Below are 57671 nucleotides of genomic sequence, written 5' to 3'. Positions count from 1 at the left end.
GCCGACTCCTGGATGAGTTCATTCTCCGTCATCGATCATTCCCCCGCTTACCAACCCCGTTACCAATTAATCCCGCGCCTGTGAGTCCTGTGCGCTACCAGTACGCTTCAACCCTTTGCGGTATTCGTGTCATTCCTTGACGACCCGCGCCAGGAGTTCGCCGTGCCGTCCGTCGAAGTGGGCACCGTCACCGGTCCACAGGCCTCTAACGCTATTGTCAGTTCCAGTGCGCGCCAATTCCAACGCCTGACCACACACGTATTTCGCGAGGCGTGTTGTCCGCCCCCGTCCGACATCTCGAAGGATCAAAACAAGCGCTCATGTATTGAACCGGTGGGAGACACGAGCTTTAAAAGGTGCGGAAGCGCTCACCGAAACCAATAAGCAATGGAAGTATGGGCGAGCACCGGCGTGCATGGAGACAGGTTGGCAGATACCAACCAACCTCTGACGTTAACGGACACGATAATTCTTTAATCCTCCACCGCGTGCATGCGCGGGCTAACCATTTTGCCAACGTATTCGCGCGCTCGGCGAAACAGTCGGCCCAGATTCGAGGAGCGCGTCCATGTCACACTGAAAAGCGACCTCAGCACCGTAGCGTGGGACCACGGAAATAAGCTTGCGTGTTCAGATGAACCTCCGCATCAGTCGTGATCTCTTCTTCCGTGGCCCAACGGTACGCCGTGTGTTGCAGGTTGGGCAGACTCGCAAGTTCAATCGTGCCCCGCAGCTTGTACCCGAGTACAACGTAATGAGTCGAGATGCCGGATTGCCCGCTAAAATTTTCCTCGTACAGATGTTCGTACACGCCAAGAAGGTCAGCGTCCGCCCGTCTGAGGTCGGCTCGACCAAGTTCCTCGTTTGCGATCCGCTGAAAGGCGTCGTCAAGGCGCTCGTTCTTGCGAATGCGACCGCCCGGGACAAACCAGAAACCCTGGGCGGGTTTGTTGACGCGGCGCCCGAGAAGATAACCGCCCGTCTCGTTCTCGATGATAAGGTCGATGGCTACCAGTGGTGTTGCATCGACGACATTCAAGTACATATGGATTGGAAGCATGGCCATTCAACAGGAAATGATCGAGAAGAAGGTTGTTATGTGTGAGGAACCCATGACAGATTGCGGGAAAAAGCATCGATCAATGCGCGTGCCCCGTGCCGATATGTCTTTGAGATGGCCATCGTACGCATACTTTCGCTCACCGGAGCCGTGCGTATCCCAGCAAGTGTAAGTTGCAAAACTGGGCCTTGTCCGACAATCTTGGGACCTTATCCGCCGTCTTCTTAGAGGTACCACCGCTGCGAACTGCACTTCATCCACCGGCCTCCTCCAATTGTCGGTTCCCGACTAGCGAAGCAAATACTCTCGCGTCGCTTCCACCAAGCTCGCCATGCCGATCAAACCTTGACGGAAAGAGAAATTACCTTGTCGCCTTGCGCCAGATATTCCCGAAACAGGTTTCGTTGAGTAAAGATGCGAGTTCGTCGGACCGTTACGCCTTCGGACAAGCCGATCAGGTGTGCATTTGCGTGCCGAATCGCAGAACATTTCCACTTTCTACGCGCACCAGAATCCATGAAAGTCACTATCGTCGGAACGGGTTATGTCGGTCTTGTTACCGGAGCATGCCTTGCGGAATTGGGTAATGATGTACTGTGTCTCGATGTCGATGCCGCGAAGATTGAAGAGCTAAATAGCGGTGGTGTACCCATCTACGAACCCGGTCTATCGGAAGTGATCGCACGCAATCGCGACGCCGGTCGCCTGACGTTTTCCACCGATGTCGCGAAAGGGGTCGCACACGGCGATATCCAGTTCATCGCGGTCGGAACCCCACCCGAAGAAGACGGCTCCGCAGACATGAAGTACGTGCTTGCTGCCGCGCGTAGCATCGGCCGGCACATGGACTCATTCAAGGTCGTTGTAGATAAGTCGACCGTGCCGGTGGGTACCGCAGACAAGGTGCGTGATGCGATCTTGGACGAATTGGCGGCACGCGGCAACGACGCACAGTTCGCCGTCGTCTCGAACCCTGAGTTTCTCAAAGAAGGCGCTGCGGTCGAGGACTTCATGCGACCTGATCGTATCGTATTGGGATACGACTCCGACGTCCCGGGGTTGCGCGCGAAGAGCCTGATGGAACAGCTCTATGCACCGTTTAACCGCAATCATCAACGCACCCTATGTATGGACGTGCGATCGGCTGAATTCACCAAGTACGCGGCCAATGCAATGCTCGCTACACGGATTTCCTTCATCAATGAACTCGCGAACCTGGCGGATCGCGTTGGCGCGGATATCGAACATGTCAGGCGCGGCATTGGTTCTGATCCACGCATCGGTTACAGCTTCCTGTACGCCGGTTGTGGATACGGTGGCTCCTGCTTTCCGAAGGACGTGCAGGCGCTAATGCACACCGCCAACGAACACGGCATGGAGCTGAACGTCCTGGCTTCGGTCGAGTATGTGAACACACTGCAAAAAACGGTGCTGTTCGACAAGATCAAACAGCACTTCAACAACGCACTTAATGGCAAGCACTTTGCCATTTGGGGCCTAGCTTTCAAGCCGAACACTGACGATATGAGAGCGGCAACCAGTAGGCAACTGATTGCGGCGTTGATTCGCGGTGGCGCGTCCGTCAGCGTGTACGACCCTGTTGCGCTCGACGAAGCCCGGCGGCGCCTGGCGGAAGACCTCGGTCCTGACCATTACGAGCGTGTGACCTTTGCGAAAGAGCGCGACGTTGCGCTCCGAAACGCCGACGCGCTGGTGATCCTGACTGAATGGAAGGAGTTCCGCAGCCCGGATTTCGAGCAGGTGAAAGAAGCGCTCAACGACACGGTGGTATTCGACGGACGCAATCTGTATGACCCCGGTGCGATGCGGGATAGCGGCTGGACTTACTACACGATCGGGCGCGATGCTGCCCGCACTGCGTCGTGGTGAGGTGCCCGCCTATCCGCAGCGCTACGCGCCGAGCCTGCATATCGCGCGGGATGAGTTGAAGGTGCTCTGGAATCTCTCGTTGGCGTTCATGTGTCCGCGCACGCCCCTGGCCAACGAGGCGAGTGGCTTTGATTGGTTGTGGTTCGGCGCTGACAACGGAAATCTAGCCGATGGATCGACCTGGATATGCATGAGTCGCGTATGAAAATGAAAACCTTGTTAATGGCGTTAGCGCCAGCGGTGACAGCCCTCGCCTGTGCGTCGGCCAGCGCACAATTCGGCTCGAATTCGGTGCGGGACCACACCTTGTCTCGCAGTCAACGGAGCAACGCACAGTCCGCTTCAAAGTCACCCCTGAGTCCCCTGTTGGGGGCGCCGCAGGACGACTCGGAAACCTATCTGCCCGACACCCGTGCCTCAAGTCCGGCGCAGGACCACGCTTCAACGCGGAACAACCCGACACGCAATGCACGGCCCAAGCAGAATTCTCCTCTGAGTCCGTTGCTAGGTGCCCCGGAGGACTACGAGGATACCTACCTGTCGGGTCTTGGCAACCGACCTGCTGGCCAAGCCGCCGCGCGCCAAGCGGCCAGCTACAGGCCAACGCCGGTTGAACAATTGCTGTCCCCCGAACTCACCGACCGCCTCGCCCTCTCCTCTGCGCGAACTTCAACGCACGGCGATGCAGCTAGTAAGCACATCCCCGGACAACGGGACACATCTCGCAATTTCGAACCCGATACCGTTACCCCAGTTTCATTTTCGGCCTCGCGACTCAATTCACTCAGCAATCCAACTGGCTCAGACACGGCAAACACCATCTACCGGCCACCTTGGTAAGCAATTCACCACATGCCTGCCTTAGAGGCACACGAAGAATCAGCGACGGCGTATCGGGGACGGAAAGTATGCTTAAGGTCAATGTCTTGAAAGACTTCATTTGAGGCAATATGAAATTCAATTCGTGTAAATTTTAAGCTTGCCTCGTAAAACGAATGCCTTGCTGAGCAGGTAAACTCAACCAAGGAGAACGGCGGTAACGATTGTCGGAATTCGCCAATACCTTGGCGAAACGTTGTGATACTCACCGCGCAGGATAGCGCCACTATGCACTGCAAAATTTTATTTCGACGCCGCGCGGGAGGCGGATGAATATCCCTGCTTACAGCATCAACTACGCCCCCGAACTGACCGGAATCAGCAAGTACACCGCGCTGATGGCGACGACACTCGCTGCACGAAAATACAGCGGGTGCGTTGTGCGCGCCGCGGTTGGTTCCTGCGTGCCCGGGGGTGCCGCGTATCGTGCACTTCGCACGCTTCGGGCTGTCGCGCCTCCCGGTGATGCGATAGCACGTGCGCTGGCGGTCGCGGGTCGCGCGCTCTATCCCGCCACGTCTGCTCAACTCGCTGGCCCACTGGCCGATCGCCTCGACAGACAGCGCACATATATGAATGCATATCCGCGACTACCAAGTCGACTCTACGTTCAAACTAGACGCGCTCAGGGAGTCGTTCTTCAATCGGCTGCATTAGCAGCCGACCACGTCAAGCTGAAGTGCTTCAATACAGTATCGACGATCTTGAACAAGATCCTCGAATGTTCGGCAAACAAAGGCATCAATACGCACCGGCTTTTGCGCTTTCATAGCTGGGGCGCGTGCTCTATTGATTCAATCGCCTCTTTATGATCCGCTGAAAAAGCTTGCAGTCATTTCCCGCTAACCGAACAGGGAGTTACATAGTTGATGGCAGGCGATCTAGACATTCTGATAAAAAAACTTAACCTCTTCAATTCATCATGCAATACGACTATCTAGTTGTAGGAGCTGGATTCGCTGGATCGGTGTGTGCAGAACGCTTATCTTCCGCAGGAAACACTGTCTTGCTAATCGACAAGCGCGATCACATTGGCGGGAATGCCTACGACTGCGTAGATTCCAATGGCATACTGATCCACCCATACGGACCCCACATATTCCATACCAATAGTCAGAGAATTTTTGAATACCTATCAAAGTTTACAGACTGGAGATTCTATGAGCACCGGGTTCTGGCCGAACTCGAGGGCCGTCGCTACCCCATTCCAATCAACAAAACAACGATTAATACTCTATACAATCTGAATCTTCAGGATGATGAAGTCGAAGACTTTTACAAGAGCAGAAGGATCGCAGTATCGGAGATCCGAACAAGTGAAGATATTGTCCTGAATAGCGTTGGCCATGATCTCTGCGAAAAATTTTTCCGAGGCTACACGCGGAAGCAATGGGGGCTAGATTTATCAGAATTGTCCGCCGGCGTCGCGGCCAGGATTCCGACACGTACGAATGACGACGACAGGTATTTCACGGATAGTTTCCAATTTATGCCGTCCGAGGGATATAGCATTATGTTCGAAAAAATGCTAGCGCATAAGAATATAGAAATTCGTCTATCAACGAGTTATGAATACGCAAAAGAATCTGAATCCTACCGGCACACAATATTCACAGGCCCAATAGATCTTTTCTTTGAATATAAATTCGGACCACTCCCATATCGAAGCCTACGTTTCGAGCACGAACATTTCCCCACCACCGAATTTTTTCAAGAAACCGGGACCGTCAACTTTCCGAACGACTTCAACTACACGCGGATTACCGAATTTAAGTATCTGACTGGTCAGCAGGCGGAAGGCACTTCAATTGTGCGAGAATTCCCTCAATCGGATGGTGACCCCTACTATCCTATCCCCCGACCAGATAACGAGGCGACGTTTAAGAAATATCAGGAGCTTGCAGAACAGAGCAGAAACGTTACGTTTGTGGGGCGACTAGCAAACTATCGCTATTACAACATGGACCAGGTGGTAGCAAACGCCCTTTCGGCATGCGAGAAGCTATCAGGCCAAAAGGGGTAAATCTTATGAAAAACGAAACATCATCCGATGATCTGAGGAAAATAGGGTCCACGGTATGCGCTGTACTGGTGACCTTTAACAGAGTCGAATTATTGAAGCTGGCGATTGACTCCATTTATGCCCAGACCGTAAGTGTAGGCTCAATCTGCGTTGTGAACAATGCGTCCGTCGATGGGACCAAAGACCATCTTGACGCCGACCCAAAGATTCAAGCTATTCACCTCTCCGAAAACACAGGCGGAGCCGGAGGATTTTATACTGGCATTAAACATGCCGCGAAGTGCGGATATAAATACTTCTGGATCATGGATGACGATGCGATCGCTGACCCCGCAGCTTTGGAGGCGCTTCTCACTGCACACCAAAAATTGGATGGAGATTACGGGTTCTTATGCAGTAATGTTCAGTCAACAGACGGTTTCTCCATGAACGTCCCCGACATTGACTTATCGACGAATAGTACTGGCTATTCTGACTGGCCCGCCAAGATCGTGGATTTATTGGTCCCGGTACGATCGTCCACTTTTGTTTCCTGCTTCATTCCAAGCGACGTTGTCTACCAAGTAGGACTCCCCATAAGACAGATGTTTATTTGGGGAGACGACACAGAGTTCACACGCCGAATTAGCAGAGATCGCCGATCTTTTTTTGTCGCGAATAGTTTCGCCATTCACAAAAGAGTGGACAAATCGGCACTAAACATCCTCTCCGAGGGAAGCCCGGCACGCATATCAATGTATCGCTTTCTTTACAGAAATGCGATTTATCTAAGAATGCACTATGAGTCCAAGCGCGCTTTGCTTAAATATCTTTCTCATTGCGGATTTCAGCTAGTTCGTGTCATTTTATTCTCCAAGGATAATAGGAAATCTCGAGCTAAAGCGATTGCGGCTGGGCTAATAAGCGGATTATTCTTCCGCCCGAAGATTGAGATGCCTTAGCATATCTCCTTGCCAGTAAAATCCGTCGCGTTATACACATCTCTGATCGGCAAGTATCAAGTGTCGAAGAACATGTTTACTTCTAATGAGATGGAGGGGCGTTTGTAAACGTTCGGCGAATCGTGTTTGCTCTCGCTTCTTGGGTGAACCCATTGGTCAGCGAATCGACGTCCTAGACCCAGACGGAATTCGAGCAGCTCGGGCTCGGCCATGCGCGCCTGAACAAGCGAGCGATGCTTTAATGGAACGATTGGCGGCCAACCCAATGACCAGTGTGCCCAGACTGCCACGGTTGGGGCGAGACTACCGCGGAATACCGCTTGTTTGGCAACGAAAACCGTCGGCCGACATGCGATTCCGGAGCCGCATTGGCAGCACACGCAAAAGCGGGCGCTACGCACGCAGACCCGCGAGGATTGGGAAAGCGCGACGCGCGCCCAGATGTCGGACCATCTTGCACAATTAGGTTAGTTATACTTATGTACTTGGCCTTCGGCCGCACGCCGATCAAAAAGTTGACAATACCCCTCAAGCGGTCGACAACGTCGGCAATACTCCACTGGCATGTTTGCCCCGTATCAGAAAGCGCAGGATGAAGCATGCGGCAACGCTGGGTTTGCTCGATTGCTTACGATCTTTGCACCGAGAATCTGGTAGCGCGACCTCATCCCATCAGGATGGCCCATGTCCAGGTCACTTGATGTCCGGAATCTCAATGAATGTAACCGAGGACCGTGGGATCGATATTGCTGGCAGAATTACCGTACCGGCCACGACCGGCACGTTTGACACGTCGACCTGTGTAAAACCTGCTCGCGCGTCGTCGAGTGGTTGATTTGCTAGTCGATGCGTATATGGGTTACTGTGCGTGCTATCAATCAAATATCGCGAAACGCGTACGTTGCCCGCTGGAAATGGAAGATGATGGACGATCAAGGTAAGCCGTTCCAGCTGCGCCTTGTCTGTCTTTGATTGAAAATCCCAGTCCGACTTCACAACAATCATCGTGACTCGCGAGCCGTCGACACTCGCAATCACGCGCGCCGTTGGATCGTCGCCGGATACACGAACTCTCTGAGCGGCCATTTTCGAAAACATGAGCGCAGTGTTATAAAGTGGCTTGGGTGTCAGGCCGTCGGAAAGTAGGAACGCCGGCCATGCCCAGTTTTCGCCCCTCCCGCGAGCAGCAAATTCGTCCCTAAGAACAAGAAGCATCCCATCATCAATTCTCTGCTCGGCCATTGCAAGCAAAAACCGAGCAGACCATGCAGCGCCCACCTCATTGCCGTTTATCGGCTCCGCATCGCTTGCCCCAACGTCTGCGCTTGCTCCCCACTCCGTCACATATAGCGGCACATGTGCCAGTCCCACACTCGCCAGCAACGTACGGTAATACTTTACCCGTTGAGCAAAAGGCGGGTAAGGTCCGAACGCCTGTGCACCTGGTAGCGCCTCTTGATCTCCATATGAATGAAATGAGAAAAAATCTAGCCTGAGCTTGTTCCCCGCAACATCCTTCGCAAACTGCTTTGCCCAGTCAACCTGGCCATAGGCCAGCGTATATGGGGTAATTGCGGGCCCCCCAAGACGAAACGTGGCTGCTGGATACTCGTGGCTCAGTCTTGATGCAGCATGCGCCCAAGCCGTGTAGATCTGAAAATATGCTTTGTACGCCGCTAACGACCCATTCTGCTGTTGTTGCTGGAGTAACCATCCAGCTCCAGTTGTGTCCGGTTCATTGCCAACTTCGAACGTACCCGAAGAAAATCCTTGATCCACCACGACGAAACGGAGCAGCGCATACGCATACGCTTTGTATGCTCTTGATTCAAATACGCCCCCTGCTCCTCTATCACCTGAACCATTTGACAAGCCAGCGGGCATCAGTTGCCCAACCACAACGTGCGGGAGCAGACGATACTTTCTGCAATCGTCCAAGGCAGTGCGAAGTTTTGAGAAATCGAATGCTGTTGCCTCCGCTTCAGACTGCTTAATTAAGGATCGCCGGCTCTCAACATTTATCAGGCGAACCCTGGTGATGCCTAGCGGCTGCAGTCGCTGCCATGTCTCCGGCAAGATAGGCGTTTCCCAGGATGCGCCCTGAAAATACCGACGCATACGGCGAATGTCATCGCCGCCCGACACGCTATAGCGCATCGCTGCGTCAACGTTGACAATGCGCTCATGCTCGACCGTTGCAGAGCCGCCACCGCCCCTTTCTACGCCTAACTCCCCCGCCATATCAGTCGAAACATAGATAAGGCTGACTATGAAGAGCATCGACGAGGTGATGGCAAAAGCCGTAGGAAACCGCTTACGCATGTTATCAAATTAAAGCTTGTTAGTTCACACTGTACATAATTGATGTCGATTCAATGACATAGGAAAATCCAGTTAAATCTATTCATCTGCCCCGCGTCCTGCAAGCTGGCGCCCACTACTTCCCGTATTGCTTAACCTGTATCACGCAACGAAAGTAAAAGATCGAGCAATTTCTCAGATTTTCCGACCGACAACGCAGGTGCCGAGACAATCCACATTATCCACCTGTAGCACGCCTCGTTTCTTGAAGCGACAAGCGTAGCGGCCGTCGACCGACAGAAATCGATTCCTTTTCGCCGTGCTAATCATCTATTATTCACAATCTATTTCTAGTTCACTTCTGGAATTGTTCCGATAACGATAATACACTAATAAATAACCACTTTTTTCAAGCCTCGCAATCTAATTATAAAATTCTCGCTAACTTCTCACGCAACACGCTACCCTCAAAATCCCCTACGATGATAACCAGTAGGGATCGGATATTTGATGTGTGGTCAAGCTCGACACTGGAGTCACACTGCAACATAGCAGACTCGCCTCTTGCAAGTTTTTTAACGCGCCGTCTTAAAATATATTCCGACATAACTGGACATCATTTCACGGCAGTCAATCTCATATTGATAAAATCCATCGTGCAGTTCACGATTCAGCCTGACGACACAGCCTCTCGGCGCACTAGCGCCCGCCGTATAAAGGCTGCATCGCCTGTCACAAACATAAGGAGCATATACGCCGCGGCTACAGCCGATATTCTGGCAGTCAATATCAACGGCGACACTTCGTGGCTCATTGAGCTCAATGCTCTTTCGGCCACGCACATCACATCACAAATTAAAATTACGACAATACATTTTGCCGACGGGCCAAAAAATTCGGATAGCGAACGAACGAATCCATTTTTAACCAAAATATAGAACCCCTGCACCCCATTAAGATTAAAGCTCACAACCAGCAACCAAGATAGAAAAATAATATTGTGCGATAACGTACCAACAATTATTGCGCTTACGCTTGTTAATGCAGAAAGAACCCCACCAATAAAAAGCAAGTCCGTTCGACCAATTGCCTGAAATACAGAACCCGTGGATGACAATACCACTTGCACCGTGATAGAAAAACTCAGGACATAGAATATCGGAATAGCATCAACCCACTTTGCTCCATATACCGCAAGGATTATCTGATTACCGCAACTCAGACACACGACACCCACAAACCCCCCGGCAATAATCAAAAATCTAACCAACTTCTGATAGGATCTAAAAATCAAATCTATATCTTTCTGATGGGCGGAGTACACCGGCTGCAGCGCGGGAGTAATTACATTTGTCAGATTAGAAACCGGCATTAGCATCAGCCGATATGACATATCATACAATCCTAGCGGAATTGGCCCCATCACCTTGCCAATCAATAGCTTATCCAAATTGCGCGTGAAGTAATTCACCACATTGAACATAAATTGATATGCCGAGTACTTGAACACATGTCGCATCCCGCTTATTGACGGCCGCGACAGCATGCGCAGCCTACAGCATATACAACATAAAGCGAACATTACCAGTGCATAGGATCCACTCTTTATAACCAGCGCGAACACGCCAGCCCCCCTATAAGCCGCCGCAACCGCCATCAATCCGGAGATGGCAGCGGCGCCGACCTCAATTACGGTGATTACTCTAAAACGCTGTGCGCGCCGCAATAAGGCAAGAGGGACGATCGTCCAACACGACAGGGCGATTGCCACTCCAAGGCCAGATGCGATACGGACATATTCAGGATTCCCATACACCCGTCCAATCACTGGCCCACACCCCGCAAAAATCCCGGCCGCCCCGGCACCAATGACGATGGTAATCCAGAACAGTCCGCTCACTTGCGCGTGGCTTAGTTCTTGAAACTGGACCACAGCCGGCCCCAGTCCCATCTCGCTCATAAATGAAAAAAAAGTCATCAGTACAGCAACAATGGCCATCACACCGAAATCGCTCGGGTTCAGCATACGCGCCAAAATCGCCGTGACCAGAAGCTGAACAACAATGTTCGTATATCGTCCAACGAAATTGACGGAGACGCTCTTACGCAAAGTGTAGTTAATGTTTGACAATTCGTTATCCGCAAGTTAAAGATCACCGTGCAAATTGGGTCCACGGATACGCGGTGCGATTCTGCGCTTAGACTACCGCTTCCTTGCATTGCCACGCCTCGATAGACTGCGAACACACTCACGATGACGCGCGGCTAATGTCGCCCCCTTCCGCGCGATGCATCGAGTTTTCCGTTCACACCGTCTAAACGAGTACTGTTTGCCGATCTTTTATGCAACTTTCACTAGGAGTACAGTGTGAAGTTGCATGTATGTCGGCAACGAGAACTCAAACCCGTTCGCCAAATTTACGCAACAACGGTATTAGCAAGGTTCACCCCGCCTACGCGGTGTTGTGACAATCAGTCTTCTGCTTGTCCGCGTTAAACCGCTGACTATCATGCCCCTTGCTCGGTGAGACTATAGTGGATAAATCTTGTGGCTCATTGGTCTCACAGCTTTTATCGCCCTCACATAGACGCCTCAGGTTCTCTTCAAACTCGCCGAGTACCATCTGCCGCGACAATTTCGCTTCTGCGTACTCACGAGCGGTTGCACCAAGGTGTGCGCGTCTGCGTGGATCATCCGCTAGCGTCTTGATCGCCTGCACCAATGGTTCCATATCCTCAGGCGGGACCACAACGCCTCGCGGAGACACAACTTCAAACAATTCGGTCCCCTCATTGGCCATCGCGATAGTCGCTCGGCCACTGGCCAACATTCCGGTTAGCTTCGACGGCATCACCAAATCGGCGGCATCTGCTCTCTGAGGTAAGACGTGAATATCGGCGAGATTAAGCAGTTCGTTCAGTCTATCAACTGGTTGTAGAGGGACGAATTTGACATTAGGCAGCCCCGCACAGCGCATCTCAAGTGGCGCTCTCGACGGACCGTCGCCGCAAAAGACAAACACAATATCCTGCCGGCCGGACAGCGCGGACGCTGCTTCTGCCAATACCTCGATTCCTTGCTTGGCACCCATGTTTCCGGAGTACAGCACGACGGTGGCCGACTGAGAAATGTTCCATAGCGCGCGAAATTCACTCGGCCGATCGATCGGCGACACCGCTTTCGTATCTACCCAGTTCGGAAAGCAAAAAACCTTTGCACGATCGAGACCTTTGCTCGACGCATGCTCCACCATCCTGCCAGAGATCGTCGACACCAGATCGAAGCGTCTCATCATAAAGCGTTCGATCGAGAGAGCGGCACGCTTCAAGCGCTTGCCCTTTAAGAGGCCAAGTTGGAATGCCGCGTCAACCTCGAAGTCCTGAACATGAAGCAACGCTTTGCAGAATGTGAGCCGTGCAAGCAGCCATGCCACCGGCGCATTCAGCAAGCTTGGAGCGATCGTGAGCACGACATCTGGCCGCCACAGAGCTTGCATCAGCATGATAGGTGCGCTCGCCACTGCAAAGCTGACAAGATGCAACAGACGAACGGCTCCACGCGGGCGAGCTGGAATCCAAAGAGGCGCTCGCCAGACACGTATTCCCGAGAGCCACTCGCCCGTGTATCGCCACGCTGAGTAACTCTTTGCGACGCGCCACTCCGGATAGTAAGGTGGCGCGCAGACGACGCGCACGTCGTGCCCCAACGCGCGCAGCGACTCGGCCATTTCGCTACTGTACTTACCAATTCCAGTGAGTTCGGGAGCGTAGTTAATACCGTAAAGCAGAATTTTCATGAAATTTTCCGCGGTTTTAGCGGCCGACATGGATTTCCCATGCAAACCATTCCTGATGGCATGTCATGAAACACGGAACTTCGAGCTCCAATGACGGCGCCGTGACCGACAACAACGCCCGGTGCGATAAACACATCGGCTGCAATCCACGACTGCGCTTCGACGACAATCCGCCGACCGCGAATGGGGAACGTGCTGTCACGGTAGTCGTGATCGCCTGCACAAAGGTAACTACGTTGAGACACGACGGAGTCGGCTCCAACCTCTATCTCCCCTAGGCTGTAGAGCACCACGTCATCGCCAATCCACGCAAAGTCGCCGATCTTCACTTTCCAAGGATATGTAACCGTAACCGTCGGGCGAATCACAGTACTTACCCCGACCTGCGCACCGAAACGTCTCAGCAGCCACGCCCGAAATCCATAAGCGAATTGCGGTGAATGGCGAAACAACGTCGCCTGAACAAGCCACCATAGTTGTACGAACCATGCAGAGCGACCACGAAAGCCGGCCGGTAAGCGAAATGCAGATAGATTCTGTTGACTCATGGAAGCGTCACCGATGATCGACTGTCAAATCACAGATCTCACACATGAGTAATCCAATATGAAAATGTATGAACTTCTCGATGAACCATCGTCGTACACCACGTCCTTGAAGGTGTCACATCAAGGCTCCTGCCGATTAAGCACCGCCAGGTAACTGGCGCTCGCCTTTTCGATATGAAATTTCGTATCAAAGCAAAGTCGAGCCGCTCTTTGCATCTGTTCGCGATCCGTCTCAGACAATGTGACCCACTGCACGATCATGCGCCTGATACCGTCCACAGTATCTTCATCCGCAAAGCCTGCGCTGCTAGCCGTGATTTCCCGCCATATATTTACCTTGTTGGTAATCAGCACCGGCACGCCGCAGGCCAACGCCTCAATCACCGCCATGCCAAAGCTTTCCTGATGTGACGGTAAGCAAAACACCTCGGCCGAGCGTAGTAACGCCCACTTCTCCCCACCCCGGACCATACCGCACCAGGCAACGCGGTCAGCTACTCCGAGTGTGCTAGCCAGCGCCTTTAAACTCGCGACAAGCGAAGCTTTACCGGGGCCGGCAATGACAAGATCATAGTTCGCAAGCGCTTCCTTCAGCGACGCGAACGCTTCGATCAAAAGTTCGACACCCTTCACCTCATGAATGCGGCTAAGGTATAGGATCCGTTTTCTTTCGCTGGAAATATCCGCCCGAGACCGACCCTCAAGAACAGCTCCTGAAGCAGGTGCCGTACCCAGTACCGATATCGCTTCTTTAACGCGATAAAATGGGAACGAGCCTCGAGCCATTAGCCGCTCTGTTTCGCAAGTGAAGATCACAGAAGCAGCTCTCTTCAGTAGCTGCCGCTCTATCACAAGCCAATAAATCAGCTTCTTCATATGTTTCAACGGATAGGTCCGCTTAAACCATGGATCAAGCATGCCGTGCGAGAAAACGTGATACCGAATGCCTCGAAAACCCAACGCGACGAGAGCAGCTGCACCGTGGAATTGCCACAAGCCATCCACCACAATGGCGTCAAATTCTCCCGCATGCGCACGTAGCCAGCGTATAAGTCTCAAGTTGAGTCGATAGCCGAATACACCACGCCCCAACCGGGTAACGCTCGCGAACTGACCTATCTCCCCATTCGCCACCGGCTCGTCCAGCGATACCAGATGAATGCAGTGCCCTTCAGTTACGAGTTGAGCAGCGAGACGCGTGACAAACTCGATAGGCCCACCGCTGACGGGATCCGCCGAGGGGATAACATGAAGAATTTTCACCGTGCGCCTCGCAAGCCAAAAAGTTTGGTCACGTGCACACGCATATACCATTTTAATTGAGCAACGCATCGCTCCCACGTCGCAAGTAACTTATTCCTACCACCAGAAGATATCTTAGCCCGATACGTCTCGCTAAAAAGATCAGAGTTGGATTGGCTTACACCGCCGGCCGCCATAACCACCGTAATCTTTTGAAAATATCCGGCCGCCAGTTGGGATCGCGGACGCAGCAGAATCTCATAATCCCCACAGATCTTGAAACGATCGTCGAACAGACCGTATTCGTGAAACAATTTTCTATGATGAAAGGATCCGACGTGTGCGACGTTCATGAATTTCCGAAACAAGCTCCAATGCCAAGCGCCACCGACGATACGCGCGACTGCCGCATCATTTACCAGCTTGACTTGCGAAGACACATAAATAAACTCTTCACCACTATCCCGAATGAAATTTATATATTCCCCTATCGCATCGTCATTCAACACATCATCTGCACCAATAAAGCATATCCAGTCACCAGATGCCAGCTTGACACCCTTATTCCACGCGTCGTATATACCCTTGTCCGGCTCGCTGACAAATTTGTCGATACACGCCGCAAGGCTTTGCAGCTCCGCCAACGTTCCGTCGGACGAATTTCCGTCAATCACCACTAGCTCCGTACGCGGGTATGTCTGTCGAGCTACACTCTCAACGGCACGGCGAACTGTCTCAACGCAATTAAAAGTTGCCATCACGACGCTAACCAATGGCTGAAGATTTTTCGGATCCCGCATGATCATCCTTTCCATCTGATAGAGAATTTCGCTCAGGCGTATCGCAATTGCCATGCACGCTTCGCACTCGTCCGACGCACAGAGGCCACCACCCCAAGCAGTACGTAGAGCAGCGGATCAAAATATTGCCCGGCCCTGAGTAAATACATGACAAACACCGAAATCAGGGAAACGACAAAACACAGCCGTGTCAAGGTTATCGTGTCTGGCGGCCACGAATGACCCGAACGCAAAGCAACCGCGCGAGATGCGATTGCCGTACACAAGAAAATTCCAGTGAAACTCAACAGTCCGAGCAGGCCGGTCTCTGAAAACAAACGCGCGCCGAGACCAGCTGCGTCATCTGCATTCAATCGATACAAGGTCGGATTAAGAAACACAATACTAGGCGCATACTGATCATATGCCAGACCATGAGATCCGATTCCTCCACCAAGCAATGGATCTTGCTCCATGTTTCGCATTGCGACCTCCCAATTCGAACTGACTGCCAGCGCACTTATGTCGGCGGTATCGACATGCTTTGCAGAATTGCTACTGCTTGAGTCCCATAGCAATGAGAGAGTTGTCAATTTTGATTGAAATTCCGAACCTGCTGCCATTGAGAACACCCACATAAACGCCGCCATGACAACGAAAACCGCTGCACCAGCAAATATCGTCGCCGGTTTAATTTTTCTACCAAACGCAAGAAGAAGGCCGACCGTTAGCGCAAACTGCATTAATCCAAGGATCGAAAATGCCACAAAGAATCCGATGACAACTGCCAAAGCAGTCCAAAGAGGGATAATGCGAATCAGCCTCCTTTTGGCCACCGCCCCCATAAGACCGAGCCTCACCAAAGCAAAGCTTAGGACGAATCCCAGGTATCGAGTAAAGTGTGCCGGCTCGGAGGCCCATGAGTTCGCCCGAATAAACGGCCCGATACTCCCTCCACCGCGCCAGATGTTTCCTCCCGATATTTTATTCAGGAAATCAAATGACAGCATTTCGACCTGACCAGTGGCGTTCCACACGACAAACTGAATAATTGCAATTACGGCAAATAACCCAAATGATTTGGCCGCAACGTTTGCCATATTCAGGATGAAATCTGGGCTACGAGCGATTTCGGACGAAACGATCGCGCTGAGCGTTATGGCTGAAAGTATTCCGCCTAGCTGAACCATTCCTTTACTTATTACCTTCCCTTCATACGGACTAACGACCAAGCCTATCATCACTGATAGAAGGAATCCCCATAACATCAGGCGCGCAGGTCGTGCAAACACCGACGGAGCAAGCCCGGTAGATAATGTTTTGATGCAACCGATACCGGCCACCAACAACATCAAAATCTGAGTGAGGTTTATGTACGATCCATCCCAAAAGTAACCCACCGTGTAGTACGGTATCGCAGCCACGAGCAGAAGAAGCAATGATTTCATAGAAGTACCGATCATCCGAACGGAGGTAGCAATGTAACCTTCATTTTCACGGTCACCCACCAGTGTGGTAACGCAACCGCATACACGGCCAATCGCTTAGACGTTTCAATGCACCTCCCTCTGTAATGCACTCACCAAACCTCCCTGACCGTTTGCGAAAGAGCGCAAGCCACCGCTTTCAATTTCCCGCGCCAACAACATGAGCTTCTCGACCTGAACATCTCCCTCCTCGCGAAACAGCGGGGCTGCGGCGTTAAGTTGAGACATGTCCCACTCCCACCATCGCAGACGCCTCAGGATTTCGACACGCTCCGACGTGTATCGCGCCTTGATAGGGTGAGCGGGAACGCCCGCCACCACGCTATACGGTTCGACATTACGGGTGACAACGGCACCTGCCGCCACAATCGCGCCATCACCAACCGTCACGCCGTCGAGGACGAGCGCGCGAGCCCCAATCCACACGTCATTGCCGACTCGCGTTAGGTCGAATTCATCGAAACAGTCAGTGTCGACAAACGATGTTGCAACCTGCCCTCTTGTCGAGAAAAAGATGGGGTGAGTTGATAGCCAACGTGTGGGATGGCGGCCAAGTCCACCAACTTGCGCGTCCGGCCCGATGCTACAAAATGCACCAACTTCAGCGCGATGTACAACCGCGCCACTGGCAATGTATGTATAACGGCCCAACGTTGCGTCCACGACGCTGGCTGTCCCGTGCAACCGATTACCTTCGGAGAAGCGAACTCCCTTGGATGCGAAACTACGATAGGACGCACGGAATCCTGCCAAATCCCGCTGGAGAACAAATCGTTTCCATGTACACCACAATATCCGCTCAATCATATCTTCACCATTCGGAAGACTATGGTCGAAGCCGAGACGATCGCCATAGCCCTTCGGATTCCTTTGCGCGCCACTCGCCGTGACAAGGAGCCGTTGATTTTTCGGAAATATTTCTTGTGTGCCGTGTAGGCATGCGGTGACTCAGTAGTGGCGAGCCTGTGTATCACAATCGGCGCCTCGGCGAGCCGGGTCGCAAACTGCCCCGATTCCTCACAGTTCGATCCGCTACCGTCATGACCAATATTGTTGGCAAGCGAGGTCCGCGGAAAGAGTGCTAATCCCCCTTGCACATAGAGCGTCGCATACCAGAACACAAACCAGGTAGTCAACCTGCCGCGTCTATTCAACGTCATTTGGGACCAGTACGGATGCGTACCGTCGAAGTCAAAAGAACGGCGCATCGACCGCGTAAATTGGTCAGCAAGCGAAAAGTCCCTTGCGTACTCTTTCCAAGCTCCTTTCCATGTCGCCCAACCCCAGCAAAGCGGGACTCTGAGGAAAAAGGTATCGTCCGAACCCAATGCCTCTGGGTCCACCGGATAGGTACATCCAGAGACGTGCATCACCTTTGGATCGTTCTCGTAGATATTTAACGCATCGTTCATGAACTTCAGAAAATGCGGCGACGTCACTATGTCATCCTCAACCACTATGACTTTCCCAAATCGGTCGCACAACTCCGTCACCCCCCGGATGATGGATGCGGCAAGACCAATATTGGACTGCTGTTCGTAGACAGTAACCGACCGGAATCCCGTTATGTCTCGTGCGTGAGCGCGCACTTCGGCAACTTTCTGAGCCTCGGATGAGGTACGCGGTCCATCGCTGAAGATGAACAGGTCAGACTCACTCGCTAAATCGTTGGCGGCAAGCGCAGTAACGGTTTGGTCGGCATGATCAAGCCTGTTAAACACAAAAAGAGCGATGGGGGCATGCATAAGGGTCGTTCGCCTGTCAAGAATCAATCTCAGCCACTCACAACGCCTAGGCGAGTCATGCCACTTCACCCGCCATCTCGCGTTCATAGAAATCCGCATATGCAAGGCGCAGTCCGTCTTCGAGACTCGTCTCAGGACGAATATCGAGCGCGTGCAACCGGCTCACGTCGAGTACCTTGCGCGGTGTACCGTCCGGCTTTGTTGGATCAAAAGCGATCACACCTCGATAGCCCACAACTTTGGCGATTAGCTGCGCGAGTTCACTGATCGGAAGATCAACTCCAGTACCGATGTTGACGTGAGAGCTCATCTCGCCACCGCCTCGCTCCCAGACGTTGCGTGCAAAATGCATGATGCGTACCGCGGCGTCAGCCAGATCTTCGACATACAGCAGTTCTCGACACGGCTTCCCGGTCCCCCAGACAGTCACTTCTTCGACACCAGCCAGCTTCGCTTCGTGCATGCGGCGAATCAGTGCCGGCACAACATGACTGTTCTGCGGGTGATAGTTGTCACCGGGGCCATAGAGATTGGTAGGCATCACGCTGCGGTAGTCGGCACCGTATTGCCGGTTATAGCTTTCACAAAGTTTAATGCCGGCAATCTTTGAAATCGCATACGGTTCATTCGTCGCCTCCAGCTTGCCTGTCAGCAGTGCATCCTCCGGGATCGGCTGCGTCGCGAACTTGGGATAAATGCATGATGAGCCGAGGAATAAGAGTCTGCGCACGCCGGCGATATAGGCCTGATGAATCACATTAGCCTCGATCATTAGGTTTTCGTAAATGAAATCAGCCGGATACGTATTGTTTGCATGAATCCCTCCAACTTTCGCCGCAGCCAGGTAAACCTGGTCAATCGCCTCTGCTTGGAAAAACGCCGCGACCGCACGTTGATCGGTTAGATCAAGTTCGCTGCGTGTACGCGTGATCACATTCCGGAACCCCAGTTCATTTAGGCGTAGGACAATTGCCCGTCCAACCATTCCACGATGACCGGCCACAAAGACCTTTGCGCTAGAGCTCGTCATGGTCACTCGTTGTACTCAAAGGTCTTGAAGCCCGCGAGCGCCACCAACGCATCGCGCTTGGCCACCTGATAGTCGGCTCGCACCATTTCCTTGACCAACGACTCAAACGACGTGACCGGTTTCCAACCGAGCCTCTCATGCGCCTTGGTCGGGTCGCCAAGCAGAGTTTCAACTTCGGTCGGACGGAAGTAACGCGGATCGATGCGCACAATTACGCTGCCCGGAGCCAGCTTCGCTTCGTTGCCGTGGACCTTATCGACAATGCCAACTTCGTCAACGCCAGATCCCTCGAACCGCACGGTGATGCCCAGTTCGGCGGCCGCGTACTGAACGAATTGACGCACGCTATACTGCACGCCGGTAGCAATCACGTAGTCCTCAGGCTGTTCCTGCTGCAGCATCAGCCATTGCATTTCGACGTAATCGCGCGCGTGCCCCCAATCCCGAAGCGCCGACAGGTTGCCTAAGTACAGACACTCCTGCAGGCCCGTTGCAATACGTGCGATCGCCCGCGTGATCTTGCGCGTCACGAAGGTCTCGCCACGCACCGGCGACTCATGATTAAACAGGATGCCGTTGCATGCGTAGATGCCATACGCTTCCCGGTAGTTGACTGTGATCCAGTACGCGTATAACTTGGCTACCGCATACGGACTTCGCGGGTAGAAAGGCGTCGATTCCTTTTGTGGGATCTCCTGCACTAGCCCATAGAGCTCGGACGTCGACGCCTGGTAGAAGCGCGTCTTCTTCTCGAGGCCGAGAATCCGAATCGCTTCGAGGATACGCAGCGCACCGATGCCGTCCGCATTCGCCGTATACTCCGGCTCCTCGAAAGATACGGCGACGTGGCTTTGCGCCGCGAGATTGTAGATCTCGTCAGGTTGGACGCGCTGGATAATACGCACAAGGCTCGTCGAATCGGTCAGATCCCCATGGTGCAGCACGAAGCGACGGTCCGAGGCATTCGGCTCTTGGTAAAGATGATCAATTCTATGGGTATTGAACAGCGATGCGCGTCGTTTGATTCCGTGGACTTCGTAACCTTTGTTCAACAGCAACTCAGCAAGGTACGACCCGTCCTGACCTGTTACGCCAGTAATCAAGGCAACTTTGTGGTTCATGGTTTGATGCTCCTCATAATCGGTCCGCCGCTTTATTTTTCGCGCCGTTCCTGATGTTGTCTCGATTACTCGGGAGTGCTTTCGTACCCGTAGTAGCCTGAGTAGTAACTTCCGTAGCCAAGGCGCCGCTGTGGCACATCGGTGAATAGCACACCCTTGACCGCTACTCCGCCGTTGCGTAGACGGTTGCCGGACTCAAGAATTTCAGCCATGGGGTGCCGGCCGTGACGAACAACAAGCAAGGTAGCGCCTGCGTGCCTCCCGATCAGTGCCGCGTCGGTTACGGCCAATGTCGGCGGAGTGTCAATGAGGACGAAGTCATAACGCTCGGAGAAATAGTCCAGCATTGTCTTGAAGCAATCGCTCATCAGGAGTTCAGCTGGATTCGGCGGCAATGAGCCTTTCGGCAGCACATCCAAGCCTGGCAACACTTCGCGCAAGACCGCGCCTTCGATGTCTGCCCCCGCGATGACATCCGACAGCCCGGGTTGTCTCGATACGCCGAAATAGTTGTGAACGTCGCCGCGTCGCATATCGCCATCGATCAACAGCACACGCTTGCCACCGCTCGCGAGTACCGCAGAAAGATTCACCGACATAAACGACTTGCCCACCTCAGGACGCGGACCGGTAATGACGAGCACATTGTTGGTAACGTCGAGCAAGCCGAACTGCAGCGCCGTACGCAGACTGCGAATCCCTTCGATCGCCACGTCATGCGCCTCAACCGACGCCAGCACATGATTGCCGCTGCGACCTTGCCGCATGCTCTGCTGTAACCGTACCTGTGCCTCGCTGTGCGGAACCGACGCGTAAACTGGCAGACCAAGCGCCTGTTCGATTTCCTCGCTGTGTTCAACACCACCAAATAGCGTACTCCTGACGAATGCCGCTATCGTTCCAATGACTAATCCCAACACCGTCGCCAGCGCGATCACGAGCGGCCGCTTGGGCTTGACCGGCGAGTCCTCCGCGACGGCGTAGTCGACGACGCGGACATTACCAACCTGACCCGCCTTAACGATGCGCAACTGCTGCGCGCTGTCCAGCAAGTTCGTATACAACTCTGTATCGACGCGGACATCACGCAACAGCCTCAAAGCGGACTGCTCGGTATCCGGCAAGGTCTTGACCTGCTGGTTCAACCGATCCTGCTGCGCTTCCAGAGATGCAATTTGAGCGGTCAACGCAACAACGGCTGGGTGCGACGGAGCAAAACGTTGCACCACCTCGACGCGTTGCTGCTCCAGATCGATAAGCTTGGTCTTGCCATCGACGATCTGTTGCAGCAGCAGAGTGCTCTCTTGCGCCAGATCGACCATGCCTTTCCTGTTACGGAATTCGTTATAGCGACTCTCGGCTTGGTCGAGCTCCTTGCGCAGTTGCGGCAATTGCTGGTCGAGGAAGGTGAGTGTATGCTCCGCCTCGGCGGACTTTCTGTCGATGTTCTGCTGGACGTATGCTGTCGCAATCGTATTGATGATCGTCGCAGTGCGGTTGCTGTCTTCGCCATCGAGCGTGACGCCGATCACGCCGGACTGCTTGGTCTTTTCAGCGATTTTGAGCGAGTCTTGCAACGTATCGACGGTGACGAGCGTTGATGCGCGCGTCAGAATGAACTGAGTGCCGGGACGAGCCACAAGCCGCGCCACCTGTACCTCTACCGGCCCTCTTGATTCCGTTCCCTCGGCTCGGCGGCCAACCTGCCCCTGAAGAACAGCATTACCATCGGGATCTATCAGATCGAATCTGTCGCCGCCACGCGCTACCAGTGTGTACTTCGCGTCGTATCTTTCCTTCGGGACATCGAAATGTGGAACGTCGATTTTTTCTCCACCCCATGCGAACTTCTCCATACCAAACAGTGGCGAAGCCAATTCATCTTTCGTCGCACGCCGCGCCAACATATTGCCGATTAACGGGAAATATCGTGGATGCGCACTGATATCGAGGTGCAGTGTACGTACTGTCTCGCCAACCACAAGGCGCGAGCGGATCAGCTCGATTTCGGCGTCAGCGGTCTGCTTCGTGTCAAAAAAGGATGACAATTGACCTAGCGCGTCATTGGTCGAATTGGCACTATCTTCAACTTGGATCATCGCATCTGCGCGATAGACCGGCTTCGCGAGAAATGCGTAGAGAGTGCCCAGCAACAGCACGGTTAAGGCGATCGTGACGATCAGCTTCCAGCTCTCGACAATGACCGCCAGATAGTCGGCAAGATGAATTTCTTCGCCATTTGTCGAATCGATGAATCGGTTCTGATTTAATGAGGCCATGGATTAGTTAGTTAATCGAATCATTGCATCGAGCCAGCCTACCAACCCCAGCTCAATTTGCGCCAAAGCCATCTCGAATGCTGCGCGCCCTTTGCGGTACGGGTCTGCAATGTCAGTCCTCTCGTACTCGCCAATGCGATATACCTTTCCTTTCGCAAACGGGTAGCTGGTTTCGATTCTTCTTCGTTGTTCCTGCGTCATTGCCAACACCAACTGCGCGGAACGCATCTGCTGCAAGTTCAGGTCTACAGCGACGTGTCCTCCGATATCGATACCCCGCTCGGCCATCAGTTCGATTGCCATCGGGTCGGGACCACGTCCGACGAGCGCGGCCCATCCGGCAGACTTCACGCGCACCTCGGGCAACTGCTTCGCAAGCAGACCCTGCGCCATCGGACTGCGGCAAACATTTCCTTCACACACTACGAGAATGCTGTCGATCATTTCGCCACAATCGCCCCGGTAAGCCCGGCATTGATGGCCGGCAACAACAGGCTCAGTACCCGGCTGATGCGTACCAGACCGTTGCCGTCCACGTACACCACATCTTTGGGCTGCAACTCGAACTGATTGGCCAGCACCATCGAAACCGGCGAATGTGCATCGAGATGGAAAACTTGCGGCGCTGTTCCGAGCGAGCCACGTATTACGTACAGTTGCGCAGCATCGGCACTGGCAGTATTCAGACTACCGGCTTGGGAAAGTGCGTCGCTCAGCGTGAGCTTGCCGCTCTTCATCGGAATTGCTGTCACCGGCTTATTGACCTCACCCATGACAAAGACGCCATTGTCATCGCGCGAAGGGACTCTCAGCAGGTCGCCATCCTTTAACAGAATGTCCGACGGGTTCTGATCGCGCTCGAGTATGCGTGACAGGTTCAACCGATATGAAACCCCATCGCGCACGAGGATCATCCTGCTTTGATCTGCCGTTGGGTTGAGGCCACCGGCACGACCGATCGCTTCATACAGCGTCATTGGCGTGTCGTTAATCGGCACACCTCCGGGCACGTGCACCTCGCCGTCAACGTAAACCTGCTTGGCGCGAAACGATGCGACTCGAACTGTCACCTGAGGCTTGACGAACGCTTTGACCAACGAGGCATACACCAACTGTTGTGCCTGATCGATGCGCAGCCCGACGACATGGACGATGCCCGCATACGGAATCTGCACATTGCCGCTATTGTCGATTACGAACCCCGCGGCAGGGTCATACGGGTGGCCATTCGTTTGGGTCTGCGCTCCCTGTGCTGCCGTTAGCTCTGGGTGATCCCACACTGTTATCTGTAGAACGTCGCCCACGCCGAGCGTGTAAGGGCCCGATTTACCGAACAACTGATGAATCTGATCCGTGCTTGCCTGCGTCTCTGCCTCGCGCATTTTCTGAATCAAAGCAATGTTGATATCAGAAATTGGAATCTGCATCTCAACTGGTGGTACCTGTTCACTACCGTTCGTGACAGGTAGTGCCGCAGGAGTATTCATCCGCATACCAGGCGCAACGGCGCATGCTGACAGGACCGCGCTTACGGTCGCGCTCGCCAGCAGGTGAATACACCGATGACAAAGGGGCCTCATTCCGTCTCCAAACCATTTCCACAAAAATCGCATCTAGTCTTCCTCAACTAACTGTTCGTGTACGTCTTTGCGCAGACGTCAATACGCATTGCCGCCAATCAACCCCTTTGCCACGGTCGCCACGACAATCCGCATGTCCAACGCGAATGACCAGTTACGTAGGTAGTAAAGGTCATGCTCCACTCGCTTCTGCATCTTCTCGACCCGGTCCGTTTCACCGCGGAATCCGTTCACCTGTGCCCAACCTGTAATGCCCGGTTTGATCCGGTAGCGATGGATGTAGCCGTTGATGACTTTCTGATAGAGCTCATCGTGCTCGATCGCGTGCGGGCGAGGTCCGACCACCGACATCTCGCCGCGCAGTACGTTGAAAAACTGCGGTAGCTCGTCAAGGCTCGTCCGCCGCAGCAGCGCACCCACGCGAGTGATGCGCGGGTCACCCTTCGTAGCCTGCGTGACCACGCCTATCTTTTCGGCGTGTAGACGCATCGTCCGGAACTTGTAGATTTTGAACACACGGCCATCTGCCCCTTTGCGATGCTGCGTGAAAAACACCGGTCCGCACGATGAACACTTCACTGCAACCGCAATGATCATCAACAACGGTATCAACGCGAGTAACGCAAGAGCCGCAAATACGCGATCGAATATTTCCTTCTGCACGATTGCGCGTGCTGGCAAAGGCGATGCGACAAGGCTAATCGCTGGCGCTCCGATCAGGTCGATCACGCCGCCTTCGAATAACGCCATGCTGCGCACGTCAGGAATGAAGCGGATGTTCACGAGGTCGTCACGGAATTCACTGACGAAGCGCAGCATGGTCGACGCTTCCGCCAAGGGCAAAGCCAGCCAGATTTCCTGTACGCCGGCGCTCCGAACGTGTACGGCAAAGTTGTGAAAGTCGTCGAACACCGGCACGCCCTTCAAGGCGACACTTCCTCCCGGCGCTGCATCAAACACCGCGGACGCACGAAAACCGCTGGAAGGCGACGCCTCGAGCTTGCACACCACTTCCTGGCAATGAGCCCCGACCCCGAGCACTGCCACGTTGCGCAAATTCAGGCCGGCATAACGCACGCTGCGCAGCACGACATGTAACATCAGTCGCGATACGATCAATGCACCGCCCGTAATCGCGGTCCAATAGGCGAACCACAGGCGCGAGATGAAATCCGTGCGATGCAGCGAGAACATCAGTACCAGACCGCACGCCTGCACCACCAGCCACGCTATCGAAACCTGCCCGCTCAACCGCAACAGCGAACGGCCACGCCACGACTCGTACAGGCCGAATACCGGAAACGACACCAGCGCGAATGCGACGGAAAACGTAATGAACGCCCCGTCTCCCCGACTCTGCGCGAGATCCTCAAAACGAATATGTGACGCCACCAAGGCCCCCGCCACGATTAGGACCACATCGACAAGCCGCGCCAATAACGCCTGTATCCCGAGCATCTCGCGATTCCCCCCTGAAGTTGGACTGCGTAACATGCCGACGCGTCACGCGCGCCCGTATGTGTCATCAAAACGAACGATGTCGTCTTCGCCGAGATACGAACCGGACTGCACTTCTATGAGTTCGAGTGGCAACTTGCCTGGGTTCTCCAGACGATGCGTCACGCCCAGCGGAATAAACGTCGACTGATTTTCACTGAGCATGAATTCCTCATTACCGCGCGTGATGAGCGCTGTGCCGCTTACCACGATCCAGTGTTCGGCGCGATGATGATGCAATTGCAATGACAGGCGGCCGCCCGGGTTCACGACTATCCGCTTCACCTGAAAGCGCTCACCGCGGTCGATTGAGTCGTAGTATCCCCATGGGCGCCGTACCTTTCGATGCGCGTCGGCCTCTGGCGCCTGCAGCGCTCTCATCCGGCTGACCACACTCTTTACGTCCTGCACGCGCGAGCGGTCGGCGACCAACACCGCGTCGTCGGTCTCCACCACGACCACGTTGGTCACGCCGACGCAGGCAATGAGACGCCCTTGCGAATGCGCGAAGCTGGACGTCGCTCCTTCGAACACGACCCGTCCGCGCGCAGCGTTGCCGTCCGCGTCCTTGTCAAATGCTTCCCATACCGCGTCCCACGACCCAAGATCCGACCACCCTGCGTCAAGCGGCACCACCACGCCTTCCGGGTAACGTTCGTCCGATCCGAGACGTTCCATCACCGCGTAATCGATCGAGTCCGACGGGGAAGACTTGAAAGCGGCTGCGCCTGGGCGGAAATACGACCCGTCGCAAGTGCCTTGCGCGTGGGCTAACAAACACGCGTCATGCATCGCCGGCTGCATGAGCTTGAGCGTCGCGAGCCATACGCTCGCTCGCACGGCGAATATCCCACTGTTCCACCAGTACTGCTCCGATGCGAGATACTGCGCGGCCAGTTCGGCTGCGGGTTTTTCGACGAATCGCTCAATACGACGCGCGCCACCGTTAAGGTCAGAACCAAGCTTGATGTAACCAAAGCCGGTATCAGGACGCGTCGGCGGCACGCCCAGTGTCACAATCGCGCCGCGCTGCGCATGCTGCGCCGCCAACGCAATCGCCGACTGGAAAGCAATGAGGTTCTCGATCGCGTGATCCGCCGGCATTGCGACAATGATCGCGTCGTCTCCATCCGAACACGCCGCCGCAGCGGCGAGCGTCAGCGCCGGTGCCGTGTCGCGTCGCGCTGGTTCAACCACGATGCGTGCATCGATTCCTCTTGCGCGAAGTTGCTCCGACGTAATGAAGCGGTGGTCGTCGCCGCATACGATGATCGGCGTGCTCACCGTACCTCCATCGGCATGGAACCCCTTCATCCGTTGCACGGTAGCTTGTAGAAGCGAATCCGGTCCCAGAACATCAATCAATTGTTTGGGATATTGTTCCCGTGACATGGGCCACAGTCGCGAACCCGCTCCTCCTGCAAGTACAACAGGTACGAGTCGCACAGCCGCTGCAGAGGTACGCTCTTCCGTCGGAACTATCTTGATATCGCTATCACTAAATTCCGCCTCACTCACCGACGTGTAGCCCATATGTAGTCCTATTCGAAATCCAAAAAGGATCAGAAATTCTGCACTTTTAATTCCCCCGCACGCTGTCTTCGGCCTGATGTGTCTCCCTCGATCACGGTCCGTACACAGTTCGCCAAAATCATGTCCACCGACGTTACAACGTCTGCCTTAAACAGATGCGAAGTGAATTGAGTGGCGCGGCTAACGACTGGAGCCAGTTGCTGCCACACGCGGCAGTGGCGTGGAGTTTTAACTTGACATGAGATTCGTACTTCTCGCACCGACCATAGAGATCGCGCCTTGTCAAAAATCCGCTGATGTGCGTCACTTCTCCACAATAAACGCTGCTCGCTTTTTCCGAGTACCGTAATAAATGATCTGCGATAGCTCAAATCTCAAACACTACCGCCACTTCTCATCTTTAAAAGAACCGCCTCGGCCTCAGTTGCAGTGCATCATACATAGGCTGCCTTCAGACGGAATGTGACTGACGGAAAACGCCAACATGTTGGCGTTTTAGCCCATTCGCTTCTGACGCGTCGGAAGAGGCTATTCGCGTGTCTCGCGGGTTGTGCCTCGCACACATATAACAACCCATTAACGTCGCGATCTAGGGCGAACCGCCGCGACCGCGACGGGGCATTTTTTATCCAGAAAATCTGACTGTGTGACGCCTGCCTGACTTCACTCCGTGGCAAATTGCGCCATGGATTTGGCTGACTCCACCCAATTTTTCGGTCTATTGCCGCCACAACATACTTGATTTAATCCAACACCGAAGGCTGCATCTGAGGTGTGCCACCACGACCGAAGCAATTGCTACTCCGGAAGCGTCACTGAGAATTTCGGCTGCCTGCCTGTAACTTCAAGTGGTCGCTTTTATGACCTGTGACAGGACGTCCGGCTAACGCAATGCCATGGAATCTTTCATTGACGTTGTTAGCAGTGCTCGTTAGGAGTTGATGCGAGAGATTTACGAAATAGACACAGACGCGATAAAAGACGCGATGCCGACGGGCACTATGAAGATCGTGCATAGCCCCACCCGCATCATTAACTTAGCCCTTGCAGTTTCCCAAGGGCCGCGTGCGCGACGCGGCTGAAGCTCAAGAAAGATGAGTGGTTGGAAGTGCCGCCTGCCGACCTTCAAAGCGGAAAGCAAGCTGAATATCAGATAGACAAGCGTCCAGCCGAAACAAAATTTCGAAAGAATCGAAAGAGCGATCACCATATATTTCGCCGCTTGATTTAACAATTTGAACGTCTTGAGCCTACCGTGCAACGCAGCATTTTTCATGACAAACGTTTGGCTTTATCCGTCGTCTTTCGACTCGCCGGCTGGCGTATGCGACCTGCTGGCATGCCCCGCTCCGGATTGATGCACGTCGGCGATCCAAGCATTGGTCGGGGCAGCACGTCTGGCGTGATCGACTATAGATCGCCGCTTGCTGCACAGCAGTACAGTTGGAGTTTTTTTACGTGAACCCGTCCGAAATGCGGCGGCATTCGGCACCCCGCCCAGCGTTTTTCATGCCGACGTGTACAGTACGACCAGCCAATCGGTGCCACTAATCTGGCAGTTCGCGAACACCGTCGGCTTCGTATACATGATTTCAACTAGATCGGTCTCTAATGAACACCATCACAATGCCACGTTGACCACCAATGGATACCCCGATTTTCGACCGCGCGTAATTTTTCAATTCAAAAAAAAACCGACACATGGTGTCGGTTTAAAAAAGCTTCCGGCTATTCCGAGGATCACCGCCGGAGGCTTGAGAGAAGTGTATTCTCGTCGGAGACCGCGACGCCGTTCCGACATAATTTTGTACTCAAACGCCAAATCGAACTGATAACTACTGGCCGAGGGCGTGTGGAAACTCCATTTTTGCCGCTGAGGGCGAGGTTGCCGGTCGGATCGATCAAGTTAGATGCGTCGAGCTTGCGCTGATCGAACATCGCGGTCGCAAGAAGCCCCTCAGGGCCTCAGCTTGTAGCCATCTTCATCGCCTTCATCATTCCGGCAACCCCCAGTATATTCAGGACGCGCTTGAGGTTGTAGGCCAGCACCTGAAGGCTCATTTCGGTGCTCACCCGTCCCAGCGTCCGGGTCAGGAAGTGGGTGGCCCCCATCCAATGCTTTAGCGTGCCGAAGACGTGTTCGACAGTGCTTCTTCGGATGGTCATTGCATCAGGCTTCCGGTCGAGTCGACGCTGCATAACTTCCAGTACATGTTCGTGCTCCCATCGTCGGATGCGACGATAGTCGCTGGGCGAACATCGCTCCTTGAGATGGCAATGCGGGCATGCGCTGGGCCAGTACACGCGCAGATTCATGTCTTTCTCGACGGTCTTGAATCGAAGAATTGCGCGCTCACCGGCAGGGCATCGATACTCATCACTTCTTGCAACGTAGATGAAGTCGCGTTTGGTGAAGAGCCCTTTCTTCCTTGACGCTGAGGTGAGCGGTTTCGGGACATACGCCGTGATCCCTGCCAGTTCGCACGCGCGGATGTCCGGACCGCTGAAGTAGCCCCGGTCGGCCAGCACTTTCAGCTTTGGCTTGCCCATCGCGTTCTTTGCCGACAGAGCCATCTTGCTGAGTTGACCGTGATCGCCTCCGATATTCGTCACCTCGTGTTCGACAATAAGGTGATGCTTCGTATCCACTGCTGTCTGGACGTTGTAGCCGACCGTTCCGGTTCTCTTGCCACCGCTGGTCATGGAGCGGGAATCCGGGTCGGTAAGCGACAGCTGTCCGTCCGGTTCATTCTTCAACTGCTGTTTGATCTGCTCGAGCTCACGCATCCGCTGGCGCAGGAGCGTGATCTTCTCGTACAGGCGCACGGTCTTCACATCGAAACCTGTCGGACTGGTCCGGTCTGCAGTTTCAATCATGTCAAGGTATCGCTGGACGCTTTCCTCGATCTGCTGCTGGCGTTTGTCGATTTTGCCCGCAGTGAAGTTTCTGTCGCGGCTGTTCACAGCCTTGAACTTGCTGCCGTCGATGGCGACCATGTCGCTCGATAGCAGCTTCAGTCCTCGACACAGTTCGACGAAGCGACGGCATACGTTGCGAACGGCCAGGCCATTGTCACGGCGAAAGTCGGCGATGGTCTTGAAGTCTGGTGCCAGACGTCCTGTCAGCCACATCAGCTCGACATTGCGCAGGCATTCGCGCTCAAGACGTCGGCTCGAGGGTACCCGGTTCAGATACCCGTAGATATAGATCTTGAGCATCACGCCAGGGTGGTAGGACGGGCGGCCCGTGATTGCGGGTGTGGTGCCGTTGAAGCCGAGCGTCGTAAGGTCCAGTTCGTCCACGAACACGTCGACGATTCTGACCGGGTTGTCCTGGCCGATGTAGTCATCAACGCATTCGGGAAGTAGTGCGACCTGCTTGCGGTCATCGCCTTCAACGAATCGCTTCATGAGTCACCCGGTCTCAATGAGTTGATTCAGTTTAGGCGATGAGTGCGTTTTCACACAGGCTCGGCCAACAAACGCGGAAGTCCGGTATTAATTCGTCAAAATCCCGGCTACCTCAGATGCGCAAGATCCGACAGAACAACCAGCAGCCTCTCAAGATGCATCCGATCAGAAGATCCAGCGCTCCGCCATCGGCACAGTCTGTAGTGGCTTGCTTCGGCTGGAACAGCGCAGCGTAGGTTATTGCCTGTCGCGCTTCGCACGGCGGTTCGAAGAGCTCGATCCCGACATGATATGGACCGTGCAAGCGTAGTGCACCTCCACGACGACCCGAGACTGATAGTCGAGATGAGCGTGATCGACAAAGGCGTCAGCTAACGCCTTGGCATCAAATCGAACCTTCGACACTTGCATTACATGCATCGCCACGCCCTGTGCGCAACTACCCAGCGCCACACGCTGAAGCAAGTCGATCCCGCCGTTGGCACACATCCACAGATGCGTGCATTGAACCACGTGTTGTGCCGTCAGCCACTTCCCGGTCAGCCGGCGTCTGATTAACTGCGACACGACGAGATAAGTCAGTAGATCGGCACGCGTCTGTGTGTCGGAGGAATTTGACCAGGACATTGTTAATCTGGACAACCAACAAGGTTGGGAATATTGCGCACAATAGGTTGTTCTCTTTGTTAAGTGAAAACGAGTAAGAGGGCAACCCGCCAAGTAAGGCAATTTCCGATGACATCCTGAAGCGATCCCGGAATCACGGGCAGACGAACTTCGATCCAATTCGTCCAATCCCCCATCACTGTCTACCAGTTTCACGTCACGCCATGCTCACCATGGAAGACTACCTGGCCCGGAAGATTAGCCGCGCACGCGACGAAGATCTCCGCCACGACTGGAGATCGCAAGTCCAGGCGCCGACCACCTAAAAACATACGCGCCACAGTCTTTGCGTCGCGCCTTTCTCGCGAGGTTCGCTCTATCCGTTCCGCTAGACATTGCGCACGGCATGCAAGCCCGACGCGCTGAAGCCAGTCAACTCTGCGACCGTTTAACCGCAGCCAAAGATGCGTATATTCGACAAGTTGCTCGAAATTAAGCCATTGCTTGGTCCTCTGACGCCTTACTAGTTGTGAGGCAACCAGATAGGCAAGCAATTCTGTGCGCGCATATAGATCAAAATCGACGAGTCGGTGCGTCATCGTGTGGGAAATTAGCTCATGCCGCAATGCGCAACCGGAAATCGGTGTGGTGTCACATGGAGTGAAGGTCAAAAAACCCTGCATATCGAACAGGCGGTTGCACCCCTATCGCGTTCAAAGATTGGATCTCCTACAACAGATAGTCCTACGTTCCACTTGGTCCGATCCGCCAAAACATTGAAGGATTCCGCCGAATTTAGATTGCCGTTCTTCCGCGATCTTTCATGAGCGGATTTTCCCGGCAACTCGCCACGCAATTGTATAGTGAGGAGTTAGAGGTTAGAGCGATAGATGGCGTCTCGAACCAATCTTTTGGCGCTGCAGACTAAGCCCACTCTTGTACTATCCAAGGTCTTAGAGATGAGGATTCTAGAGCCGTATCTTGCCGATCGCTGCTTAACCCGGCTTGGGATCATTTCGCAGCACATCGAAGTTCATTTCAATTCCTGATCTAATTCGTTACAGATGACAATTCAGGTTAAGCACACGGCAATTCCCGACGTCAAGCTGATCGAACCACGCATCCTCTCCGATATGCGAGGCGTTTCGTTTGATAGCTTCGATCAAGAGGAATTCGATGAACATGTGGCGCGCAACTATCGATTCGTGCAAGAGCGTCACTCGGTGTCCGCCCACAATGTGCTGTGTGGCCTGCATTATCAGATTCGACGCCCGCAGGGGAAACTAGTGCGTGTAGTGAACGGTGAAGTGGTCAATGTGGCGGTTGACTTGCGACGCTTGTCGCCCACGTTCGGACGCTGGATCAGTGCACGACTATCGGCATCCAACTGCCGTCAGCTATGGATTCCGCCAGGGTTTGCGCATGGTTTCCTCGTGTTGTCGGATGTCGCAGAGGTACTTTGCAAGACAACCGAGCGTGGCTTTGTCGAGCACGAACGCACGTTGCAGTGGGACGATCCCGACATCGCGATTGCCTGGGATCTGGACAAGGCGCCAATCACCTCCGCGCGTGATGCGGTGGGTAAAAATTTCAGCGTTGCCGAGGTTTATTGATGGCAATCCCCACTCGTGGTTGGACATGCCCCCGTTGATTCGACTGCATGTCATTCGACCGTTGTACCCCATGAATAGTCTTTTATAACATCTGTCGACGCACCTAACTAAACGACCGTTTGCTTGCACGGTACTCAGTCGGCGTCACGCCAAGGTATTTGCGAAATACTTTCGAAAGTTGTCCGCCACTTCCGATTCCACATCGCCGCGCGATCTTGTCGACGGGAAGATCAGTTTCAGAAAGAAGATTGCAGCACTTATCAATTCGAACGCATAAGAGATAGTCGGACGGCGTCACACCCATTTCCATCTTGAAGCGGCGCAAGAAATTCCGCTCACTCATCGCGACATATTGCGCCGCTTCTTCAATCGTGATCGTTTTTCCGCAGTTCATTTCCAGCCATTGTGCCGACGATTGAATCTTTTCGCTCACAGCTCCGAATGCGTTCTTCTTTGTAGCGAAGGTAAACTGTGCGTCATAGCGCAACCTTAGAGAGCCGGCGATCTCCCGCGCGACTTCCGCGCCGAGATCTTCTTCAATCAGCGCTAGTGCAGCTCGCAGCGGAGTGCTTGATCGCTGGGAAGTAGAAACTTTCAGTCCGTTCCACGGAACCTCATGAGCACCTTCGCCGCGGCGCAATTTTGGGGATGCATTCGATGATTCCGCGACATCCGATAGCAAGCGTCCTTCGGAAATTGGAAAAATCCGTTCGCTGCGCAGATCGAGTCGGCTCAGCCACGCAATCAGTTCTTCACTCAGCATACTGTGGACGCCTGCACCTCCGGCGATAAAGAGCGCATGAAAATCGCCGGCATGACCATGTGATTTGATACTGTTGGTCCAGACAAACACCGATGACGAACTCGCAATCCTGCCACCACCGACCGACAAGAGATGAACGTCATAGCGTGGCCCACCTATCCGAAGGGACATGCAGAGCGCATTGGCTGACTGAAAAATCTCCACTACCGCGGCTGCCTCTGGTAGCGAGAAGCCGTCGAACAGTGCAATGCCGATACGTCTTACGGAGCGAACGTCATGAAGTACCTGAGACTGAGTCGCGTCGCGACTATCGCGGGCAAATAAACCTGCCATCCAGCCATCCCCCGAAGATAAGTGGCCTCCTACGGCTACATTTGAGCCGTTTTAACTATCTCGGCAATCGTACACAAGCGGCACGCATAAGGTCACTGGATGGCCGAATTGGATAATACGTTGGCGGTCACGGACCGATCGCAGCATTCAGGCGGAAGCTTCCGTAGCGGATATCCGATTTGCAATCATTCGATTGCCTTTCAATTATTTATTCGGCATCCTATTCAAATTAAAGGATGTCGCTGATCTTCTCGCATATGTCACGAATCGCTGATGGCCGAATGTCGCGTTCTTTATCATCAAAATCAGAACGAATTCTGCCGGCCTGCATCGGCCATCGCCACGCTAACCTATACTTTCCTCGACCTTTGGCGTCGGCGGGCGCTTCGGGGTGTCGGAAAGTTCGTTTTCGCCAACGCAATGGGTGGATTTTTTTGATTTAACCAGATGGCAAGACGCTCGCGAGGAGCCTTCTGACAGCTACAGCGCGTCTGTCGGCGGAACCCGCGAAATGCGCGTCGTCTTGCAGTGCCGGGCAACACGTCAGGTCCGCACTGAACCGTATCGCCTGAACGGCGAACGCTTACAATCTGGCTCAGTACCCACATGCTGCGCGACACTGCAACATGTGAATATGCTTTTCCACGAGGCGCGGCAACATCACAACTGCAGGAGAGACAGGTGCTGCTCCAGGTATGCACGAAACTCGACGCGTACCTCGGGATGCCGCAGTGCAAATTCCACCGCCGCCTTCAGATAGCCAAGCTTACTGCCGCAGTCAAAGCGCGTGCCGTCGTACTTGTATGCAAGTACCTGTTCATCGGCTAGCAACGACTGGATTGCATCCGTCAACTGGAGTTCGCCGCCCGCGCCCGGCGTGATTGCGCGAAGATGTTTGAAAATCCGCGGCTTCAGCACGTATCGACCCACCACACCCGGATTCGAAGGTGCCATACTCGGCTCAGGTTTTTCAACGATGCCCGACATTTTGATAATCGAATCCCCCCATTCCCTGCCGTCGATGATCCCGTACGACTTGGTATCCTGTGCCGAAATTTCCTCAACACCGATCACCGAGCTATGGTAATGATTGAACACCTCGATCATCTGCGTCATGACAGGGGGGGTGCCGTATAGGAGGTCGTCCGCGAGAATTACGGCGAACGGGTTATCACCCACCAGTTTCTCAGCGCACAGCACAGCGTGCCCGAGGCCGAGCGCCTCCGACTGACGCACGTAAAAACAGTCAACATGACTCGGCTTGATGCTGCGCACCAACTCCAGCAGCTTGTTCTTACCGCGCGCTTCCAGTTCCGCCTCGACTTCATACGACTTATCGAAATGGTCTTCGATGGCACGCTTGCTGCGGCCCGTGACGAAGATCATTTCGGTGATGCCTGCGGCCATGGCCTCCTCCACCGCGTATTGAATCAGCGGTTTATCGACGACTGGCAGCATTTCCTTTGGGCTAGCCTTCGTGGCAGGAAGAAATCGGGTGCCAAGACCAGCTACCGGAAACACTGCTTTTGTAACTTTTAGCATAAGAGACTCCGAATATGATTGCTATGGCCGATTCACGGTCGAGCCACCGCTGCCCCACACCGATAGCCGCAGAAAACCTGCACGGTCGACAGCGACGCGCAGAGGTAAAGTGCGCGCAGGTCGACGCTTTAGGCTGCCATCAGGAGTTCGGTGACGACCACTTAGATTCAAACGGTGTTGTCGCACACCCGGGTACCGAAACGGCTAGGCGGAAGCATAGGGCCTCAGGTGGCCACGTAACCGCGCGTGGCGGAAGCAATTCGGATTTTGGCTGAACCAGGCCTAGTTAATGCATTTCTGGCGCACCGCTAGCCATCGCCATCGATCTTCCGTCGACGATGGACCAATGGCACAGCTTCAATTTGGCAAACTTTTCGCGAGGAACCGTTTGCGCTCCGCACTTAATTCGAAAGTGGACTTTTTCTCCGATTTTCCTGAGCGCACCGACCATGGCACTAATCGGTTGGTCATTGTTCAAAAAAAACCATCTATCGTGGACAATGCCGATTGTGATTTGTTAGTCTCCACGCAGCCAGCGTGACCAGACGCTACTCAACCAATTCGAATAGCTAACGCCACTTGTAATAAATAATAATTAAATAGAATAAAAGAATAGCCATGCTTCCACGATAAACGATATGACTGATTTCTGACCTGACGGTAATTAGCGAAGTGAACCATGTCCGAAATGCACGCACCGCTGTTGGCCACTCAAACCCGCTTGCTCGCGCGATACTCGGTAGGTGTCGTCGCAAGATGCTTGCGAAAGAGTTTCGCGAGCCGACCGCCACATCCAATGCCACAGTGACGCGCCACCTTGTCGACTGGCAGGACGGTTTCAACAAGCAGGCGACAGCTCATATCAAGCCGCACGTACAGCAAATAGTCAGACGGCGTCACACCCATTTCGATCTTGAAACGCCTCAGGAAATTGCGCTCGCTCATGCCGGCGATCTGCGCGGCGGCGTCGATCGAGATCGGACGGTGACCGTTCGCTTCCAGCCACTTTGCCGACGCCTTGATATTCTCGCTCACGCCTACCGAAGCATTCTTGCGCACAATTGCAGTAAACCGGGTATCCGTAGATGGTGTAACCCAGTTAGCGATCTGACGCGCAATTTCGCTACCGAAATCCTCCTCGACCACTGCGATGGCTGTTTGCAACGGGCTTGCGGCGACACTCGAAGGCCCACTACCGGCGCCGATCCGCATGGTTTCGCCAGCGTGTTCGCAGTAACGCCTAACGCCGGTGGCCTGCCCGAATCCGGCGACGTCTAGCAGCAATTGTCCTTCACCGATCGGGAATACCAAGTCGCTGCGTGGATGCGTCCGACGCAGCCAGGCAATGAGGTATTCATCGTGTAGGGCATCGTTCACCCCTGCGCCGCCTGCAATAAACAAAGCGTGAAAGCGCTCTGAGTCGCGCAGCGCCTCGATGCCTTCGGTCCAGACGAATACCGATGAAGAGCTGACGATCCTGCCCCCTGCCGCTGACAACAGACTAACGTCGTAACACATTACGTCGCACCGTTCGCCCTCAGTGAGCGCATTCACCGACTGGAATACCTCCACGACCGCTGCAGCCTCCAGAAGGGCAAAGCCACCAAACAGGACTATGCCAATATGCCTCACGATGCCAGTCACAGGCGAAACGTGGGGCGGCACTGCGCCGGTGCGGTAAAGGACTGAAGAGCACTCCATCTGATTTTCCCCGGAAATTAGTTGCCTGTTCCAGCTTGCTTTGAGCCGGATTAATTTCTGGAACTGATCGTACATAGTCGGACCTGCAAAATTCAGTTTGCGTAGCGAGCTAAGCCACGGGGGCGGCCTGTCGGCGAACTGGAATCAACCCACCGAAAGTGGTTGTGGCGAGCAAGCGCCGACTTCAACGTGACATCGGCGAGCCAATGCAGCAACGCGAGGGTAAAAAATACGGGCCTCAGGCCCAGGCGGACGATGGCGCGCAGCAACCAGCGCAGGTTGTAGCCGGCAGCACACAGCACCGCGTGTAGCGCATCGCCGGTTTGCCCTTTGAGCCAGCAACGCCGCATGCCGTGGTCGTGCTTCACATGGCCGATGATCGGTTCGATCGCCTGCCGTCGCTTGAGCCAATGTCGCTGCGTGCGGGTCAGGGTCTTGTATTTGCCACGATGAATAAGTTGTACTGATGATACTTCGGCGTCGACGCCACGAAACCCGAGATCGACCAGCACGGTCTTCGGTTGCGGCGTACCGGGCAGATCCTGCAACAGAATGGAGCTCTGTTCGAGTTGCTCCGCCAGCGTGTGGCCGTCGTATGGGTTGCCTGGGAACGCCCGTGCGCCGACGATCAGTCCTTGTTTCTCCGTGATCGCGAGACTTACCTTGACGCCGAACTCGTAGGGCTGCCGCGCCTTGCCTTTGCCGATGCACTCAACTTCAGGCGCGTGCAGGGCGTACAACTTGTTCTTGTCCTTTGGACGTTGGCGGCAAATGCGCCATGCACGCTCGAGCCACACGCGCAGTTGTGTCTGCCGTTCGTCCGGGGCCCCGGATAGCTTGCGTTCGATGTCACGCAGTAATCGTCCCAATACTGTGCGCTGACGTTTGAGTACACGACGCAGGCGCCTGAACTGCTTCGCATGCGCATAGCCGCCCGCGCGGCGACGCAGTCGTTTGCCTTCACGCTCGTACGTTTGCTTCAGCGCCAGACCGGCGCGTTGCGCCAGTTGCACGAGTCTGGCCCGTGCCACCTCAAGCAGACGGCTGTCGGTCGGATATGCAACCGCTTTCTCCTGGACCGTCGTATCAACAATCACGCGCTCGAGTTCGGCCGGTGTCACCGCCTTCATCTCCATGGCCGCCGCAATCGTCGTCGCCAGCAGTTCCTCGACACCGGCTTCGCCCAGCGCCTGCCGAAAGCGCACCAGGTTGGTCGGGTCGCACGGCAGACGCGGCTGGAAATACTCCTCGCCGCAGAAGTACTGAAAATACACGCTTTCTGCCCAACGCTCGCACACCGAGTCGTCGCTTTCGTTGTACGCGTGTTTCAGATACAGCAGACCGACCATCAGACGGATGGACAGGCGTGGACGTCCTGCAGCGCTGACACCAGAACCTGCGAGCTTAGGCGTCACGCCGAACAGATCAACCTCTGCGGTCACCCGGCCTTCGCGAACACGGCGCTCGAACATCGGCGTCAACGTCGCTTCGATCGATGCCCATGGCATCCGGTTAGCCAGTACGGCCAGCGGGTGACGCAAATCGATCATTGCATCCAGGCGGCTGCGGAAGAAATCGGGCGTGCTCATCGGCGGCTCTCAACTCCCAGAAGATATGCCAATTCCATATTGAATCTGGGAGTTTCGCAACCCCGTGTTCGCACCCATTCCCTTACTCCGCCTGGCTTCTCGCCATTCTGCAAGACCGACTACATAAGGATGGTTTGCGACGCATTTTTATGGCTGAATCGAACAACATGTTGGCGGCCACGATCAATTCTTTAGCCACCACACGATGCCAAATATTTCATCACGAGAAGTTACCGGCTCTAATGAAAAAACATTTCAAAAGAAATCGCACAAAAATAATTGATTAGCATATTCATATCCAATATATGAAAATTCCCAGCGCACGTATGGTCGTTGCGATCATGCGTGGTTCAGCCATCGCTCGATATTGCCGCCGCGGCTGCCGTCGATCAGTCGCCTATCCGACAGGCCAAGGAGAAACGTATTTCGGCGACGCCTTCGCGCGATGCCGGAGACCGAACGCCATGGGCGCCGACCTGCTTCGAAGCGAACGGCGCGACGCGCGAGTGGCGTAGCGTGGCAACTCTGCCATGCAACGAAGTCTGCGGCAGGCAAGTTGCGGCGGGGTATCCACATGCCGCGTAGGGCGTCGCGCATCATGCTCGCTGCTGATCTATGTGCTCCCGTCGTGGCGCGAGGGATGATCGGGGTTGTGCTCAGAATCCCTGCGTGCTTTAGCCGAGACGAGCGCGCGTGCCCAACCGATACGATGGGTCAGGCTGGTATTGATATGCATGCGGCCATGACACAAGCGGCCGTTGCCGCCCGAATGCGGTGCACCGCATGTGCGGCAGACCTCGCACCGAGGCCTCGAAGATCGGTCAAGTCGACGAGCGCTGCTACCACGCTGGCGCAATTGAAAATCAGCCGTGCCTCCGATTCGATCGACTACAGCTTGCTCGCGCGATCCTGAGACATGGGCCTGGTTGAAAAGACTTTGGAAGAAGGATCGCTACGACGCCCTAAAAGCGTGAATGTGCGCAAGCGACTGCGCGCTGCCGAGCGGCTTCTCGAGGCAGATGTTTGCGCCACTCTTCAGCCCCGCTGCGATCGCTTGCTGCGACGTGCGCGACGTCACGCACAGGACAACGGGGATCACGGATCCACGTCTGCACAGACAGCGCAATGTATCGTATCGGAGTGCATCCGGCGCCACCCAATCGAGTATCACTAGATCGACGGACACTTGTTCGAGCAGCCCGTCCAATGTTTTGTCACAAAGGGCGCCAAAACAGAGATGCCCAGCGGCTGAGAGGATTTCGAGCGCGCAGTCAAGTGCTGCGGCATCGGATTCTAGGATGGCGATTCTCATGTGAACAGGTGCGCTTGTGGAGCGCAGCGACGAGGGTGGTCGATGGCGAGTAAGTCGGTGAATTGATGGGCAACGTCTGTATGATCGAATGCACTTCGACGGCCGAGTCTACGCGAAAGCACTCGACAAAATTGTCAAGAAATGTCAGGCGCGAGAAAGGGGGCTGTGATGCGTTGCGCTGGTTGGGCGACCGTCAATCGACATTTCCACACCCTCGATTTTCTACCGAACCGTAGTATCGACAGCACACCGCACGTATCACCCCATTGCATCCTAGAACCGTCGTTTGAAGCCCCGACGTGGATCTCCTCTAATTAGAGCACGATGTACCCTCAGTTACGATGCTGTTTAAGCCGTTTCTCCACCACCATTTAACAGTATGAATTCCGTGGCCCGGTCATGCCACACCACGCTCTCCACCTGTAATGGCCAACGCCGATCCGCCATGCCTAAAGCGTTCTGCAGCCAACCCTCATAGCCGCCCGGCAAGTCCGATCGCGCGATCCCTTCGCGAGGACACTTCTCGCGCCTTCATAGCCGGCAAAATACATTGTCGTCCGACTGTTCCCTAGCTGGCCTGACGGCTTTGTCACATTGAATAGTCGAATCCGCAAAAGCCTACAGGACACACCGTTGTTCAGAATGCAGACGGATCTTGGGTGAGCTCAGTCAAGCGATGCCAGGAGGCAAAGCGGTCGCCGAGTTGCTCGCGGTAAAGCGATGCGCGTAGTAGATGTCGCTTGAGCGCGAAGTGCTGCCGAATTGGACCGAGGCTCGACAGAAAAGCCTGCGTGCGTTCCGGAGCTCGGAAGCCACGCATCCGACGCTCGCGTTCGCGCGTGGGCTGATGGCTATTTTCGGCCCGATTGTTTAGCCGTGCACTAGCTTTTACGAAGACGTGCTTGACGTTGGCAAGTTCGGGGATCTCGGCCTTTGCCGCCGGATAGCTACGGAGTTGGTCGGTCACGATCTTGCGCGGCACTTCGGGACACGAGGCCAGCACGCGCTTGAAAAACCGCTTGGCTGCAGCCTTGTCGCGACGCTTCTGCCGCAGGATATCAAGCTCGGTGCCATGCTGATCGACTGCTCGCAATAGCAGGTATGGCTCGCCGCGCAGCGTCACGAACACTTCGTCGAGGTGCCAGGTCGAGCCCGGCTTGCGACGCGCGGCCTTGACGCGATGCGCAAAGCCCGCGCCGAACTTGTCGCTCCAGCGCCGGATCGTTTCGTAACTGACGATCACGCCGCGCTCAAACAGCAACTCTTCAATGTCGCGCAGGCTCAACTGAAAGCGAAAATACCAGCGCACAGCACAACTGATGACGGGCGCTGGAAAGCGGTGACCGTGATAAAGCGATTTCGAATTCTTCATCACCTGATCTTACGCGACCGCTCTGGCAATGTGACAAAGCCTCTGTGTGGCGCTCGGGCTGATTGCAAAAGCCACGCTCGGCGTGGTAACCATGTTGGCCAACATTTCGGAAGTGCGGTAGTCGATCGTCCCATGTCGACTTCGGAACGGACGGTGGGGAAGCTCTTCTCACCGTCCAAGTCGGGTCGGTTTGCGACAATCGCCGTCGCTCGCGTGCTTTATTTTCCGTTTTCTGAAGCGCCCCCTTTACACGCCCCGGAATAAATCTGTGTTTCCCTAACAGTTGCACTCAAGCAAACGATCAACAAGCTCATCGCCATTGACAGTGCTCGCGATTCGCTGATACCCAAAGACGGCAACAGTGATTTCGGTACCGACGAGAATCAGGTCAAGGCACGACAGAAATCCCGTAGGTACTCGCAAGAACTCACCAACCGTCTGATCACCCTAACCGACGTCGAATTGGCCACCGTGATGGCCCTGACGACGTATGGCAATCCACAGGGTTCATTTGGCGAGAACGCCAGTTTTGCTGACGTTTTGGACGACGCTGTGGAATTCGTCAGCGAGCACGAGCACGACGAAGTCGTTTCCTATCTCTCAGCAAAACCGCTCTCGCAATATCTTCCAGTTGGGCTGAAGCGCGTCACGACTCGCCTGGGCCCGTATACATTTCGGTCATTTTCCCTGCCGACGAGACCATCCACACCTCGCCCGTTTCCGTCTGAAGACGATGTCTGGGGCAGTGCTGTCACTGGCTGACGGGACGAACGATCAGTTCGCTTTTCACCGATGTCACGCCCGGCACGCCTTGAACCGTCTGCGCGGCCAACGCAGCTTGCGACTGATCGGGAACCCACCCCTGCAAGGTCACCGCGCCGTTGTATGCCCGAACCGAAATACCAGAAGCACTGAGGCCCTTCGTCCGGACCAGCACGTACCGCACTTTCTTCTGCAACTGGCGATTCGCGGCGCGCATGGTTTTGGCGCTGACCGAAGGTGGCGCTACTGGAGCAGCAGTCGTCACACTGCTGCTTTGCGCGTATGCGCTGAGCGTCGTCAGCACGACAAGAGCACCACCGACACATCGGACTGCACGCATTGCATTCATTTGTTTTCTCCTGTTGTCGCGGATAACAAAGTGCTGGACGAGGCTCGACGTTACCCCTTCCAGCGAGACTGGATTAATTGTCGATTTACTCGGTTTTGTAGCTTGTACGCTTACCTTCTGCTGCCTGCCTGTTCAGGTCGTCATACCGCCATCGACGGACAGCGTGGTGCCGGTTACATACGCCGCCTTGTCCGACAGCAGCCATACGACTGCATCCGCCACTTCTTGCGGCTGCCCGATTCGACGCATCGGAATCATGTCATCGAGCAGATGGACATCGCCACCGGTCGAGCGCATATAGTTGGGTGTCTCGGTTGCACCAGGACATACCGCGTTGATGCGGATGTTTTGCCCCGCATATTCCTTCGCGACCGCCTTGGTCAGCCCGACCACCGCGTGCTTGCTCGCCACGTAGTGAGCAATCCCGTTCATGCCACGCAAGCCGAAAATCGATGCGTTGTTGACGATCGTGCCGCCACCGCTCCGCAGCATCGCCTCGACTTGATATTTAACGCCGTAATAGACACCCTTGAAGTTCAGGTCAATCACCCATTCCGACTCTTCAACCGAGGTCTGATCAATTGACTTGAAGTCCGCATGACCACCTGCATTATTGAAAGCAAAATCGAGACGCCCGAAGCGGGACTCGACAAACGAAACAGTGGCCTGATTGTCTTCACGGCGCGAAGCGTCGGCCGTTTTAATTTCTGCACGTCCGCCAGCCTTGACGATTTCGTCCCGTACTGACACGAGCTTGTCTTCGCTGCGGCCTACCAAAACGACTTGCGCGCCCTCGCGTGCCAGAGCCAGGGCAGTTGCGCGCCCCATCCCCGAGCCGCCACCGGTCACGAGCCCAACCTTGTCTTTCATCAACATCCATTTCTCCCCAAGCAAAGCACTCAGCCTTGACTTAACCCGCCTGCACTTCCGTGTCCAGATGACCCATGGCGGCATGCAGATCGCGCCTCAGCACCACCGGAGCCCCGCCATAGGTTTTTTTGTTGACCCACGCCGACAGTGCTGAATCCATATAATCGGCGTGACCCGGAAACCAATCCGTCAACGCCTTCGCAAGCCGCTTGACGTCATGGAGACCAACTTGCCCGACGGCGGCCAGTTCATTGACTTTCTGCACCGCATCGATCACTTTCTGATGCTCATCAAGATGGCAATCCATCGCCGGGAAGTCGGTTTTCTTCATCCAGCTCTTCTCAACATCGAAGTGTGCAAGCAGATGGGACTCCACGGCCTGAAGGCAAGCGAGTGCCGTATGCTGGGTGCAGTCCCCCAGCGCCGAAACGACCTCGACAAATTCCTCATGCGCTTCGTCAATCGGACCATGCCCCAACAGCATGGCATCGCTCCATTCGAGACGTTCCACCGGCTGAGCAGCCTTGCGCGACGGATGATCCGAATGTTCCTGTTGATGAGTCATCTTTACTCTCCTTCGTTGATTCTTCAGGCCACCGGGGACAGCCTTATCTCGCGGCACCGATCAGTACGGCGACCATAACCGCTGGCACCGCGCCGCGATTGCGCCATGCATGCCGGGTTCCGTTTTGAATGACGATGTCGCCCGCTTTCAGATGGCGAATTTCGCCGTCGTCGAGTTCGAGCCACAACTCGCCCGAAACAATGACGTCGTAGTCGACTGACAGCGTCTGGTGCATGCCGGAACCGTCCGCATCGAAGGCTTCCGCCAGCCCCGGCAGATACGCTGCATACTCCGCGCCAGCCGCAGCCGGATCGAATTCGGACGATGTCATGACGCTATCCGGCGGGAACTGCACCACCATCAGGCGTGTGCCGTGCGGATCCGGCACGACCGATTGAATGCGGACCACCGGGTCCTTACCGTCGTTCGGCAAGGACGCAACACCTTGCATGGTTGCCCATGCGAGCGTGGTCTGGAAACCCGGCACTGCGGCATAGTTATGCGTATTGGCCACCGGGCCATCGGAGAGGAATACCGATTTACCGTCTTTCTCTCCAGTTACGACGCGTCTTACCATGGCGTTCTCCCCATTCGCTTGCGTGGCGGTCATTGAACGATAACTACATTGACAAAACCGCCTGCCCGCTTTTCCGCGTTGGCCAAAGCCTCGTTAGCCTGTTCCAGGCTGTAACGGTGATGCTCGAGTACGCTCAGGTCGAGCGTGCCAGCGGCGGCCATGTCCGCCAGATCCTGCCCTTCGGCAACCGAGAACCACAGTGAGCCCAGCAGACTCACTTGCGCGCACATCAATTGATGCAGGTTGACTGGCATCGGGTCGGACATCGCGCCGATTTCAACCAGCTTTCCGCCACGCCGGAGCGACGCAATACAATCCAGCGTGATCTGATGCGAAGCCCCTGGGCCAATCGCATCGACCACGGAGTCCACACCTAAACCGCCGGTTTCAGCGCGAGCCCAGTCAGCCAGCGAACCCGTGCCATACGAGAACGTGCGGATTCGCTGCGGGTCGAGCGCCTGCACGCGCTTCAGCAAGGCCTCATTGCGGGCCACGCAAAGAATCTTGGTCGCGCTCATGGCACGCGCGATCTGCACCGCGCCGAGCCCGAGCGTTCCGCTCGCCCCGCTGATAAGCACGGTTCGTCCCGCGCCCACGCCAGCCTTGCGCAGTCCGGAATAAGCCGTGCCCAGATACCCGAAGCGGGCCGCCTGCTCGAAGCTCACCTGCTCCGGCAGTTTGACCAACCCATCTGCAGGCGCAGTCGCAAATTCACTAAAGCCCCCATACGGATACTGCTCATAAATCTGTTTCGACTTTGGCCCGAAACCGAAATACCCCTGGAAGGTAAAAGCCTCACAGTTGATAGTCTCTCCCATCCGACAGGCGTGACAGGTACCGCAGGACCGACCCGGATTGATATAAACCCGATCACCAGGCGCGATGCCCGTCACCCGCTCGCCCACCTCGGCAACCACACCTGCCGCATCCAACCCGTAAATGGCCGGCAAATCCGGGACCGTCAAATAAGCGCGTTCACCATAATTGCTCATGACGTTGCGCAGATTCGGAACGACCCCGGATGCCTTGACATTCACCAGCACATCAGTTGGGCACAGCAAAGCCGGCCGCGCTATCGTGTCCAGCTGAAAGCGCCCACTCGCGTCGTGTACACGCATCGCGCGCATGTTGTTCTGCATATCCATCCTTGTCTCTCCGCCTGGTTTTAGGAAAAGTCGGCATAAGCTTGAACTGCTGTCCAACTGCTCTTACAGCAGGACGGCCAGTGCACCTTGCCGATACGATTTACGGAATTCACTTCTTTGCGAAATCAAGCGTCGTCACGCACCGAAAGCCACGCAACGACACCTCTAACGCATGGCCAACACGTCAGATCAAACGAACTTAGAAAACGTGCAGGACACCGAGATCCATCACAACCTGCCGGCCACCCGAAGCCGGCCCCGGCGCTAGCGTGATCCAGGCCGATCCACCCGAGGCCTGCTGGAGCGCGATGCCCGAATAAATGCTCGTGCGGCGCGACAGTGAATAGGTCAACGACAACGTTTCCTGATTCGCCTTCTGGTTGCTCAGTACGCTGTTTCCCTTCATGTATTCGTATGCCAGGTTCGCGTGAAAGAACGGGGAGAAAGTCCACGTCAGATCCGTCTCATAGACCGCGACACGTGCGGAATTCGCCGTGTTCTGAGTACTCGTATACATGGCGGCCAACTCTGCCGGGCCGACAATATAGGACGCACCGAGACCGATATTCCGGATACCGGCGTTGCCGTTATCCAGCGAAGGGTATTTGATGTAGGTGTAGGCACCGTTCAGCGCAAGCGCACCCAGGTGATAGTTAAGCCCGAAGCTTTGCCCGCTATCCTCGCCGAATGAGCCTGCCTGGCCACCGAAGCTGTACTGCGCACCGACCGACAGGCCCCCGACCGTCGGGCTCACATACTTGACCGAATTCGGAATGGCTGCGCCAAGCGTGCGGTCAAAATCGAACGAATTGTTCCCCGGGGGGCCATTGGGAATGTTCAACCCGGAAAAGGATCCCTGCCTCAGGCTCATCGAGCTGACGAAGGGGAATGCAGGTCCCCAGTGATCGACGACCATCGAATAGAACATGAAGTCCATCTGGTCACCCATTGTCAAGGTGCCCCATCTGTCGTCCTTAAGCCCTACGTACGTGTCGTGACCGAAAATCCCACCAACCGATTGACCGTTGTTGATGTTGAACATCCCTTCCAGCTTGAATACCGCCTTCAGTCCATTTCCAAGGTCCTCCGACCCTCGCAAGCCGAACAGGTTCGGCGCGGCCTCGCCCGGGTCCGCCAGCCACACGCTGTGCCCCCCCTGATTCGAGGTGTACATCACGCCCGTATCAACAATGCCGTACAGCTCTACATTGCTTTGAGCATGTGCCATTTGTGATAGGGCAAGGCAGCCCAACGCTGCAAAATAAGTAACCTTCACTGAACTCTCCTCAAAATCGCCAAGCGTCTTGCTTATTTTCTTGCTGAAAAGAACTGCCTCAACCAGTTGTCCCAGATATGGCCACAAGACAAATCTGGAAACTCACGGTCGCTCTATGCCCGGCTAGCTACCGGCGTGCGTTTCGCATAAGCCGAGACGACCAGGTATGCTGCAACGGACACAACGAACGTGGAGGGTGCGGAGAACGAGCGAAACGATGCGGATGCTTCCATCATCGCGATGCCTACTGCGACGCCCGCAAACCACGCGACCAGACCGCCAACATTAAAAGTGTGCACATTGCTCAACGTGGAATCGGCAGTATCCTCAGCGAGCTGCCCGGATTTGTCGGACAGAATGTGGGCCATTGCGACAGCCACCCATGCCACGACAAACACCCCCTGATAAGCCAACGCCTCAAACAGCTTCGCGAAAATCCCGGAGAGCATCAGGCCATAAACAACTGCGCCCACCAGAATCGTCCAGACATATTTTGGGAAATTCAGACCTAGCGTGCGCTGGAAGAAGGCGTGCGTATTGATCGTCGCCAGGTAGTAGTTAGCAGTATTGATGCGCGTCTGCGTCACCAGCAGGAACCCGAAGCCCCACACGCCCATCAGCTTGAGCAGCGCCAGAACCACCGAGACCTCCGACGGTGCGCCATTGCCTGGAATCGTGCTGACCAGAAAGATCCCGATCAGGCCATTGATCACGAAGGCCATGGTCCAGAACGGCGCGCCGAAATTGAACGTCCCGTGATAACGCGCGTCGGCCTTCTTGCCGAAGCGCGCAAAATCAAAGGCGGCCATCATGAATACCCAGACGCCCATGTAGTAAACAAAGCAATCCCACCACCCAGTCGACGGTGCCTTCGACGGACCGAAATGGAGCCATGCGGAGCTGGCCCCATACGTGTGGGCCGTCATGACCACGGCGGCTATCAATCCAATGATGTAGAACGGCAGCAGAACTCCATTGAGTTTGTCGAGCCAGTTCTGGACGCTTCCGAACACGAGCGGAACGCTATAGATCACAACGATCAGAGCCGCGACTGGATATGAGATGCTCGGAAAGAGCGCATTCATCGCGACCGCAATCACCGAACTCTCAAACACGGCGTAGTAGATAACTGTCGCCGCCAGGATCAGTGTCGCCAGCGCCGCGCCCGCACTGCCAAAAAGCACCCGGGAAAACAGCGAAACAGAAAGCCCAGTTTTGATCGCGTATCGGGTCAGCACAAAATTGACCACCGAATAGACGAGCACCGACAGAACCATACCGATAACGGCATTGGCAGTTCCGTAGAAAAGCGCGAGGGACGCGCCAATGATCAGGTAGACCATGGCACTGCACAGCGACCACCATGCCATCGTCAACGCGAATTTCGGCATACGCGCCTGATCGGGAATTCGAGCGGTCGAAAGATCTACCTCATCTACTACGATTGGTTCAATAGCTCCAGCCATGGCAATCCTCTTAGCTAAAAACTTAAGTCTTACAAATAGTTAGGTTAACTAAATACAAATTTTGTTCCGCCCTCTTTGATTCCACATCGCCGTTTCGAACGCGGTGCTCAGCGCGGTTGCGTTCGGCGCACTCGCATGCAATGCACGTGACGATCACCCCATCTACCGACAAACCCGACCACGGGTAAACCACAGCATCACGTCGCCTTCGACCGGCAACTGCCCAGCCAGCGTCTTTCAGCAAGGCAATCCCAAGACGATCAGATGCCCATCAACTTACAATCCATCCAATGACGAGCGAAGATTGATTGAAAATAAATTGACTGTCAATTAATGTTTTCGTAGTCTTCGTTCACAGCATCGGTCCAACTGTCGCCGGCGGCCAGGTCGAGCGCGGAAGGACTGTGCGTTTCAAGATCGTTCGTGCCTCGTCACGAGTCCCCTTTTACACAGCAGGAGTAGTCACAATGAGCGACACGCCAATCGTCCGCCGGCGCACCACCGGCGCTCGTCTGAACGAAATCAGCGACGCCCGCGTCAACGACGCCAAGGTTCAAAGCCAATATCAGCCGTACAAGGACGCGGAATGGGGTTTCATCAATCACTGGTATCCGGCGCTGTTCAGCAAGGAATTGCCGGAAGATGCTGTTGAAGGCATCCAGATCTGTGGCGTGCCCATCGTGCTGCGCCGGGTTGACGGCAAGATCTACGCGCTGAAAGATCAGTGCATTCACCGTGGCGTGCGCCTGTCGGCCAAGCCGATGTGCCTGACCAAGGACACCATCAGCTGCTGGTACCACGGGTTTACGTACGATCTGGAAACGGGCAATCTCGCGACCATCGCGGGAAATCCGGACGACAAGCTGATCGGCACCACGGCGGTGACCACCTATCCGGTCCAGGAACTCGCCGGGATGATCTTCGTGTTCGTGCGCGAGGACGACTATCCGGACGCAGACGTTCCGCCGCTGGCGCACGACCTGCCGATCCGCTTCCCCGAAAGCGACGAGCGCTTCCCTCACCCGCTGTGGCCGTCGGCACCGAGCCTGATGGACGAGAACGTCGTTGCCTACGGCATGCACCGTACCGGCTTTGCAAACTGGCGTATTGCCTGTGAGAACGGTTTCGACAACGCGCACATCCTGGTCCACAAGGACAACGCCATCATTCACGCGAAGGATTGGGTGCTGCCGCTCGGTATCGTACCCACCGCGGAAGACTGCATCACCACCGTGGAAGACGAAAACGGTCCGAAGGGGATGGTGCAGTGGCTCTTCACCGAGAAGTGGAATCCGATTCTCGAAAATGCGCGCGTCGATCTGAAGGTCGAGAATCTCAACTCCCGTCCCTATCGCACGTCCGTCTTCATGCCTGGCGTGCTGATGGTGGAAAACTGGCCAGAAGAGCATGTGGTCCAGTTCGAATGGTATGTCCCGGTCACCGACGATACCTACGAGTACTGGGAAATCCTGGCGAAGGTGTGCAACACCGAAAAGGAACGCAAGGACTACACGTACCGCTACGAATATCTGTTCAAGCCCCTCGCGCTCCACGGCTTCAACAATTGCGACCTGTATGCCCGCGAGGCCATGCAAGATTTCTATGCCGACGGTACCGGCTGGGATAACGAGCAGTTGGTGTCAACGGACGTTTCCCCGATCACCTGGCGCAAGCTCGCATCGCGCTGGAATCGGGGCATTGCGAAACCCGGACGTGGCGTAGACGGCGCGGTCAAGGCGTCGAGCATTCGCATGAAGAAGACGGCCGAAGGCAAGAAGCCGGCTTACTTCGTCGAAAAGATCGACGAAAACGACTACAAGTAATTCAGCATCATCCAAGGTTTCCGAATGTCTACCGTTAGAAACGTTACTTTTAGCTTCCGTGACGGGAAAGCGACATCGGTTGCCGTGCAGCAGGGCGAGAGCGTGCTTGATGCCGCTCTCGCCGCCGGTATCCCTGTCATCCATCAGTGCCGCTCAGGTTCATGCTCGAGCTGTGTGGCCAAGCTGGTGGAAGGCCGGGCCGGTATGCGCGCCGGTGCCAGTTCAACACTATTACGCAGTGAGGTCGACGCCGGCGAGCGCCTGTTATGCCTGACCGAACCTGAAACCGATTGCACATTTGCACTGAACTACGTGAGCGACGCCGGTACCGTCAAGGCGGTGAAGGCACATGCCTTCGTCGACAGCGTGGAACAGGTGGCATCCAATGTCGTGCGTCTGAAGCTCGAGTTGGCCGAAGGCGCCTGGCTCGATTTCAAGCCGGGCCAATTCATCCAGGTGCGCGTACCCGGTACGGATGTCATGCGCAGCTATTCGCCAGCAAGCACAGCAGCCGACCTGCCCAGGATCGAGCTTCTCGTTCGCCTTCTAGAAGACGGTGTCATGTCCACGTGGCTACGCGAGCGCGCCCAACCCGACGACGTCCTGGAAATCGAAGGACCGTTCGGCAATTTCTTTCTGCGTGAAAAGGTGTCCGCGCCTCACATCATGGTGGCAGGCGGTACCGGTCTCGCACCGATCCTGTCGATGATCGACACCCTGCGCCGCGCACCTGGGCGAAAGCCTCCGATTCTCCTCAGCTTCGGCTGCGCGACGCCGGATCAGCTGTTCTGCATGGACGACATCGCGTTGCGCAAGCATTGGCTGCCGATGCTCGCTGCACGTGTCTCGGTTGATCGCGATGCAAGTGGCGATCTGCTTGCCGGCAATCCAGTGGATGCGATCCGCGAAGGCGATGTCGCGCACCCGGATGCTGTTGCATACCTCTGCGGACCGCCGCGCATGATCGAGGCGGCAACGCTCAGGCTCACACACCTGGGACTACGACCGGAAAACATCTACGCGGAGCAGTTCGCCCCATCGAACTAATCCTGTATTGCAACAGAACCAAGAGGTAGCACCCGTGGTCACAACCACCCCTTTGCCGTTTTCCCCCGAGCAGCAGGCCTGGTACGAACAAGCCTGCGCAAAGCTAAATTCGCGGCGCTTGCAGAAACTCCTGTTCGATCTGACGAACATTCACAGCCCGACGGGTGCTGCGCGTGAGGCCAGCCAGTTTATGGCCGACTACCTGTCGAAAGCTGGAATGACGGCAAGCTATCGCCCGATGAACGCTCAGTCGGGCAACATCGTCGCGGAAAAACGGGGCAGCGGCGGAGGCGCATCCCTGATGCTGTATTCGCCGATCGACACGCACCTCGAAAGCGACGAAAGCGATAGGCCGTGGGTCGGCCCCAGCCACTACGTCGATCTCCACCCCAAGGCTCGCATGCAGGACGACTGGGTTTTCGGCCTGGGCGCCTCAAACCCCAAAGGCATGATCGCAACCTTGACCGAAGTGGCGACCGCCTTGATCGAAGCAGAAGTGCCGCTGACCGGTGACCTGATCGTCGCCATGGCGGACGGCGGCATGCCCGTCGATCTGGCCGGGCGCGACCATGCGGGCATGTCGTCTGGCGTGACCCACCTGTTGAGCCGTGGCGTGGCACCGGATTTCGCCATCGTCATGAAACCGTGGAACTGGGTTTATCACGAAGAACCCGGCATGGGCTGGTTCAAGCTGAAGGTCAAGGGCACCCTCGGTTATGCGGGGGTGCCGCGTGGCACACCGGGTTTCCGCAGCTCGGTCGTCCCGGCCGCGCACGTCATCCTCGAACTCGAGAAATGGCTGATCGACTATGCCGAACGCAATACTTCCGGTGTCGTCAAGCCGCATGGCTGGATCTCCGGCGTGCGCGCCGGCTGGCCGGAACGGCCAGCGTTCCCATCTGCCGTAACCGAGATTTTCTTCGATATCCGAATCAATCCTCGCACCAGCCCGGGGGACGTCAAGGCCCAGTTCGCCCAGTTCATTGAAGTGCTGCGCCAACGTCATCCCGAATTCGATCTCGACTGGGAAATGGTTGGTTCGGTGCCAGGCGGAACGACCTCCCCGTCGAACTGGATCATTCAATCAGCACTGCGCGGTTGGGAACATATCGAGCAGCGCCTCCATCTCACGCCCGATTTCCTCGGCGGGCAAACCGATGGTGCGGCACTGCGCCGATTTGGCATTCCTACCGCACGCATCGGCTGGCCGTGGCCGGCAGAAGGCTCGCCTGAACCGCTCGCTGAAGGCATGGGCGGAATGGGCGCGACCTATATCCCCGATCTGATGCCCTGCGCGCAAAAGATCATGTACGCGGTCATCGATACGCTTACGCGCAAGCGGGCAGAACTCGGACTTTGATTGTCGAATCGGCGCCCGCTCATCCTGCTGAACTGGGACGACGCGGCGCATTTCGGCTTTTTCAACATAAAGCTGGATTGAGCATGTCAAATACAGACCTGCATTACCTTGGCGTAAAAGAAATCGCACGCATGATTCGTGCGCGAGAAATTTCGCCGGTTGAAGTCACGGCCAGGCTCCTCGCTCGGATTGAAAAGCTCGATGAATCGCTCCACAGCTACGCGCTGGTCATGCGTGAGCAAGCGTTGGCTCAAGCACAGGAAGCCGAACGCCAGTTGCTTTCCGGAGGGCCGATCGGACCGCTACATGGTGTTCCGATCGCGGTCAAAGACCTGTACTGGGTGGCGGGCTTCCCGACGGCAGCGGGTACGACCATCCACAAGAATTTCATCCCGTCGACCGATTCCACCGCAGTCAGAAGGCTTCGGGAAGCTGGAGCCATCTTACTAGGCAAGCTCCAGCTGACCGAGGGTGCCTTTGCGACGCATCACCCCAGCATTCCCGATCCTGTCAATCCATGGCATCCGAATCATTGGTCCGGCGCATCGTCGAGTGGTTCGGGCGTAGCCACCGCAGCGGGCCTTTGCTATGCCTCGCTCGGCACGGATACCGGCGGCTCGATCCGATTCCCTGCTGCAGCGAATGGCCTGACGGGTATCAAGCCCACCTGGGGGTGTGTTAGCCGCTACGGCGTATTTGAACTCGGCGCTAGTTTGGACCATCCTGGCCCGATCGCCCGCAATGCAGTCGATGCCGCTCTGCTGCTTGGGATTATCGCCGGCAACGATCCGCTCGATCCGACCACGCTGCCGGAAACCCGGCTCGATCTGCCCGAATCCGGCCACGATCTGCGCGGACTTAAAATCGGCATCGATCACGCGTGGAACAGCCGTGGGACCGACGATGTCATCGTCCGGGCGCTCGAACAAGTCGTGAATACCGTCAAAAATCTAGGTGGGGAGATTCAGGAAATTTGTTTCCCCGAAGTGCGCACCGTGGTCGATGAATGGCAGGTCAACTGCGGGGTTGAAGTTGCCGTCGCGCACGCCGACACCTACCCGCGGCTCGCTAGCGAATATGGTCCGGCCTTGACCCGCTTGATCGAGCTTGGCCGCGACACCAGCGGTATGCGTTATCAGGAGGTTCTGCTGAAGCGCGCAGCCTTGCGCGGGAAGGTGACCAAACTCATGAGCGACATCGATCTGCTGATCGTCCCGGTACAACCGTTCGCGGCGCCAACGCATGAGCAGCTCGGCGCGTTGGCGCAAGATCCCGAACTGAACGCCCGCTTGATTCAGTACACAGCGCCATTCAACTCAAGCGGGCACCCGACGATTACGCTGCCGTGCGGGTTCACGGAAGGCGGGATGCCAATCGGCTTCCAGTTTGTTGCCCAGCACGGTGCAGAAGCGCTGCTGTGTCGTGCCGGCATGGCGTTCCAGCAGGCAACCCATTGGCATCAGCAAAACCCGGGACTCTGATCGCGCCCCAGGTTCCCAGGTTAAGAGGACGCCGCGCGAAGCCAGCCCGGCCGTCCACTAATCACTCTGGCCGTTTTTTTGAAACCTTCTTTGGCGGCTCTGCGACAACCGGCGTAATCGTCGCGCAATCTCTCGCTGCTTCCTCGTAGATCCCCGTCAAAAGCGACATAAATCGAGCGCCCTTTTCGAATTTCTCTTCGACGTCGTTAATATCCTCTAGGCGCTTTAGCAAGAGCTCATGCCTGACCTTATAGTATTCGTCGGTCAGCTTGACGCCCAACTCGCTAGCATTGTAGGCAAAGGTCTTACTGTTATTTTCCCGTTGCTTCTCGATCAGTCCTGCCGTCTCGAGTTTTCTCAGGCTGTATTGAATGTTGGGAATATCGTCGCGATTCATCAAACGCGCGATGGTGGAACTATTCTTCGGTCGATCCTGCATACGGATCACGTGCAAGATGAAATGTTCCTGATATTTGAGGTCCACATCGGCCGTGATGGTAACCATGCCATTCGCAAGTACCCAGCGCGAAAACGTCTCAAAAAAACGGATCAATGACCACTCAAACTCGGTAATTTTATATTCCATATCCGATTTGGCGAGATGCCACGTGCGATAGAATTTCGACTCCATGCTGTAACTCGCCTTAAAAATTTCGATTACGTTTCCGGACACGCCGTCAGGCGTTTCCACACTTCCCAAGGATGCACATGGAGCGTCCTGGAACAGAGCCGACATTTTACGAAGACCGTCGGCATATCAACCGCAGGACGACCATCTTCACTAGGCCTCGGGTTCGCCTCTTGTTGCTGCAACCACCCACCGACGCCCGCTCGGGCCCAGATCACACGGATCGCTGTCCGCTGTCCCTGACACTAGTCGGATGGCCACGTCAGAGAGCACTCGCGCCCAACGAAAGCAATGACCGAATCTTACGGTAAAACTGGAATACGACCTGCCAAACGTTGATCTTCAATCGGCTTTAAGTCGACAGTCTACCAATCTTGTGCAGAAAGAATAGGCGCGGCGCCTAACCTCCGTTGCCGTGACAGTGCAGACCGAATGGAAAAGCCCGACTCAAAGGCGAGCTGGCCCGAAGGCGTAAGTGGGAATGGAGGCCCCAGCTGTCCTGCACCAAAGAACAGACCGGAAGGACGCCGCGGCAATAGGCATACAGAAAATTGAGGGCGCGGCAGTAAAGCCACATGCCCATGCGGTAGACGATCTGCTTAACTAACCATGGCAACGTCGACTGGTATGGCGGCGATCAGGGGCTTGTGCCTGACGAGGTTGGGATCGCCCCGAAGAACAAGGTGCCATCACAATGCTCGCCAGCGTGTTCGGAAATCAGGTTCGCTCTAGCGGAAGAGGGCCGAGCCCGAGCAGCGTGAGCCAGCACGCATGGTACTGACTGGTCATCAACTCACGCGGACTTTTGCCGTTCCGTTCAGCCCGGCCGCTGCGTACGAAGCGCCGATGATTCAGGATCGATCCTGGCTTCGAGCTTCTGGCGCCGTGCGCGAGCTCCCCAGGCGAGGTTGCCCGGCGTGTTGGCGAGCGCCTCACACTGGCGCTGGATGTGAAACACATCGCCATGGCACGGTATGTCGCCCAGGCAGCCTTCTGTCCCGCGCGTAGACGAACTTGCGACTCACGCCGAGCCTCGCCGACAGTTCGCTGATCGTTTCCGACCCGCCAACGCCTGAACGGCCAGTTTCTTGTGCTCATTCTCACGCACACTCGCTGCCACGCTGGTGGACCGATTGATGCTCGCGAAGCTGACGCAGAACCTTGCCGAGAACAACCGCCGCCTAGGTGTTCAGACCGGCCGCAGGCTCGTCGATCATCGAAAGCGTGGGTCTTGCCGCGAGCGCCAACGCCACCGCGAGCAGGCTGCAGGTCGCCACATGAGAGCAGGTAAGACGCCGTTGATCAGTCATTGCGAAAGGATGTCCATTAGATCGAGCCAGCCGAAGTCAACGGGGGGCGGTAAGAAGGCATCCGAACAAGGGAGCCCGCTGGGTCAAAGAGAAATATCTCAAGACCCGGGGTGCCCGGAACTGGGTATTTGCCGCCACAGAAAAGCAAGAAGATGGAACGCAACGCGAGCTCGCCCTGCTACAAGAATCGGATACGCCAATCCATCGGCATATCAAGATCAGAGCCAACGCCAATCCGCACGACCCAGAATGGGAGCATTACTTCGAGTCCCGATGGGCCACGAAAATGCAGAACTCATCAAAAGGACGTGCGAAGTTTTACCGTGTCTGGCGAAGGCAGGATGGCATGTGTTCGACCTGCCAGGAACCAATCACAAAGCGCACCCCTTGGGGTGTTCGTCACATTGTGAAAAGAGCCGAAGGCGGGTCGGATGCAACAGGCAACCTTCAGATGCACCATCTCAATTGCCGTAGAAATTATTAGTCTGCCGGAACTACCGTTGTGAAACCGGGTGTCGAAAGATGCCTTTGCAGAGGCTTGAGCCGTGTGGATCGAAAGACCCATGCACGGTTCTGAAGATGGGGCATGTCACCCGGACAAGATTCCGGCGCAACGCGCATGCAGGATAGGGCTGGCGAACCGCCAGCGGATAGAAGGTTGTAAGACGTTGGATCATCTTACGAGCGCCACGACGGCTTCAGGCGGGGACGTGAATTCGATTGCAGCAATTACTGGGCGACGTGGAATGCGCCTGTATGTTGGTGAGCGCAATACCGCGCGCTCACCAACATACGCCAGCATATCGCCTCTTCCCAGTGTCAAGGGTTCGCTACGCCAGGCTTCAGGGCCGGAGCGTCAAAAGTCGTTTACTTTCAATGGACAGGATGAGGGGGTTGTAAACAACAGGCGCGCGCTTGTGATTACCCACTATTTTCACGCCCCAACCAGTACCCGATCTGGATGTCGACAAGCCGATGCATGCCGCGCCAGATGACCTTATTGCCGGGCGGAGGATCATTGGCGCGCGCGAGATAGCC

Annotated in this window: 47 protein-coding genes (1 of these 47 running past the window's edge); 13 read left to right on the top strand and 34 right to left on the bottom strand. The window is 55.3% G+C overall.

The window, feature by feature from the left end:
* Positions 1–32, bottom strand: partial view of a hypothetical protein gene (locus tag GNZ12_RS03315; protein ID WP_172308987.1) — the start only. It extends 301 nt beyond the left edge of the window; 32 of the gene's 333 nt are visible here — the first part of the coding sequence; its start codon is at positions 30–32; the stop codon falls past the left edge of the window.
* Between the two features lie 557 nt (positions 33–589).
* Positions 590–1060, bottom strand: coding sequence for a GDP-mannose mannosyl hydrolase (locus tag GNZ12_RS03310; protein ID WP_172308986.1), 471 nt, complete (start codon positions 1058–1060; stop codon positions 590–592).
* Between the two features lie 516 nt (positions 1061–1576).
* Here GNZ12_RS03310 and GNZ12_RS03305 point away from each other — a divergent pair.
* The 5 genes from GNZ12_RS03305 (at position 1577) to GNZ12_RS03285 (ending at position 6793) form a co-directional block, all read left to right on the top strand.
* Positions 1577–2950, top strand: coding sequence for a UDP-glucose dehydrogenase family protein (locus tag GNZ12_RS03305; protein WP_172308985.1), 1374 nt, complete (start codon positions 1577–1579; stop codon positions 2948–2950).
* Positions 2925–3155, top strand: coding sequence for a hypothetical protein (locus GNZ12_RS03300; protein WP_172308984.1), 231 nt, complete (start codon positions 2925–2927; stop codon positions 3153–3155). Before GNZ12_RS03305 ends, GNZ12_RS03300 begins: the two co-directional genes overlap by 26 nt.
* A gap of 943 nt (positions 3156–4098) precedes the next feature.
* On the top strand, positions 4099–4641 hold the full coding sequence (locus GNZ12_RS03295) for a hypothetical protein (RefSeq protein WP_172308983.1): 543 nt from the start codon (positions 4099–4101) through the stop codon (positions 4639–4641).
* A gap of 110 nt (positions 4642–4751) precedes the next feature.
* Complete coding sequence (gene glf / locus GNZ12_RS03290; protein ID WP_172308982.1) at positions 4752–5852, top strand: UDP-galactopyranose mutase; 1101 nt, start codon at positions 4752–4754, stop codon at positions 5850–5852.
* 5 nt (positions 5853–5857) lie between these two features.
* The gene (locus GNZ12_RS03285; protein WP_172308981.1) at positions 5858–6793 is read left to right on the top strand and encodes a glycosyltransferase; all 936 of its coding nucleotides are present in this window, start codon (positions 5858–5860) and stop codon (positions 6791–6793) included.
* 693 nt (positions 6794–7486) lie between these two features.
* Here GNZ12_RS03285 and GNZ12_RS03280 read toward each other — a convergent pair.
* The 18 genes from GNZ12_RS03280 to GNZ12_RS03195 all read right to left on the bottom strand — a co-directional run bounded on the left by GNZ12_RS03280 (position 7487) and on the right by GNZ12_RS03195 (position 31143).
* The gene (locus tag GNZ12_RS03280) at positions 7487–9115 is read right to left on the bottom strand and encodes a GH39 family glycosyl hydrolase (protein ID WP_172308980.1); all 1629 of its coding nucleotides are present in this window, start codon (positions 9113–9115) and stop codon (positions 7487–7489) included.
* A 649-nt stretch (positions 9116–9764) separates the two neighbouring features.
* A complete protein-coding gene (locus tag GNZ12_RS03275; RefSeq protein WP_172308979.1) occupies positions 9765–11225 on the bottom strand; it encodes a lipopolysaccharide biosynthesis protein in 1461 nt (486 codons plus the stop codon).
* A gap of 322 nt (positions 11226–11547) precedes the next feature.
* Positions 11548–12891, bottom strand: a complete 1344-nt coding sequence (locus GNZ12_RS03270) for a glycosyltransferase WbuB (RefSeq protein WP_172308978.1) — start codon at positions 12889–12891, stop codon at positions 11548–11550.
* Positions 12888–13439 carry a putative colanic acid biosynthesis acetyltransferase gene (locus GNZ12_RS03265; protein WP_172308977.1) on the bottom strand — a complete coding sequence of 184 codons (552 nt, stop codon included), beginning with the start codon at positions 13437–13439 and terminating at the stop codon, positions 12888–12890. The genes GNZ12_RS03270 and GNZ12_RS03265 overlap by 4 nt, the downstream gene beginning before the upstream one ends.
* Before the next feature lie 120 nt (positions 13440–13559).
* Positions 13560–14702 (bottom strand): glycosyltransferase, encoded by a 1143-nt coding sequence (locus GNZ12_RS03260; RefSeq protein ID WP_172308976.1) that lies wholly within the window; start codon positions 14700–14702, stop codon positions 13560–13562.
* Positions 14699–15535, bottom strand: coding sequence for a glycosyltransferase family 2 protein (locus GNZ12_RS03255; protein WP_172308975.1), 837 nt, complete (start codon positions 15533–15535; stop codon positions 14699–14701). The genes GNZ12_RS03260 and GNZ12_RS03255 overlap by 4 nt, the downstream gene beginning before the upstream one ends.
* On the bottom strand, positions 15514–16908 hold the full coding sequence (locus tag GNZ12_RS03250) for a hypothetical protein (RefSeq protein WP_172308974.1): 1395 nt from the start codon (positions 16906–16908) through the stop codon (positions 15514–15516). The genes GNZ12_RS03255 and GNZ12_RS03250 overlap by 22 nt, the downstream gene beginning before the upstream one ends.
* Positions 16909–17013: 105 nt before the next feature.
* Positions 17014–17754 carry a CatB-related O-acetyltransferase gene (locus GNZ12_RS03245; protein ID WP_172308973.1) on the bottom strand — a complete coding sequence of 247 codons (741 nt, stop codon included), beginning with the start codon at positions 17752–17754 and terminating at the stop codon, positions 17014–17016.
* Positions 17751–18692: a sugar transferase gene (locus tag GNZ12_RS03240; RefSeq protein ID WP_172308972.1), complete on the bottom strand. Its 942-nt coding sequence runs from the start codon at positions 18690–18692 to the stop codon at positions 17751–17753. The genes GNZ12_RS03245 and GNZ12_RS03240 overlap by 4 nt, the downstream gene beginning before the upstream one ends.
* Before the next feature lie 55 nt (positions 18693–18747).
* Positions 18748–19722 (bottom strand): GDP-L-fucose synthase family protein, encoded by a 975-nt coding sequence (locus tag GNZ12_RS03235; RefSeq protein WP_172308971.1) that lies wholly within the window; start codon positions 19720–19722, stop codon positions 18748–18750.
* Positions 19723–19724: 2 nt separating this feature from the next.
* The gene (gene gmd, locus GNZ12_RS03230; protein WP_172308970.1) at positions 19725–20843 is read right to left on the bottom strand and encodes a GDP-mannose 4,6-dehydratase; all 1119 of its coding nucleotides are present in this window, start codon (positions 20841–20843) and stop codon (positions 19725–19727) included.
* A gap of 65 nt (positions 20844–20908) precedes the next feature.
* Positions 20909–23122: a polysaccharide biosynthesis tyrosine autokinase gene (locus GNZ12_RS03225; protein WP_172308969.1), complete on the bottom strand. Its 2214-nt coding sequence runs from the start codon at positions 23120–23122 to the stop codon at positions 20909–20911.
* A gap of 3 nt (positions 23123–23125) precedes the next feature.
* Positions 23126–23566, bottom strand: a complete 441-nt coding sequence (locus GNZ12_RS03220) for a low molecular weight protein-tyrosine-phosphatase (protein WP_172308968.1) — start codon at positions 23564–23566, stop codon at positions 23126–23128.
* Positions 23563–24549 (bottom strand): polysaccharide biosynthesis/export family protein, encoded by a 987-nt coding sequence (locus GNZ12_RS03215; protein ID WP_456238556.1) that lies wholly within the window; start codon positions 24547–24549, stop codon positions 23563–23565. The genes GNZ12_RS03220 and GNZ12_RS03215 overlap by 4 nt, the downstream gene beginning before the upstream one ends.
* A 231-nt stretch (positions 24550–24780) precedes the next feature.
* A complete protein-coding gene (locus tag GNZ12_RS03210; RefSeq protein ID WP_172308966.1) occupies positions 24781–26160 on the bottom strand; it encodes an undecaprenyl-phosphate glucose phosphotransferase in 1380 nt (459 codons plus the stop codon).
* A 45-nt stretch (positions 26161–26205) separates the two neighbouring features.
* Positions 26206–27732: a mannose-1-phosphate guanylyltransferase/mannose-6-phosphate isomerase gene (locus tag GNZ12_RS03205; RefSeq protein WP_172308965.1), complete on the bottom strand. Its 1527-nt coding sequence runs from the start codon at positions 27730–27732 to the stop codon at positions 26206–26208.
* Between the two features lie 952 nt (positions 27733–28684).
* Entirely contained in the window at positions 28685–29008 is a 324-nt protein-coding gene (locus GNZ12_RS03200; protein WP_235993570.1) for a hypothetical protein, read from the bottom strand.
* A gap of 689 nt (positions 29009–29697) precedes the next feature.
* Positions 29698–31143, bottom strand: coding sequence for an IS1182 family transposase (locus tag GNZ12_RS03195; RefSeq protein WP_172308964.1), 1446 nt, complete (start codon positions 31141–31143; stop codon positions 29698–29700).
* Positions 31144–32813: 1670 nt separating this feature from the next.
* On the opposite strand from GNZ12_RS03195, the gene rfbC reads away from it, so the two are divergent.
* A complete protein-coding gene (gene rfbC, locus GNZ12_RS03190; RefSeq protein WP_172308963.1) occupies positions 32814–33362 on the top strand; it encodes a dTDP-4-dehydrorhamnose 3,5-epimerase in 549 nt (182 codons plus the stop codon).
* Positions 33363–33465: 103 nt separating this feature from the next.
* On the opposite strand, the gene GNZ12_RS03185 is transcribed toward rfbC, so the two are convergent.
* Together GNZ12_RS03185 and galU are read right to left on the bottom strand one after the other, a co-directional pair.
* Positions 33466–34458, bottom strand: coding sequence for a GlxA family transcriptional regulator (locus tag GNZ12_RS03185; protein ID WP_172308962.1), 993 nt, complete (start codon positions 34456–34458; stop codon positions 33466–33468).
* A gap of 660 nt (positions 34459–35118) precedes the next feature.
* A complete protein-coding gene (galU, locus tag GNZ12_RS03180; RefSeq protein WP_172308961.1) occupies positions 35119–36000 on the bottom strand; it encodes a UTP--glucose-1-phosphate uridylyltransferase GalU in 882 nt (293 codons plus the stop codon).
* A gap of 346 nt (positions 36001–36346) precedes the next feature.
* Here galU and GNZ12_RS03175 point away from each other — a divergent pair, with 346 nt between their 5' ends.
* Complete coding sequence (locus tag GNZ12_RS03175) at positions 36347–36541, top strand: hypothetical protein (protein WP_172308960.1); 195 nt, start codon at positions 36347–36349, stop codon at positions 36539–36541.
* A 170-nt stretch (positions 36542–36711) separates the two neighbouring features.
* Here the strand turns inward: GNZ12_RS03175 and GNZ12_RS03170 are convergent, their stop codons facing one another.
* The 3 genes from GNZ12_RS03170 to GNZ12_RS03160 form a co-directional block, all read right to left on the bottom strand.
* A complete protein-coding gene (locus tag GNZ12_RS03170) occupies positions 36712–37701 on the bottom strand; it encodes a GlxA family transcriptional regulator (RefSeq protein ID WP_172309070.1) in 990 nt (329 codons plus the stop codon).
* A gap of 92 nt (positions 37702–37793) precedes the next feature.
* Positions 37794–39290: an IS5 family transposase gene (locus GNZ12_RS03165; protein ID WP_235993567.1), complete on the bottom strand. Its 1497-nt coding sequence runs from the start codon at positions 39288–39290 to the stop codon at positions 37794–37796.
* A gap of 1949 nt (positions 39291–41239) precedes the next feature.
* Positions 41240–41974 carry an IS6 family transposase gene (locus GNZ12_RS03160; protein WP_172308959.1) on the bottom strand — a complete coding sequence of 245 codons (735 nt, stop codon included), beginning with the start codon at positions 41972–41974 and terminating at the stop codon, positions 41240–41242.
* A 474-nt stretch (positions 41975–42448) separates the two neighbouring features.
* Between GNZ12_RS03160 and GNZ12_RS03155 the strand changes: the two genes are divergently transcribed.
* Positions 42449–42736, top strand: a complete 288-nt coding sequence (locus GNZ12_RS03155; protein ID WP_172308958.1) for a hypothetical protein — start codon at positions 42449–42451, stop codon at positions 42734–42736.
* On the opposite strand, the gene GNZ12_RS03150 is transcribed toward GNZ12_RS03155, so the two are convergent.
* From GNZ12_RS03150 to GNZ12_RS03120, 7 genes are all read right to left on the bottom strand, one after another.
* On the bottom strand, positions 42726–43085 hold the full coding sequence (locus GNZ12_RS03150; protein ID WP_172308957.1) for a BON domain-containing protein: 360 nt from the start codon (positions 43083–43085) through the stop codon (positions 42726–42728). The two genes, GNZ12_RS03155 and GNZ12_RS03150, sit on opposite strands and share 11 nt — an antisense overlap.
* Before the next feature lie 132 nt (positions 43086–43217).
* Positions 43218–44039, bottom strand: coding sequence for an SDR family NAD(P)-dependent oxidoreductase (locus tag GNZ12_RS03145; protein ID WP_235993565.1), 822 nt, complete (start codon positions 44037–44039; stop codon positions 43218–43220).
* Positions 43996–44520, bottom strand: coding sequence for a bacteriohemerythrin (locus tag GNZ12_RS03140; RefSeq protein WP_235993563.1), 525 nt, complete (start codon positions 44518–44520; stop codon positions 43996–43998). Before GNZ12_RS03140 ends, GNZ12_RS03145 begins: the two co-directional genes overlap by 44 nt.
* Positions 44521–44563: 43 nt before the next feature.
* Complete coding sequence (locus GNZ12_RS03135; protein ID WP_172308956.1) at positions 44564–45097, bottom strand: cupin domain-containing protein; 534 nt, start codon at positions 45095–45097, stop codon at positions 44564–44566.
* Positions 45098–45126: 29 nt separating this feature from the next.
* Entirely contained in the window at positions 45127–46242 is a 1116-nt protein-coding gene (locus GNZ12_RS03130) for an alcohol dehydrogenase catalytic domain-containing protein (protein ID WP_235993561.1), read from the bottom strand.
* 199 nt (positions 46243–46441) lie between these two features.
* Entirely contained in the window at positions 46442–47518 is a 1077-nt protein-coding gene (locus tag GNZ12_RS03125; RefSeq protein WP_328805940.1) for a porin, read from the bottom strand.
* 113 nt (positions 47519–47631) lie between these two features.
* The gene (locus tag GNZ12_RS03120; RefSeq protein ID WP_172308955.1) at positions 47632–48984 is read right to left on the bottom strand and encodes a purine-cytosine permease family protein; all 1353 of its coding nucleotides are present in this window, start codon (positions 48982–48984) and stop codon (positions 47632–47634) included.
* Between the two features lie 467 nt (positions 48985–49451).
* On the opposite strand from GNZ12_RS03120, the gene GNZ12_RS03115 reads away from it, so the two are divergent.
* The 4 genes from GNZ12_RS03115 (at position 49452) to GNZ12_RS03100 (ending at position 54695) form a co-directional block, all read left to right on the top strand.
* On the top strand, positions 49452–50807 hold the full coding sequence (locus GNZ12_RS03115; RefSeq protein ID WP_172308954.1) for a Rieske 2Fe-2S domain-containing protein: 1356 nt from the start codon (positions 49452–49454) through the stop codon (positions 50805–50807).
* A 24-nt stretch (positions 50808–50831) separates the two neighbouring features.
* Entirely contained in the window at positions 50832–51854 is a 1023-nt protein-coding gene (locus GNZ12_RS03110) for an FAD-binding oxidoreductase (RefSeq protein WP_172308953.1), read from the top strand.
* Positions 51855–51888: 34 nt separating this feature from the next.
* Positions 51889–53214, top strand: a complete 1326-nt coding sequence (locus GNZ12_RS03105) for a M20 family metallopeptidase (RefSeq protein ID WP_172308952.1) — start codon at positions 51889–51891, stop codon at positions 53212–53214.
* 83 nt (positions 53215–53297) lie between these two features.
* Positions 53298–54695, top strand: coding sequence for an amidase (locus tag GNZ12_RS03100; RefSeq protein WP_172308951.1), 1398 nt, complete (start codon positions 53298–53300; stop codon positions 54693–54695).
* Positions 54696–54756: 61 nt separating this feature from the next.
* Here GNZ12_RS03100 and GNZ12_RS03095 read toward each other — a convergent pair whose 3' ends face one another.
* A complete protein-coding gene (locus GNZ12_RS03095; protein ID WP_172308950.1) occupies positions 54757–55326 on the bottom strand; it encodes a winged helix DNA-binding protein in 570 nt (189 codons plus the stop codon).
* A gap of 1178 nt (positions 55327–56504) precedes the next feature.
* The gene (locus GNZ12_RS44950) at positions 56505–56633 is read right to left on the bottom strand and encodes a hypothetical protein (protein WP_268959004.1); all 129 of its coding nucleotides are present in this window, start codon (positions 56631–56633) and stop codon (positions 56505–56507) included.
* A gap of 286 nt (positions 56634–56919) precedes the next feature.
* Between GNZ12_RS44950 and GNZ12_RS45470 the strand changes: the two genes are divergently transcribed.
* Entirely contained in the window at positions 56920–57117 is a 198-nt protein-coding gene (locus tag GNZ12_RS45470) for an HNH endonuclease (RefSeq protein ID WP_216673083.1), read from the top strand.
* Positions 57118–57671: the final 554 nt, after the last annotated feature.

It is taken from the genome of Paraburkholderia solitsugae, assembly GCF_013177695.1.
Lineage (GTDB): Bacteria > Pseudomonadota > Gammaproteobacteria > Burkholderiales > Burkholderiaceae > Paraburkholderia > Paraburkholderia solitsugae.
The sequence above is the reverse complement of the archived record's forward strand: the minus strand, read 5'-3'. Positions and strand labels throughout refer to the sequence as shown.

Coding starts and splice junctions, on each gene's coding strand:
- GNZ12_RS03310 (WP_172308986.1), bottom strand. CDS start 1,060: ATGCTTCCAATCCATATGTACTTGAATGTCGTCGATGCAACACCACTG.
- GNZ12_RS03305 (WP_172308985.1), top strand. CDS start 1,577: ATGAAAGTCACTATCGTCGGAACGGGTTATGTCGGTCTTGTTACCGGA.
- GNZ12_RS03300 (WP_172308984.1), top strand. CDS start 2,925: ATGCTGCCCGCACTGCGTCGTGGTGAGGTGCCCGCCTATCCGCAGCGC.
- GNZ12_RS03295 (WP_172308983.1), top strand. CDS start 4,099: ATGAATATCCCTGCTTACAGCATCAACTACGCCCCCGAACTGACCGGA.
- glf (WP_172308982.1), top strand. CDS start 4,752: ATGCAATACGACTATCTAGTTGTAGGAGCTGGATTCGCTGGATCGGTG.
- GNZ12_RS03285 (WP_172308981.1), top strand. CDS start 5,858: ATGAAAAACGAAACATCATCCGATGATCTGAGGAAAATAGGGTCCACG.
- GNZ12_RS03280 (WP_172308980.1), bottom strand. CDS start 9,115: ATGCGTAAGCGGTTTCCTACGGCTTTTGCCATCACCTCGTCGATGCTC.
- GNZ12_RS03270 (WP_172308978.1), bottom strand. CDS start 12,891: ATGAAAATTCTGCTTTACGGTATTAACTACGCTCCCGAACTCACTGGA.
- GNZ12_RS03265 (WP_172308977.1), bottom strand. CDS start 13,439: ATGAGTCAACAGAATCTATCTGCATTTCGCTTACCGGCCGGCTTTCGT.
- GNZ12_RS03255 (WP_172308975.1), bottom strand. CDS start 15,535: ATGGCAATTGCGATACGCCTGAGCGAAATTCTCTATCAGATGGAAAGG.
- GNZ12_RS03250 (WP_172308974.1), bottom strand. CDS start 16,908: ATGAAATCATTGCTTCTTCTGCTCGTGGCTGCGATACCGTACTACACG.
- GNZ12_RS03245 (WP_172308973.1), bottom strand. CDS start 17,754: ATGATTGAGCGGATATTGTGGTGTACATGGAAACGATTTGTTCTCCAG.
- GNZ12_RS03240 (WP_172308972.1), bottom strand. CDS start 18,692: ATGCATGCCCCCATCGCTCTTTTTGTGTTTAACAGGCTTGATCATGCC.
- GNZ12_RS03235 (WP_172308971.1), bottom strand. CDS start 19,722: ATGACGAGCTCTAGCGCAAAGGTCTTTGTGGCCGGTCATCGTGGAATG.
- gmd (WP_172308970.1), bottom strand. CDS start 20,843: ATGAACCACAAAGTTGCCTTGATTACTGGCGTAACAGGTCAGGACGGG.
- GNZ12_RS03225 (WP_172308969.1), bottom strand. CDS start 23,122: ATGGCCTCATTAAATCAGAACCGATTCATCGATTCGACAAATGGCGAA.
- GNZ12_RS03220 (WP_172308968.1), bottom strand. CDS start 23,566: ATGATCGACAGCATTCTCGTAGTGTGTGAAGGAAATGTTTGCCGCAGT.
- GNZ12_RS03215 (WP_456238556.1), bottom strand. CDS start 24,549: ATGCAGATTCCAATTTCTGATATCAACATTGCTTTGATTCAGAAAATG.
- GNZ12_RS03210 (WP_172308966.1), bottom strand. CDS start 26,160: ATGCTCGGGATACAGGCGTTATTGGCGCGGCTTGTCGATGTGGTCCTA.
- GNZ12_RS03205 (WP_172308965.1), bottom strand. CDS start 27,732: ATGGGCTACACGTCGGTGAGTGAGGCGGAATTTAGTGATAGCGATATC.
- GNZ12_RS03200 (WP_235993570.1), bottom strand. CDS start 29,008: ATGAAAAATGCTGCGTTGCACGGTAGGCTCAAGACGTTCAAATTGTTA.
- GNZ12_RS03195 (WP_172308964.1), bottom strand. CDS start 31,143: ATGAAGCGATTCGTTGAAGGCGATGACCGCAAGCAGGTCGCACTACTT.
- rfbC (WP_172308963.1), top strand. CDS start 32,814: ATGACAATTCAGGTTAAGCACACGGCAATTCCCGACGTCAAGCTGATC.
- GNZ12_RS03185 (WP_172308962.1), bottom strand. CDS start 34,458: ATGGCAGGTTTATTTGCCCGCGATAGTCGCGACGCGACTCAGTCTCAG.
- galU (WP_172308961.1), bottom strand. CDS start 36,000: ATGCTAAAAGTTACAAAAGCAGTGTTTCCGGTAGCTGGTCTTGGCACC.
- GNZ12_RS03175 (WP_172308960.1), top strand. CDS start 36,347: ATGGCACAGCTTCAATTTGGCAAACTTTTCGCGAGGAACCGTTTGCGC.
- GNZ12_RS03170 (WP_172309070.1), bottom strand. CDS start 37,701: ATGGAGTGCTCTTCAGTCCTTTACCGCACCGGCGCAGTGCCGCCCCAC.
- GNZ12_RS03165 (WP_235993567.1), bottom strand. CDS start 39,290: ATGAGCACGCCCGATTTCTTCCGCAGCCGCCTGGATGCAATGATCGAT.
- GNZ12_RS03160 (WP_172308959.1), bottom strand. CDS start 41,974: ATGAAGAATTCGAAATCGCTTTATCACGGTCACCGCTTTCCAGCGCCC.
- GNZ12_RS03155 (WP_172308958.1), top strand. CDS start 42,449: ATGGCCCTGACGACGTATGGCAATCCACAGGGTTCATTTGGCGAGAAC.
- GNZ12_RS03150 (WP_172308957.1), bottom strand. CDS start 43,085: ATGAATGCAATGCGTGCAGTCCGATGTGTCGGTGGTGCTCTTGTCGTG.
- GNZ12_RS03145 (WP_235993565.1), bottom strand. CDS start 44,039: ATGCCGCCATGGGTCATCTGGACACGGAAGTGCAGGCGGGTTAAGTCA.
- GNZ12_RS03140 (WP_235993563.1), bottom strand. CDS start 44,520: ATGACTCATCAACAGGAACATTCGGATCATCCGTCGCGCAAGGCTGCT.
- GNZ12_RS03135 (WP_172308956.1), bottom strand. CDS start 45,097: ATGGTAAGACGCGTCGTAACTGGAGAGAAAGACGGTAAATCGGTATTC.
- GNZ12_RS03130 (WP_235993561.1), bottom strand. CDS start 46,242: ATGGATATGCAGAACAACATGCGCGCGATGCGTGTACACGACGCGAGT.
- GNZ12_RS03120 (WP_172308955.1), bottom strand. CDS start 48,984: ATGGCTGGAGCTATTGAACCAATCGTAGTAGATGAGGTAGATCTTTCG.
- GNZ12_RS03115 (WP_172308954.1), top strand. CDS start 49,452: ATGAGCGACACGCCAATCGTCCGCCGGCGCACCACCGGCGCTCGTCTG.
- GNZ12_RS03110 (WP_172308953.1), top strand. CDS start 50,832: ATGTCTACCGTTAGAAACGTTACTTTTAGCTTCCGTGACGGGAAAGCG.
- GNZ12_RS03100 (WP_172308951.1), top strand. CDS start 53,298: ATGTCAAATACAGACCTGCATTACCTTGGCGTAAAAGAAATCGCACGC.
- GNZ12_RS03095 (WP_172308950.1), bottom strand. CDS start 55,326: ATGGAGTCGAAATTCTATCGCACGTGGCATCTCGCCAAATCGGATATG.
- GNZ12_RS44950 (WP_268959004.1), bottom strand. CDS start 56,633: ATGACTGATCAACGGCGTCTTACCTGCTCTCATGTGGCGACCTGCAGC.
- GNZ12_RS45470 (WP_216673083.1), top strand. CDS start 56,920: ATGCAGAACTCATCAAAAGGACGTGCGAAGTTTTACCGTGTCTGGCGA.